This is a genomic window from Pseudomonas sp. MF5691 (assembly GCF_016405645.1).
GTDB lineage: Bacteria > Pseudomonadota > Gammaproteobacteria > Pseudomonadales > Pseudomonadaceae > Aquipseudomonas > Aquipseudomonas shahriarae.
Map to the genome: position 1 here is coordinate 1 of NZ_JAEKDC010000027.1, position 56,446 is coordinate 56,446.

At 61.6% G+C, this 56,446-nt stretch carries 50 protein-coding genes and 4 pseudogenes (1 of these 54 cut by a window edge); 27 read left to right on the plus strand and 27 right to left on the minus strand.

What is annotated here, in order from left to right:
* Positions 1-348: 348 nt before the first annotated feature.
* Positions 349-570, minus strand: coding sequence for a cbb3-type cytochrome c oxidase subunit 3 (locus JFT44_RS24990; protein ID WP_120732912.1), 222 nt, complete (start codon positions 568-570; stop codon positions 349-351).
* Positions 570-1,997 carry a cytochrome-c oxidase, cbb3-type subunit I gene (gene ccoN / locus JFT44_RS24995; RefSeq protein ID WP_198831340.1) on the minus strand — a complete coding sequence of 476 codons (1,428 nt, stop codon included), beginning with the start codon at positions 1,995-1,997 and terminating at the stop codon, positions 570-572. The genes JFT44_RS24990 and ccoN overlap by 1 nt, the downstream gene beginning before the upstream one ends.
* Positions 1,998-2,236: 239 nt before the next feature.
* On the opposite strand from ccoN, the pseudogene JFT44_RS25000 reads away from it, so the two are divergent.
* From JFT44_RS25000 to JFT44_RS25010, 3 genes and pseudogenes are all read left to right on the plus strand, one after another.
* Positions 2,237-3,907, plus strand: a pseudogene (locus tag JFT44_RS25000) (nitrite/sulfite reductase).
* On the plus strand, positions 3,904-4,398 hold the full coding sequence (locus JFT44_RS25005; RefSeq protein ID WP_057959766.1) for a DUF934 domain-containing protein: 495 nt from the start codon (positions 3,904-3,906) through the stop codon (positions 4,396-4,398). The pseudogene JFT44_RS25000 and the gene JFT44_RS25005 overlap by 4 nt, the downstream one beginning before the upstream one ends.
* 141 nt (positions 4,399-4,539) lie before the next feature.
* The gene (locus JFT44_RS25010; RefSeq protein WP_115128137.1) at positions 4,540-5,211 is read left to right on the plus strand and encodes a DUF3313 domain-containing protein; all 672 of its coding nucleotides are present in this window, start codon (positions 4,540-4,542) and stop codon (positions 5,209-5,211) included.
* Between the two features lie 123 nt (positions 5,212-5,334).
* Here JFT44_RS25010 and JFT44_RS25015 read toward each other — a convergent pair whose 3' ends face one another.
* Positions 5,335-5,697 carry a response regulator gene (locus JFT44_RS25015; protein WP_057959764.1) on the minus strand — a complete coding sequence of 121 codons (363 nt, stop codon included), beginning with the start codon at positions 5,695-5,697 and terminating at the stop codon, positions 5,335-5,337.
* 223 nt (positions 5,698-5,920) lie between these two features.
* Between JFT44_RS25015 and JFT44_RS25020 the strand changes: the two genes are divergently transcribed.
* The 5 genes from JFT44_RS25020 to JFT44_RS25040 all read left to right on the plus strand — a co-directional run bounded on the left by JFT44_RS25020 (position 5,921) and on the right by JFT44_RS25040 (position 12,497).
* Positions 5,921-9,421, plus strand: a complete 3,501-nt coding sequence (locus tag JFT44_RS25020) for a response regulator (protein WP_057959763.1) — start codon at positions 5,921-5,923, stop codon at positions 9,419-9,421.
* A gap of 15 nt (positions 9,422-9,436) precedes the next feature.
* A complete protein-coding gene (locus JFT44_RS25025; RefSeq protein WP_057440081.1) occupies positions 9,437-10,252 on the plus strand; it encodes a protein-glutamate O-methyltransferase CheR in 816 nt (271 codons plus the stop codon).
* Complete coding sequence (locus JFT44_RS25030; protein WP_198831341.1) at positions 10,249-10,854, plus strand: chemotaxis protein CheB; 606 nt, start codon at positions 10,249-10,251, stop codon at positions 10,852-10,854. Before JFT44_RS25025 ends, JFT44_RS25030 begins: the two co-directional genes overlap by 4 nt.
* A complete protein-coding gene (locus JFT44_RS25035; protein WP_057959761.1) occupies positions 10,848-12,041 on the plus strand; it encodes a hybrid sensor histidine kinase/response regulator in 1,194 nt (397 codons plus the stop codon). Before JFT44_RS25030 ends, JFT44_RS25035 begins: the two co-directional genes overlap by 7 nt.
* A gap of 78 nt (positions 12,042-12,119) precedes the next feature.
* Complete coding sequence (locus JFT44_RS25040; protein WP_057440084.1) at positions 12,120-12,497, plus strand: response regulator; 378 nt, start codon at positions 12,120-12,122, stop codon at positions 12,495-12,497.
* A gap of 130 nt (positions 12,498-12,627) precedes the next feature.
* Here JFT44_RS25040 and JFT44_RS25045 read toward each other — a convergent pair.
* From JFT44_RS25045 to JFT44_RS25060, 4 genes and pseudogenes are all read right to left on the minus strand, one after another.
* Positions 12,628-14,299: pseudogene (locus tag JFT44_RS25045) on the minus strand (response regulator).
* The gene (locus tag JFT44_RS25050; protein ID WP_057959759.1) at positions 14,296-15,798 is read right to left on the minus strand and encodes an ATPase domain-containing protein; all 1,503 of its coding nucleotides are present in this window, start codon (positions 15,796-15,798) and stop codon (positions 14,296-14,298) included. Before JFT44_RS25050 ends, JFT44_RS25045 begins: the two are co-directional and overlap by 4 nt.
* A 142-nt stretch (positions 15,799-15,940) precedes the next feature.
* Entirely contained in the window at positions 15,941-16,999 is a 1,059-nt protein-coding gene (locus tag JFT44_RS25055; RefSeq protein ID WP_128593698.1) for a HEAT repeat domain-containing protein, read from the minus strand.
* 75 nt (positions 17,000-17,074) lie between these two features.
* Positions 17,075-17,968: a bestrophin family protein gene (locus tag JFT44_RS25060; RefSeq protein WP_169990078.1), complete on the minus strand. Its 894-nt coding sequence runs from the start codon at positions 17,966-17,968 to the stop codon at positions 17,075-17,077.
* A gap of 254 nt (positions 17,969-18,222) precedes the next feature.
* Here JFT44_RS25060 and JFT44_RS25065 point away from each other — a divergent pair, with 254 nt between their 5' ends.
* The 6 genes from JFT44_RS25065 to JFT44_RS25090 all read left to right on the plus strand — a co-directional run bounded on the left by JFT44_RS25065 (position 18,223) and on the right by JFT44_RS25090 (position 24,248).
* Positions 18,223-19,875, plus strand: a complete 1,653-nt coding sequence (locus JFT44_RS25065; RefSeq protein WP_057440087.1) for an AMP-binding protein — start codon at positions 18,223-18,225, stop codon at positions 19,873-19,875.
* 21 nt (positions 19,876-19,896) lie between these two features.
* On the plus strand, positions 19,897-20,664 hold the full coding sequence (locus tag JFT44_RS25070; RefSeq protein ID WP_169961010.1) for an SDR family NAD(P)-dependent oxidoreductase: 768 nt from the start codon (positions 19,897-19,899) through the stop codon (positions 20,662-20,664).
* Between the two features lie 12 nt (positions 20,665-20,676).
* Entirely contained in the window at positions 20,677-21,870 is a 1,194-nt protein-coding gene (locus JFT44_RS25075) for an acetyl-CoA C-acyltransferase (RefSeq protein WP_198831342.1), read from the plus strand.
* A 9-nt stretch (positions 21,871-21,879) separates the two neighbouring features.
* Positions 21,880-23,007: an acyl-CoA dehydrogenase gene (locus tag JFT44_RS25080; RefSeq protein ID WP_115128144.1), complete on the plus strand. Its 1,128-nt coding sequence runs from the start codon at positions 21,880-21,882 to the stop codon at positions 23,005-23,007.
* A 14-nt stretch (positions 23,008-23,021) separates the two neighbouring features.
* On the plus strand, positions 23,022-23,795 hold the full coding sequence (locus tag JFT44_RS25085) for an enoyl-CoA hydratase (protein ID WP_057440091.1): 774 nt from the start codon (positions 23,022-23,024) through the stop codon (positions 23,793-23,795).
* Positions 23,796-24,053: 258 nt separating this feature from the next.
* Positions 24,054-24,248, plus strand: a complete 195-nt coding sequence (locus tag JFT44_RS25090; RefSeq protein WP_057440092.1) for a hypothetical protein — start codon at positions 24,054-24,056, stop codon at positions 24,246-24,248.
* A 1-nt stretch (position 24,249) separates the two neighbouring features.
* On the opposite strand, the gene JFT44_RS25095 is transcribed toward JFT44_RS25090, so the two are convergent.
* Complete coding sequence (locus JFT44_RS25095) at positions 24,250-24,630, minus strand: hypothetical protein (RefSeq protein WP_057440093.1); 381 nt, start codon at positions 24,628-24,630, stop codon at positions 24,250-24,252.
* Between the two features lie 253 nt (positions 24,631-24,883).
* On the opposite strand from JFT44_RS25095, the gene JFT44_RS25100 reads away from it, so the two are divergent.
* Complete coding sequence (locus JFT44_RS25100; protein ID WP_198831343.1) at positions 24,884-27,172, plus strand: acylase; 2,289 nt, start codon at positions 24,884-24,886, stop codon at positions 27,170-27,172.
* A 5-nt stretch (positions 27,173-27,177) separates the two neighbouring features.
* On the opposite strand, the gene JFT44_RS25105 is transcribed toward JFT44_RS25100, so the two are convergent.
* The 3 genes from JFT44_RS25105 to JFT44_RS25115 form a co-directional block, all read right to left on the minus strand.
* Positions 27,178-27,702 carry an AAA family ATPase gene (locus JFT44_RS25105; RefSeq protein WP_115128148.1) on the minus strand — a complete coding sequence of 175 codons (525 nt, stop codon included), beginning with the start codon at positions 27,700-27,702 and terminating at the stop codon, positions 27,178-27,180.
* Positions 27,699-28,262: a nicotinamide riboside transporter PnuC gene (gene pnuC / locus JFT44_RS25110; RefSeq protein WP_057440095.1), complete on the minus strand. Its 564-nt coding sequence runs from the start codon at positions 28,260-28,262 to the stop codon at positions 27,699-27,701. Before pnuC ends, JFT44_RS25105 begins: the two co-directional genes overlap by 4 nt.
* A 147-nt stretch (positions 28,263-28,409) precedes the next feature.
* Positions 28,410-30,044 (minus strand): methyl-accepting chemotaxis protein, encoded by a 1,635-nt coding sequence (locus JFT44_RS25115; protein ID WP_198831344.1) that lies wholly within the window; start codon positions 30,042-30,044, stop codon positions 28,410-28,412.
* A 249-nt stretch (positions 30,045-30,293) separates the two neighbouring features.
* Here JFT44_RS25115 and JFT44_RS25120 point away from each other — a divergent pair, with 249 nt between their 5' ends.
* Positions 30,294-31,124, plus strand: coding sequence for an undecaprenyl-diphosphate phosphatase (locus JFT44_RS25120; RefSeq protein ID WP_057959747.1), 831 nt, complete (start codon positions 30,294-30,296; stop codon positions 31,122-31,124).
* Positions 31,124-31,522, plus strand: a complete 399-nt coding sequence (locus JFT44_RS25125) for a DUF1294 domain-containing protein (protein WP_198831353.1) — start codon at positions 31,124-31,126, stop codon at positions 31,520-31,522. The genes JFT44_RS25120 and JFT44_RS25125 overlap by 1 nt, the downstream gene beginning before the upstream one ends.
* 73 nt (positions 31,523-31,595) lie before the next feature.
* On the opposite strand, the gene JFT44_RS25130 is transcribed toward JFT44_RS25125, so the two are convergent.
* Both JFT44_RS25130 and JFT44_RS25135 read right to left on the minus strand, forming a co-directional pair.
* On the minus strand, positions 31,596-31,946 hold the full coding sequence (locus tag JFT44_RS25130) for an MmcQ/YjbR family DNA-binding protein (protein ID WP_120732934.1): 351 nt from the start codon (positions 31,944-31,946) through the stop codon (positions 31,596-31,598).
* A gap of 11 nt (positions 31,947-31,957) precedes the next feature.
* Positions 31,958-32,866, minus strand: coding sequence for a LysR substrate-binding domain-containing protein (locus JFT44_RS25135; RefSeq protein WP_057440099.1), 909 nt, complete (start codon positions 32,864-32,866; stop codon positions 31,958-31,960).
* A 125-nt stretch (positions 32,867-32,991) separates the two neighbouring features.
* Here JFT44_RS25135 and JFT44_RS25140 point away from each other — a divergent pair, with 125 nt between their 5' ends.
* Positions 32,992-33,603: an FMN-dependent NADH-azoreductase gene (locus tag JFT44_RS25140; protein ID WP_057440100.1), complete on the plus strand. Its 612-nt coding sequence runs from the start codon at positions 32,992-32,994 to the stop codon at positions 33,601-33,603.
* Positions 33,604-33,787: 184 nt separating this feature from the next.
* Entirely contained in the window at positions 33,788-34,825 is a 1,038-nt protein-coding gene (locus JFT44_RS25145) for a dienelactone hydrolase (protein ID WP_198831345.1), read from the plus strand.
* On the opposite strand, the gene JFT44_RS25150 is transcribed toward JFT44_RS25145, so the two are convergent.
* Entirely contained in the window at positions 34,819-35,991 is a 1,173-nt protein-coding gene (locus JFT44_RS25150; RefSeq protein ID WP_198831346.1) for an MFS transporter, read from the minus strand. The genes JFT44_RS25145 and JFT44_RS25150 overlap by 7 nt on opposite strands.
* Positions 35,992-36,169: 178 nt before the next feature.
* Positions 36,170-37,756: an ABC-F family ATPase gene (locus JFT44_RS25155; RefSeq protein WP_071610063.1), complete on the minus strand. Its 1,587-nt coding sequence runs from the start codon at positions 37,754-37,756 to the stop codon at positions 36,170-36,172.
* 470 nt (positions 37,757-38,226) lie between these two features.
* Between JFT44_RS25155 and JFT44_RS25160 the strand changes: the two genes are divergently transcribed.
* The gene (locus JFT44_RS25160; RefSeq protein ID WP_057440103.1) at positions 38,227-39,039 is read left to right on the plus strand and encodes a bifunctional 2-polyprenyl-6-hydroxyphenol methylase/3-demethylubiquinol 3-O-methyltransferase UbiG; all 813 of its coding nucleotides are present in this window, start codon (positions 38,227-38,229) and stop codon (positions 39,037-39,039) included.
* 126 nt (positions 39,040-39,165) lie between these two features.
* Here JFT44_RS25160 and JFT44_RS25165 read toward each other — a convergent pair whose 3' ends face one another.
* Complete coding sequence (locus tag JFT44_RS25165; RefSeq protein WP_198831347.1) at positions 39,166-39,576, minus strand: TIGR03067 domain-containing protein; 411 nt, start codon at positions 39,574-39,576, stop codon at positions 39,166-39,168.
* Positions 39,577-39,982: 406 nt separating this feature from the next.
* Between JFT44_RS25165 and JFT44_RS25170 the strand changes: the two genes are divergently transcribed.
* Positions 39,983-41,326 carry an LPS O-antigen chain length determinant protein WzzB gene (locus JFT44_RS25170; RefSeq protein ID WP_057440105.1) on the plus strand — a complete coding sequence of 448 codons (1,344 nt, stop codon included), beginning with the start codon at positions 39,983-39,985 and terminating at the stop codon, positions 41,324-41,326.
* Positions 41,327-41,610: 284 nt separating this feature from the next.
* Positions 41,611-42,510, plus strand: coding sequence for a lipid A hydroxylase LpxO (lpxO, locus tag JFT44_RS25175; RefSeq protein WP_057440106.1), 900 nt, complete (start codon positions 41,611-41,613; stop codon positions 42,508-42,510).
* 31 nt (positions 42,511-42,541) lie between these two features.
* Here lpxO and ligD read toward each other — a convergent pair.
* Positions 42,542-42,880 (minus strand): annotated as a pseudogene (gene ligD, locus JFT44_RS25180) (ATP-dependent DNA ligase); the annotation flags it as partial.
* A 1-nt stretch (position 42,881) separates the two neighbouring features.
* A pseudogene (locus tag JFT44_RS25185) lies at positions 42,882-43,013 on the minus strand (Ku protein); the annotation flags it as partial.
* On the opposite strand from JFT44_RS25185, the gene JFT44_RS28805 reads away from it, so the two are divergent.
* Genes JFT44_RS28805 through JFT44_RS25195 form a run of 3 tightly spaced genes read left to right on the plus strand, consistent with a single transcriptional unit; the run spans position 42,949 to position 44,758 of the window.
* Positions 42,949-43,254, plus strand: coding sequence for a hypothetical protein (locus JFT44_RS28805; protein WP_233098428.1), 306 nt, complete (start codon positions 42,949-42,951; stop codon positions 43,252-43,254). The pseudogene JFT44_RS25185 and the gene JFT44_RS28805 overlap by 65 nt on opposite strands.
* A 10-nt stretch (positions 43,255-43,264) precedes the next feature.
* Positions 43,265-43,582, plus strand: a complete 318-nt coding sequence (locus tag JFT44_RS25190) for a hypothetical protein (protein ID WP_169961018.1) — start codon at positions 43,265-43,267, stop codon at positions 43,580-43,582.
* A gap of 18 nt (positions 43,583-43,600) precedes the next feature.
* Complete coding sequence (locus JFT44_RS25195) at positions 43,601-44,758, plus strand: PQQ-dependent sugar dehydrogenase (RefSeq protein WP_198831348.1); 1,158 nt, start codon at positions 43,601-43,603, stop codon at positions 44,756-44,758.
* A 52-nt stretch (positions 44,759-44,810) separates the two neighbouring features.
* Here the strand turns inward: JFT44_RS25195 and JFT44_RS25200 are convergent, their stop codons facing one another.
* Together JFT44_RS25200 and JFT44_RS25205 are read right to left on the minus strand one after the other, a co-directional pair.
* Positions 44,811-45,290, minus strand: coding sequence for a nuclear transport factor 2 family protein (locus JFT44_RS25200; protein ID WP_057440109.1), 480 nt, complete (start codon positions 45,288-45,290; stop codon positions 44,811-44,813).
* 44 nt (positions 45,291-45,334) lie between these two features.
* Positions 45,335-45,898 carry a TetR/AcrR family transcriptional regulator gene (locus JFT44_RS25205; RefSeq protein WP_198831349.1) on the minus strand — a complete coding sequence of 188 codons (564 nt, stop codon included), beginning with the start codon at positions 45,896-45,898 and terminating at the stop codon, positions 45,335-45,337.
* Positions 45,899-46,023: 125 nt separating this feature from the next.
* On the opposite strand from JFT44_RS25205, the gene pssA reads away from it, so the two are divergent.
* On the plus strand, positions 46,024-47,367 hold the full coding sequence (gene pssA, locus JFT44_RS25210) for a CDP-diacylglycerol--serine O-phosphatidyltransferase (protein WP_169961020.1): 1,344 nt from the start codon (positions 46,024-46,026) through the stop codon (positions 47,365-47,367).
* Here pssA and JFT44_RS25215 read toward each other — a convergent pair.
* The 5 genes from JFT44_RS25215 to efeU form a co-directional block, all read right to left on the minus strand.
* Positions 47,364-48,560: an MFS transporter gene (locus JFT44_RS25215; protein ID WP_057444795.1), complete on the minus strand. Its 1,197-nt coding sequence runs from the start codon at positions 48,558-48,560 to the stop codon at positions 47,364-47,366. The two genes, pssA and JFT44_RS25215, sit on opposite strands and share 4 nt — an antisense overlap.
* Positions 48,561-48,896: 336 nt before the next feature.
* Positions 48,897-49,709: an iron uptake system protein EfeO gene (gene efeO, locus JFT44_RS25220; RefSeq protein ID WP_169961022.1), complete on the minus strand. Its 813-nt coding sequence runs from the start codon at positions 49,707-49,709 to the stop codon at positions 48,897-48,899.
* Positions 49,710-49,732: 23 nt separating this feature from the next.
* A complete protein-coding gene (efeB, locus tag JFT44_RS25225; RefSeq protein WP_057959776.1) occupies positions 49,733-51,022 on the minus strand; it encodes an iron uptake transporter deferrochelatase/peroxidase subunit in 1,290 nt (429 codons plus the stop codon).
* 14 nt (positions 51,023-51,036) lie between these two features.
* On the minus strand, positions 51,037-52,233 hold the full coding sequence (gene efeO / locus JFT44_RS25230; RefSeq protein ID WP_198831350.1) for an iron uptake system protein EfeO: 1,197 nt from the start codon (positions 52,231-52,233) through the stop codon (positions 51,037-51,039).
* Between the two features lie 9 nt (positions 52,234-52,242).
* The gene (gene efeU / locus JFT44_RS25235; RefSeq protein WP_198831351.1) at positions 52,243-53,076 is read right to left on the minus strand and encodes an iron uptake transporter permease EfeU; all 834 of its coding nucleotides are present in this window, start codon (positions 53,074-53,076) and stop codon (positions 52,243-52,245) included.
* 189 nt (positions 53,077-53,265) lie between these two features.
* Here efeU and JFT44_RS25240 point away from each other — a divergent pair, with 189 nt between their 5' ends.
* Positions 53,266-54,282, plus strand: a complete 1,017-nt coding sequence (locus JFT44_RS25240; protein WP_057440114.1) for an AraC family transcriptional regulator — start codon at positions 53,266-53,268, stop codon at positions 54,280-54,282.
* Between the two features lie 151 nt (positions 54,283-54,433).
* Here the strand turns inward: JFT44_RS25240 and JFT44_RS25245 are convergent, their stop codons facing one another.
* Positions 54,434-55,849: an efflux transporter outer membrane subunit gene (locus JFT44_RS25245; protein ID WP_057959735.1), complete on the minus strand. Its 1,416-nt coding sequence runs from the start codon at positions 55,847-55,849 to the stop codon at positions 54,434-54,436.
* Positions 55,846-56,446, minus strand: partial view of an efflux RND transporter permease subunit gene (locus tag JFT44_RS25250; protein WP_198831352.1) — the 3' end only. The gene runs 2,579 nt beyond the window's last position; 601 of the gene's 3,180 nt are visible here — the last part of the coding sequence; its start codon lies beyond the right edge, outside the window; it ends in the stop codon at positions 55,846-55,848. The genes JFT44_RS25245 and JFT44_RS25250 overlap by 4 nt, the downstream gene beginning before the upstream one ends.

Here is a 56,446-nt window from a genome sequence, read left to right on the forward strand (position 1 = left end):
TGGCCGCAGGCAGGTATTGCGCAGTGGGCACCCCGGCATGGATGCCGGGGTAGCCGCGACACGGCCAGGGATGGCCGATCGCGGCGGGCCCACGGAGCAATGCCTGACTGCGGGCATGCCGAGCCTAAGCGAGGCACCGAGTGGTGGGGCAAGAGCGCTTTGCTTACTTTGGCGCTCTTCCAAAGTGAGCCGCCGTAAGGGCGGAACCCTAAGTGGCCGTAACCGCAGCAACGGATATGTACTCATTCCCAATAACCAAAAAGAGCGAGTTGTGTAGACACCTATGGCCATCGCGGGCAAGCCCGCTCCCACACAAGCCCGCTCCCACAAAAAGCCCAACACCGAGCTTTAGAGCTCTACATTACCCCAGCCCGGCCTGGCCTCTTCAGGCGCCACCGCCTTGACCTGCTTGCCCGTCGCCAGCTCCACCCGCCGCGCCACTTCCGGGTCGTCGGCAAACGGTATCAGGCTCGCCTCATCCAGCTCGGTTCCCGATTGCCCGCGCAGGCAGTACTCCACGGCGCCATACAGGCAGATCACCGCCGCCAGGTTGAAAATGACCTCCCACATCAGGCGATCTGCGCATCACTGTGCGCCACCTTCAAGTCAGCCACCCGTACGGTGCGCCAGGTGTTGTAGGCCATCAGCAACATGCCGCCCAGGAAGAACACCCCACCGGCAAACCGCACCACAAACCCCGGGTGGCTGGCCTGCAAGGCCTCGACGAACGAGTAGGTGAGGGTGCCGTCGTCGTTGACCGCCCGCCACATCAGGCCCTGGGTGATGCCATTGATCCACATCGAGGCGATGTACAGCACGGTGCCGATGCTTGCCAGCCAGAAGTGCAGGTTGATCAGCGGCACGCTGTACATCTGCTCGCGGCCGAAGATTTTCGGGATCATGTGGTACAGCGAGCCAAAGGTGATCATCGCCACCCAGCCCAAGGCACCCGCGTGGACGTGGCCGATGGTCCAGTCGGTGTAGTGGGACAGGGCGTTGACCGTCTTGATCGCCATCATCGGCCCCTCAAAGGTCGACATGCCGTAGAACGCCAACGACAACACCAGAAACCGCAGGATCGGGTCGGTGCGCAACTTATGCCAGGCACCCGACAGGGTCATCATGCCGTTGATCATCCCGCCCCAGCTGGGCGCCAGCAGGATCAGTGACATGGCCATGCCTAACGACTGCGCCCAGTCTGGCAGCGCGGTGTAGTGCAGGTGGTGAGGCCCGGCCCAAATGTACAGGGTGATCAGCGCCCAGAAGTGCACGATGGACAGGCGATAGGAATACACCGGCCGCCCGACTTGCTTGGGCACGAAGTAATACATCATCCCCAGGAACCCGGTGGTCAGGAAGAACCCTACTGCGTTATGCCCGTACCACCACTGCACCATGGCGTCGGTGGCGCCGGAATACACCGGGTAGGACTTGAACCAGTCCACCGGGATGGAAAGGTGGTTGACCACGTGCAGCATGGCGATCACCACGATAAACGCGCCGAAAAACCAGTTGCCGACGTAGATGTGCTGGGTCTTGCGTTGCACCACGGTGGTGAAGAACACGATGGCGTAGGCCACCCACACCACAGTCATCCACACTGCGCCGGAGAATTCGATCTCGGCGTATTCCTTGGTGGTGGTGTAGCCCAGGGGCAGGGTGATCAGCATGATCACGATCACCGATTGCCAACCCCAGAACGTAAAGGCGGCGAGCCAGTCGCTGTACAGGCGCACCTGGCAGGTACGTTGGACCGCGTAGTAGCTGGCGGCAAATTGCGCGCTGCCGGCAAAGCCGAAAATCACCAGGCTGGTGTGCAGCGGCCTTAACCGGCCAAACGTGGTCCAGGGCAGGTCCAGGTTCATGTCCGGCCATACCAGTTGCGAGGCGATCCAAACGCCCATGGCCATGCCGATAACGCCCCAAACCACGGTGGCGATGACGAATTGACGGACAACCTTATAGTTATAGGCCTGCCCGGTTGATGCTGTGCTCATGGTCAGTCTTCCACGGTTTCAAGTCCCGGGCACTGTAGGAAATCCATGAAAAACAAAACAGGCTCAGAAAAACTACATTAATACGGATCAGAATCTATCCCTTAAAACATGGGGTATTCCGTGGCTGATATGGTTTTTTAGTTTTTAGCTGAATCTGTGACGTCTTGAGCTGTAGGTGCATAGTCGCCCCCATAGAAACCGCTGCCGTCGAGCGCGGTCAGCCATGATGAGGTAGCGAGATGTATCGGTACGATGAGTACGACCGGGCCCTGGTCTTCGAGCGTGTGGCGCAGTTTCGTGATCAGGTCGAACGGTTTGTCGCTGGCGACTTGAGCGAAGAGGAATTCCTGCCGCTGCGCCTGCAAAACGGCCTGTACCTGCAAAAGCATGCGTATATGCTGCGGGTGGCGATTCCCTACGGCACCCTCGGTGCGCAGCAGCTGCGCACCCTGGCGAGCATTGCCCGGGATTACGACCGCGGCTACGGCCACTTCACCACGCGCCAGAACATGCAGTTCAACTGGATCGAGTTGCAGCAGGTGCCCGACATCCTCCAGCGCCTGGCCGAAGTCGACATGCATGCGATCCAGACCTCGGGCAACTGCGTGCGCAACATCACCACCGAAGCCTTTGCCGGGGTGGCCGCCGACGAACTGCTGGACCCGCGCCCGCTCGCAGAGATCCTGCGGCAATGGTCGACCATCAACCCCGAATTCCTGTTTTTGCCGCGCAAGTTCAAGATCGCCATCTGCTCGGCGCGCCAGGACCGGGCGGCGATCATGATGCATGACATCGGCCTTTATCTATATCAGGACGCCGACGGCCAGATGCTGTTGCGCGTGCTGGTGGGCGGTGGCCTCGGGCGCACGCCGATCCTCGGCTTGCAGATTCGCGATGGCTTGCCCTGACAGCATCTGCTGTCGTATGTCGAAGCGGTCCTGCGCGTGTACAACCGCCATGGCCGGCGGGATAACAAATACAAGGCGCGGATCAAGATCCTGGTCAAGGCCCTGGGTATCGAGGCGTTTTCCCGGGAAGTGGAGGAGGAGTGGCAGCACCTGCGCGATGGCCCGGCGCAATTGACCGAGGATGAGTACCAGCGCGTGGCCTCGGCCTTTGTACCACCGGACTATCAGGCCCTGCCCGATACCGACCTGGACTTTGGCACGCACATGGCCGACAGCCCGGCGTTCGCGCGCTGGGTGACACGCAATGTGCAGCCCCACAAAGTACCCGGCTATAGCAGTGTGGTGCTGTCCACCAAGCCGGGGATCGCCGCGCCGCCGGGCGACGTGAGTGCCGCGCAGATGGACGCCGTGGCGCAGTGGGCCGAACAGTTCGGCTTCGGTGAAATCCGCATCGCCCATGAACAGAACATCGTGCTGCCGGATGTGCCCAAGGCGCAGTTGCATGCCTTGTGGACCCTGGCCTGCGAGCAGGGCCTGGGCAGCGCCAATGTCGGCTTGCTGACCGATATCATCGCCTGCCCGGGCGGCGACTTCTGTGCCCTGGCCAACGCCAAGTCGATCCCCATCGCCCAGGCGATCCAGCAGCGCTTCGACAACCTCGACTACCTGCATGACCTGGGTGATATCAGCCTGAACATCTCCGGCTGCATCAATGCCTGTGGGCATCACCATATCGGCAATATCGGCATCCTGGGGGTCGATAAAAATGGCAGCGAGTGGTACCAGGTCACCCTGGGCGGTGCCCAGGGCAAGGCCAGCGCGCTGGGCAAGGTGATTGGCCCATCGTTCAGTGCGGCACAAATCCCGGATGTGATCTCCCGCCTGATCGCCACCTACGTCCGCTACCGGGAGAGTGACGAGCCCTTTATCGACACCGTGCAACGCATCGGCCTGGAGCCGTTCAAGGAGCGGGTGTATGGCAGCGTGGTGCAACCGGCATGAACAATCTGTTGAGCCTGGAACAGGGCGTGGCGCGTATCAAGCACGATGACCCCTGGACCCTGGTGCGCGATGCACAAGTAGCGCTGCCCGAGGGGGCGCTGATTCTGCCGCTGGCCCTGTGGCTGAGCCGGCGCATTGCGCCAGACCCGCCACAGGACGCGGTGTGGCTCGGCCCGGATGATGAAGTGGAACACCTGCAGCCGTGGCTGGATGTGCTGCCGCTGATTGCCCTGGACTTCCCCAGCTTTCGCGATGGCCGAGCCTACAGCCAGGCCTACCTGCTGCGCACCCGCCTGGGCTGGCAGGGTGAGTTGCGGGCGGTGGGGGATGTGCTGCGCGACCAGCTCAGCCATATGCGCCAGTGTGGCTTCGATGGGTTCGCCGTGCGCGAGGACAAGTCGGCCGCTGACGCGCTCAAGGGCCTGGCGGGCATGAGTGTGAGCTATGGCCGCTCGGTGATTGAGCCGCGGCCGCTGTTTCGGCGGCGCTGAGGTTAAGCAGGAGCGCCCAACTGCGGGGCAAATCGAAGCTGCGAAATAACCCGCACTTGGGGGCTGGAGGCAGGTTATTTCTGAGGAATTGGCTATACCTGTAACTTCACGTTTCGGCGATAAACGCCAAGGAGTTGCGCCATGAAGCTAGGGCTGATGATCAGTGCGTTGTGTATTGCCTCACTCGGGGTGGCCGGTTGCGCGAGTAAAGTCCCACAGCCGGACGAGTATTCGGGGTTTCTTTCGGACTACAGCCAGTTGAAGGAAGCCAAGTCGCCATCGGGCGTAGAGGTGATGCGCTGGGTCGATCCCAAGCTGAATCTGAAGCGCTACACCTCGGTGTATATCGAACCGACCCAGTTTTTCCCCAAGCCCCAAGCCACGGCGCAAATCCCCGAAGACACCTTGCGCAGCATCAACGAGTACTACAACCAGGCGCTAAAGCGTGAGCTGGTCAAGTCACTGCCACTGGCCAGCGCTCCGGGCCCCGGGGTGATCGTGGTACGGGCGGCGATCACGGCGGTCAGTCGCAAGACTGAAGGCCTCAAGCCCTATGAATTCATTCCGGTGGCCCTGGTGGCAGCAGCGGTGAGTACCGGCACGGGGATTCGCGACCAGGAAACCACCTTGGGCACCGAGGCGCAGTTTCTCGATGGTGACAGTGGGCGGGTGCTTGCCCAGGTTGTGCGCAAAGGCACTGGCAAGCCGCTGGACAACGATAGCCAGGTCATGAAAGCGGCTGACGTGAAGGGGGTGATAGACGGCTGGGCGGCTGATTTGCACCAGTCCTACTCCAAGTTCAAGGCCAAATAGCGAGCGCGAACAGTGGCTTGTGGTGAGCGGGCTGGCCCCAGTCTCGTTTCAGGGCCGCTTCGCGCCCCAGCGGGAGCAAGCCCCCTCGCCACAACAAGGCTGCCTACGGACACCTGGGTGCGATCAGCCGCCCACCAGCATGCCTTTGACTTTGTCGCGCAGTTGCTCAATGGAGAACGGCTTGGCAATCATCTGCACACCGGCAGGCAACTCAATGTTTTCGGCATAGCCACTGGCAAGCAGGATGGGCAGGGCTGGGCGCAATGTGCAGGTTTTATCCGCCAGTTCCTTGCCATTCATGCCCGGCAGGCCCCAGTCGGTCATCATCAGGTCGATCACATGGGCGCTGTCTTCCAAGAACGCCAGCGCCGCTTCGGCGTCTGCCGCCTCAAGCACCTTGAACTCCAGTTCTTCGAGCACATCGACGATCAACATGCGCACGATGGCGTCGTCTTCGACGACAAGGATGGTGGAGGCTGCGGACATAGTGAGGGTTCCCAGATAGTGGAGGTACAGGTCTTGAGCAGTTGAAAGACCATCCTCTAGTGAGTTGCGTCGATCCCGGCAAGTTCCCGAAACAGGGCGGGCATTGTGCCGATAATCAGGCTTGATGTCCTGGCTGTGTCGTTGAAATACGGCAGAAACATAGCCCTTGTGGTCGATTTTGGGGCAAACTTCCGGTTTTTCCGCACTTGGCCAAGGCACGCCCATGACTCCCGCTTCGTCAGTCGATGAAAACAGCTTCCGCAAACTCCTGAGCCGCAACGTGGCTTTGCCGTTGGGTGTGGGCGTGCTCAGCGCGGTGTTTTTCGTGTGCCTGATCACCTATCTGTTGTCGGTGATCCAGTGGGTGGAACACACGGACCGGGTGATCAATAACCTTAATGAGACCGCAAAACTGACGGTGGATCAGGAAACCGGCATGCGCGGGTTCCTGATTACCGGCGACGAGCATTTCCTCGACCCCTACGAGGTGGCCAAGCCGCGGATCATTTCCGATCTGCGCAATTTGCAGTCGTTGGTCGCGGATAACCCCCAGCAAGTGGATCGTCTCAAGCGCCTGGAGTCATTGCAGCTGGAGTGGAACAACTACGCCCAGACGATGATCGACATGCAACGGCAAAACGGCGACTACCGTGGCGCGGTGAAGGCCGGGCGGGGTAAGCGTCTGACCGACGAGATCCGCAAGGAATACGACGCAGCGATTGCCATGGAGCAGCAGTTCCGGCTCGAGCGTAATAAGGACGTGACCCGCACCACGGTATTCAGCGTGGCGGTTTACTTGCTGTTCGTGTTGGGCTTGAGCGGCTTCCTGGCCTATGTCGGAAGGAAGAATCTATTAGCTCTTTCAGACAGTTACAGTGCCAACCTGGCCTCGCAGATGAAGATTGCCAAGCGCCTGGAACAGCAGGCCTGGCTGCGCAACGGCCAGACCGAGCTGGCCGAACAGGTGCTTGGCCAACTGACCCTGAACCTGCTGGGGCGCAATATCCTGCAGTTCTGTGCCCAATACATGGGCTCGGTGGTGGCCGCGCTGTATGTGCGCGAGGAGCACGGTGGCCTCAAGCGCGTGGCGACGTATGGCTTCTCCCGTGAGCAGGAGCAGCAGGAGCAGGCGATCTACCGCGACGAGGGCATCGTCGGCCAGGCTGCCCAGCAGCATCGCTTGATTCGCCTGGATGATGTGCCGGTGGACTACTTCAAGGTCAGTTCCGGCCTGGGCGATGGCGCACCGCGCAGCGTGCTGGTGGTGCCGACCAGCGATGATGATCGGGTCAACGGGGTGATCGAGCTGGGCTTTCTGCGCGCACTGGACGAGCGCGATGTGGAGCTGCTGGAGCTGATCGCCGGCAATATCGGCACGTCCATCGAGGCGGCGCGCTATCGCCAGCGCCTGCAGGAAGTACTGGCCGAGACCCAGCAGCTCAATGAAGAGCTGCAAGTGCAGCAGGAAGAGCTCAAGACCGCCAACGAGGAGCTGGAAGAGCAGTCGCGCATCCTCAAGGAGTCCCAGGCCCACCTGGAAACCCAGCAGGCCGAGCTGGAACAGACCAACGAACAGTTGGCCGATCAGACCCAGATCCTCGCCGACCAGCGCGACGCCATGGACCGCAAGAACGTCGAGCTCAATCGCGTACAGGTCGAGCTGGAGGAGCGCGCCGATGAGTTGCAGCGCTCGAGCAAGTACAAGTCCGAGTTCCTGGCCAATATGTCCCATGAGCTGCGTACGCCGCTCAACAGCTCGCTGATCCTGGCCAAGTTGCTGGCGGAGAACTCCGAGGAAAACCTCAGCGCCGAACAGGTCAAGTTTGCCGAGTCGATCTACTCGGCGGGTAACGACCTGCTCAACCTGATCAACGACATCCTGGATATCGCCAAGGTCGAGGCCGGCAAGCTCGATATGCGCCCCGAAAACACCAGCGTGGCGCGCCTGGCCGAGGGCTTGCGCGGGATGTTCGAGCCGTTGGCCAGCGACCGCAAGCTGGGTTTCCAGGTGGAGGTCCAGGCCGGCGCGCCACTGATGCTGTTCACTGACCGCCAGCGCCTGGAGCAGATCCTCAAGAACCTGCTGTCCAATGCGGTCAAGTTCACCGAGAAGGGCCAGGTCAGCCTGACCATTTCCCGCCAGCCGGGGGAGGGCATTGCCTTTACCGTGCGCGACTCCGGGATCGGCATCGCCCTGGACCAGCAGGAAAGCATCTTCGAGGCGTTCCGCCAGGCTGATGGCACCACCAACCGTCGTTATGGCGGTACGGGCCTGGGGCTGTCGATTTCCCGTGACCTGGCCACCTTGCTTGGCGGCTATATCAATGTCACCAGTGAGCCGGGCCAGGGCAGTATCTTCACCCTGGTGCTGCCGGAGCAGTATGTGGAGCGCGACGAAGACGCGCCGGCTATCGAGCAGTCGCGGGCCGTGACGGTTGCCCCGGCACCCGTGGCGCCAGTGAAAATTTCGCCGCTGCCGGTGGCAGACGAAGCATTGATCCCGCGTTTTGCCGACGACCGCGAGCTGGCACCGTTCGCCACCCGTTGCATCCTGGTAGTGGAGGACGAGCCGAACTTTGCACGGATCCTCTTCGACCTGGCCCATGAACTGGGCTACCACTGCCTGGTGGCCCATGGTGCGGACGAGGGCTACAACCTCGCCGAGCAGTACCTGCCCGACGCGATCCTGCTGGACATGCGCCTGCCGGACCACTCCGGGCTCACCGTGCTGCAACGCCTCAAGGAGCACGCCGAGACCCGCCACATCCCGGTGCATGTGATTTCCGTGGAGGATCGCGTGGAGGCCGCCATGCATATGGGCGCCATCGGCTATGCCGTCAAGCCCACCACCCGCGAAGAGCTCAAGGACGTGTTTGCACGCCTGGAGGCCAAGCTGACGCAGAAGGTCAAACGCATCCTGCTGGTGGAAGACGACGACTTGCAGCGCGAGAGCATCGCCCGCCTGATCGGCGATGAAGACATTGAAATCACCGCCGTCGGCTTCGCCCAGGAAGCATTGGACCTGCTGCGCAGCACGGTCTACGACTGCATGATCATCGACCTCAAGCTGCCGGACATGCTCGGTAACGAGTTGCTCAAGCGCATGGCCACCGAGGATATCTGTTCGTTCCCGCCGGTGATCGTCTACACCGGGCGCAACCTGACCCGGGACGAAGAGGCGGAGCTGCGCAAGTATTCGCGCTCGATCATCATCAAGGGCGCACGTTCACCTGAACGGTTGCTGGATGAAGTGACACTCTTTTTGCACAAAGTCGAATCCCAGCTGTCCCAGGAGCGGCAGAAGATGCTCAAGACCGCCCGCAGTCGCGACAAGGTCTTCGAGGGGCGCAAGGTGCTGCTGGTGGACGACGATGTACGCAACATCTTCGCCCTCACCAGCGCCCTGGAGCACAAGGGCGCGATTGTGGTCATTGGCCGTAACGGCCGTGAGGCCATCGAGAGACTCAATGAGGTCGAGGACATCGACCTGGTGTTGATGGACGTGATGATGCCGGAGATGGACGGCTACGAAGCCACCGCCCTGATCCGCCAGGATCCGCGCTGGCGCAAGCTGCCGATCATCGCGGTGACGGCCAAGGCGATGAAAGACGACCAGGAACGCTGCCTCGCGGCGGGCTCCAACGATTACCTGGCCAAGCCCATTGACCTGGACCGCCTGTTCTCGCTGATCCGGGTGTGGTTGCCCAAGATGGAACGCATTTAAGTGGAAATACACTAAGTGGATCGAAGTACTGATATTGAACTGCGCTTGCTGATCGAGGCGATTTACCTCAAGTACAGCTATGACTTTCGCGACTACTCAGGGGCTTCGGTCAAGCGCCGTGTGGCCCATGCCTTGCGCCAGTTCGACTGCAAGACCATTTCGGCCTTGCAGGAGCGGGTGTTGCACGATCCCACGGCCTTTATGCAGTTGCTGCAGTTCCTGACCATTCCGGTCAGCGAGATGTTTCGTGATCCGTCGCACTTCCTGGCCATTCGCCAGGAAGTGGTGCCACTGCTCAAGACCTATCCGTCGATCAAGATCTGGATCGCCGGTTGCAGCACGGGGGAGGAGGTGTACTCCATGGCCATCCTGCTGCGTGAGGAGGGGCTGCTTGAACGCACGATCATCTATGCCACTGATATCAACCCCAGCTCCCTGGAAAAGGCCAAGCAGGGGATCTTCTCCCTGGAGAGTGTGCGAGCCTATACCCACAACTACCAGCAGGCGGGCGGGCAGCGGTCGTTTGCCGATTACTACACGGCGGCCTACGATTACGCAATCTTCGACAAGACTCTGCGCGAGAACGTAACGTTCGCCGACCACAGCCTGGCGACGGATAGCGTATTCTCAGAAACACAATTAATTTCATGTCGTAACGTGCTGATTTATTTCAATAAAAAGTTGCAGGATAGGGCCTTTGGATTGTTTCATGAGTCGCTGTGTCATCGTGGCTTCCTGGTGCTGGGCAGTAAGGAAACCCTGGACTTCTCCGCCTACAGCAAACAGTTCGAACCCCTGGTCAAGCAAGAACGGATCTACCGCAAATCATGAATGAAGCAGCTGCCAGCCCGGCCTTGGTGTCGGGTGTCCAAGCCATTGTCGTTGGCGCTTCCGCTGGCGGGGTCGAGGCGTTGCTGAGTGTTTTCGGGGCCTTGGCGCCAGGGTTCAACCTACCGATCATCGCCGTGCTGCACTTGCCGGATGAACGTCGCAGCCAGTTGGCAGAAGTCTTTGATCGGCGTCTGGCAATACCGGTAGTAGAAGCCCGGGACAAGGAAACGATCCAGCCCGGCACCCTGTATTTTGCCAGCCCCGGCTACCACCTGTCGGTGGAGCATGACCACAGCCTGTCCTTGAGCCAGAAAGAGCGCGTGCATCACTCCCGCCCGGCCATTGATTATCTGTTCGAGTCGGCCGCCGACGCCTATGGCCCGAACCTGCTGGCGATCCTGCTGACTGGCGCCAACCAGGATGGCGCGCGCGGCCTGGCCCAGGTCAAGCAGCGCGGCGGTACCACCGTCATCCAGGACCCCGCGGAGGCCCGGGTGGCCGTAATGCCCATGGCGGCCCTGGCGCTGCATACCCCTGACCATATTCTCACCTTGAGCCGCATTGGCGATTTGCTGGCTTCCCTGGAACCCTCCCCATGCTAAGTACTATCCAGGCCAAACTGCTGATCGTCGACGATCTGCCGGAAAACCTGCTGGCCCTTGAAGCGCTGATCAAGCGCGAGGACCGTCATGTCTACAAGGCATTGAGTGCCGACGAAGCTTTGTCGCTGCTGTTGGAGCACGAGTTCGCCATGGCCATTCTCGACGTGCAGATGCCCGGCATGAATGGCTTCGAACTGGCCGAAATGATGCGCGGCACCGAAAAGACCAAGAACATTCCCATCGTGTTTGTCAGCGCCGCCGGTCGTGAGCTCAACTACGCCTTCAAAGGCTATGAGAGCGGTGCGGTGGACTTCCTGCACAAGCCGCTGGACATCCATGCGGTCAAGAGCAAGGTCAATGTGTTCGTCGACCTGTATCGCCAGAGCAAGGCCATGAAGCTGCAGGTCGAAGCCCTGGAGCACAGTCGCCGCGAGCAGGAACTGTTGCTCAACCGCCTGCAGGCGACCCAGGCGGAACTGGAGCAGGCGGTGCGCATGCGCGATGACTTCATGTCGATCGTTGCCCACGAGGTGCGCACGCCCCTCAACGGCCTGATCCTGGAAACCCAGCTGCGCAAGATGCACCTGGCTCGGGACAACGCCGCCGCCTTTACCTTGGACAAGATGCACGCCATGGTCGACCGCGATGAGCGGCAGATCCAGAGCCTGATCCGCTTGATCGAAGACATGCTCGACGTCTCGCGGATCCGCACCGGTAAACTGTCGATCCGCCCGGGGCATTTCGACCTGGCGCAGTTGGTGCGCAACCTGCTGGAGAACTTTGCTCCACAAGTGGCAGCGGCCGAGTCGTCGGTGCAACTGGATGCGCCGCAGCCGGTGGAGGGCAAGTGGGATGAGTTTCGTATTGAGCAGGTAGTCTCCAACTTGCTGACCAATGCCCTGCGCTACGGCGCCAAGAGCCCGGTGGCGGTGCGGGTGTACGCCGAACATGGCGAGGCCAGGGTGGAAGTGCAGGATCGCGGGATCGGTATCAGCGAAGACAATCAGAAGCGGATTTTCCAGCAGTTCGAGCGGGTGTCCGCCAACCATGCGGTGGCAGGGCTGGGCCTGGGGCTGTTTATCTCTGAGCAGATCGTTGCGGCCCACGGCGGCACGATTGAAGTCGAGAGCCGGATAGGCGAGGGCGCATTGTTCCGTGTGTGCCTGCCTTTGGCGGGCGCGGCGTGAAATCAATCGTCAGCCAGACGCAACCTCTGCGTGACCCAAGGGTCGTATCAGCAGCAATTGACCGGACAAAGGCTTCCCATGAGTGAAGATGCGCAAGATGTTGTACTGATCGTCGAGGACGACGAGTCGATCATGTTCGTATTGGGCGAGTACCTTTCGGGCCTGGGGTACCGGGTACTGAAGGCCATCAACGGCGAGCAGGCCTTTGAAATCCTCGCTTCCAAGCCCCACCTGGACTTGATGGTGACTGACTATCGCCTGCCTGGCGGAATTTCCGGGGTGCAGATTGCCGAGCCCGCGATCAAGCTGCGGCCGGAGCTGAAGGTGATCTTTATCAGTGGTTATCCGCAGGAGATCCTCGACTGCAATAGCCCGATTACGCGCAATGCACCGATCCTGGCCAAGCCGTTTGACCTGGATACGTTGCAGGAGCATATCCAACGGTTGTTGGCGTGAAGTAAAAAACCAGCACTGGCTTGCCGATAATCAGCATGCAGTCGTCTTCACCAAGGCCCGCGTGCTACGCGCACCTGCTGCCTGATCGCTGTGCGATGCGGGAGCCTGGCTCCCGCTGTGCTCATCCGTGTCACGTCGCAATCATCTCCCGCACCTTCGCCGTCAGCAGGTCGAAGGTAAAGGGCTTGGTGATCAACTGCATGCCCGGATCCAGGAACCCCCCGCGCACCGCCGCATGCTCGGCATACCCGGTAATGAATAACACCTTCAAGTCCGGGCGAATCTGCCTGCCGATCTCTGCCAACTGGCGACCGTTCATCCCTGGCAACCCTACATCACTGACCAATAGATCAATGCGCTGGCTGGATTCGATAATCGGTAGCGCACTGTCGGCATCCGCGGCTTCGACAAAGGCATAGCCCAGCTCACTCAGCACCTGGCTCACCAGCACCCGTACCGCCGGGTCATCCTCGACGATCAGCACGGTTTCACCGGCGTTGGCGAATGGCGGCAGGGTCGCGTCCAGGGGGGGCATCGACGGTAACTTCACCGACACAGCGCGGCAGGAACAGGCTCACCGTGGTGCCTTTGCCGACCTCGCTGTGGAGGATCACATGGCCATGGGACTGGCGGGCGAAGCCGTAGATCATCGACAAACCCAGGCCGGTGCCCTGGCCGATGGGCTTGGTGGTGAAGAAGGGGTCGAAGGCTCGGCTGATCACGTTTTCCGGCATACCGCAGCCGGTGTCAATGACACTCAGCTCCACGTAGTCGCCGGGGGTTAAAGTGCCGTAGGCGGCGGTAAACACGTTGTCGAGGTGGCGATTACGGGTTTCCACCACCAGCCGGCCACCATCAGGCATCGCGTCCCGGGCATTCAGGGCCAGGTTGAGCAGGGCGCTTTCCAGTTGATTGGGGTCGGCTTCGGCGGTCCACAGCTGCCCGCTCAACTGCATGTCGAGCACGATGCTTTCATTGAGGCTGCGTTGCAGCAGTTCGCCCATGGAGGTCACCAGTTGGTTGATCTCCACCGGCTTGGAATCCAGCGACTGGCGGCGGGAAAACGCCAGCAGGCGGTGGGTCAGGCCGGCGGCGCGGTTGGCCGAGGTCACACCCAGGTCGATCAGGCTGTCGAGGTCATCCAGGCGGCCCCGGGCCAGGCGCCGGCGCAGCAGCTCCAGGCTGCCGATAATCCCGGTGAGCATGTTATTGAAGTCGTGGGCGATGCCGCCGGTCAATTGGCCGACGGCTTCCATTTTTTGTGACTGGCGCAAGGCTTCTTCGTTGCTGCGCAATTGCGCAGTGCGTTCTTCGACTTGTTGTTCAAGGGTTTCCAGGGTGCTTTGCAGGCGCAGTTCGCTCTGGCTCAGGTCGATCAGGCGGTCGCGGGCTTCGTACTGTCGTCGCCGCCCGCGCAGAGCGGTGGTCACCAGACTGATCAGGGTCACCGGGTGAAACGGCCGCTCCAGCAAGGTGATGTTGCCCAGCCTGGCGCTCAAGTGCGATGAGGCGTTCTGTTCGGTGCCACCATGGTGGGTCAGCAGTACGATGGGCAGGTCCGACCAGGCTGGCTGCTGCTGCAGATACTCCAGCAGCGGCTCCAGCCCGACCCCATGCAACGCTTCGGCGGCGATGATCAGCAGGCCCGCGCCTTGTTCCAGTTCATCGCAGAGCGATGACAGGTTGGGGGTCGCAATACCGCTGAAACCTGCTTCGTTGAGCATCATCAGCGCCAGCGTGCTGTCCCGTCCCAAGGGCGCGAGAATGATCGCGCGCTCGGAAATGGCCGGCAGGCTGCTCACAAGCGCTCATCCTTGAGCAGCGGGTTGCCGGCACCCATGTAGGTGGGGACGCCGCGCAGCACGCCCTGGAAGGCTTCCAGGGGTTCGCCGATGGTCATGCCCTGGCTGCCGATGCGGTATTCGCGAATGGTCGACTCATGGCTGCCGGTGCGTTTCTTGATGATGGAAATGGCCCGTCGCACTTTGCCCAGGGCCTCGAAGTAGCGCAGCAGGATCACGGTGTCGGCCAGATAGGTGATATCCACCGGCGCTTGCATGTCGCCGACCAACCCGTGCTGGGCCACGGTCATGAAGGTCGCTGCGCCCCGGCGGTTGAGGTACAGCAACAGCTCGTGCATGTGCAGCACCAGGGCGTTTTCCTCGGGCATGGCCGCCTGATAACCGTTGATGCTGTCGATAACCACGGTCTTGATCTGGCGCTCATCCACGCAGCGCCGCACCCGGTGGGAAAATTCGCCGGGCGACAGCTCGGCGGCGTCCACCTGCTCGATCAGCAGATTGCCGGTGGCTTGTAGGGCGGCCAGGTCGATGCCTATGTTGTTCATGCGGTCGAACAACAGGCCCAGCTCTTCATCGAAAATAAACAGGGCGGCTTTTTCGCCACGGGCCACTGCGGCAGCGGCGAAGATCATCGAGATCAGCGACTTGCCGGTACCGGCAGGGCCGAGGATCAGGGTGCTGGAGCCGGTCTCGATACCGCCGCCCAGCAGCGCATCCAGCTCGCGAATGCTGCTGGTCAGGGTCTGCCGGTTGTAGCCACCGCGGTGCTCGGCGGCCACCAGGCGCGGGAACACATGCACACCGTCTTGCATAATGGTGAAATCGTGGAAGCCGCCGCGATACTTCTGGCCCCGGTACTTCACCACCCGGACCCGGCGTCGTTCCGCGCCGTAGTTGGGGGTCAGTTCTTCCAGGCGGATCACCCCGTGGGCCACGCTGTGCACGGTCTTATCCAGGGATTCGGTGGTCAGGTCATCCAGCAGCAGCACGGTGGCGTCGTAGCGCACGAAGTAGTGCTTGATCGCCAGGATCTGCCGGCGATAGCGCAACGAGCTTTGCGCCAGCAGGCGGATTTCCGAGAGGCTGTCGATCACCACGCGGGTCGGCTTGACCCGTTCCACCACCTCGAAGATCTGCCGGGTGGCCTCGCCCAGCTCCAGGTCGGAGGAGTACAGCAGGCTTTGCTGATGCTCGGCATTGAGCAGGCTTTCGGGTGGGGTCAGTTCAAAGATATGGATATGTTCATCCAGCTCCCAACCGTGGGACTGGGCACCCTGGCGCAGCTCGCGCTCGGTTTCCGACAGGGTGATATACAGCGATCGTTCCCCTGCCTTGGCCCCGGCCTGGAGAAAATGCAGGGCCACGGTGGTCTTGCCGGTGCCGGGCTCACCTTCGAGCAGGAACAGATGGCTACGCGATAGCCCCCCGGAAAGAATGTCATCAAGACCTTCGATGCCGGTGGCCGCCTTTGCTGTGAACAGCTCTTTGGATGTAGACAAGAAGTGCCCTCGGGTCACGTATAAGTTGAGCGGCGTGCCGGCTAAGGCGCGCCATATTCACTTGACCGTGGGGCTGTGGGGCGGTTCAACGTTTTCTCGTTTTTGTGCAGGCCAATCCACAGTTTTCAATGCCTGCAGCGCTTCAAAGGCCCTGCTGCAGCGCGGGATCGTCCGGGTTTTGCTGCTCCAGTTGGGCCAGCAGTACCTGCACGTTCTGCAACTGGCCGCTTTCCTTCCAGTAGTTGATCAACAGCACCCGTGCCTTGCGGTTGGCGGGATGGCGCTGGACGATTTCTTCCAGCTGGCGCTGGGCGGCTTCCAGTTCCTCCTGGTCATGCAGGGTGGTGGCCAGGTCGTAGCGGTAATCCTGATTGTCGGGCTCCAGCTCCACCGCCTTGGACAGGCCCAGCAGTGCGTATTCCCGTTCGCCATGGTGCAGCAGCCACATGCCCAGGGCGTGTTGCAGATAGGCTGACTCGGGGTGGGCTTGCAGTTGGGTGGCGAGGATCTGGCGCGAGTCATCGACCTTGCCCTGTTTATCCAGCAACTCGATGCGTGAAACCACCGCCGGCAGGTTGTCCGGGTCCAGGCGCAGCGCCTGCTCCAGGGCATGTTGGGCCTCGGGCAACAGGGCGCTGTGGATGTACAGGCGCGCCAGCTGGATCCAGCCATCAGGGCTTTCGGGCTGGGCCTTGAGGTACTTTACATACTCATCCAGCACGAGCTGCAAGGGGCCGAAATACAGGCCCAGGGTGTCGGGCGACAGGCCCAGCAGGGCGTTGGCGGCGGCAAATCGCACGCTTTGCTGGTCATCCTCGAGCAACGGGCCCAGCAACAGGGTGCGCTGGCCGCTGGGCACCAGGCCGACAATGCTGGCAATGGCTGCCTGGCGCACCAGGGGGGATGGGTGGCTCAAGTCCTTGTCCGCCAGCTTCAAGGCCTGGGGGCTTGGGTAGTTATGCAATTCGTTGTGCAGGGCGGCGCGGCGCACGTCGGACAGGTCTGGTCGCCCCAGTTGCTGATAGAGCACGCGCGCGGCGCCGGGCTCGCCGTTATGCGCTTTTTTCAGGGCTTTGGAGTAACCGTGGGCAACAGCCGGCGGCACGGACACGCTCGGGCTGCGGGAGAAATACCAAAAAACCAGTACCACCAATAACAGGGCGCTCAGGCCGATGATCGCGTAACGGCGTGACTTTGACATGCAGGTGTCCGAAAGCTGGGCAGCTAGTGCAAAGCGCTCAGCTTCGGTCAGACACCGGCGAGTGTCAAACCCGCGTCACGTCAGCACATAGTCCACGGGCTCCAGGGGCGCTGGCAGGGCAGTTTCGCCCAGGGTGGCGAGGATCTCCCGTTCCAGGGTGCGCACGATGGCATTGCACGGCAGGTCGTTCTCGTCGAAGCCGAAGGGGTCCTCCAGGTCATCGCCGATTTCATCCAGGCCAAAGAAGGTGTAGCTGACAATGGCAGTAAAAATCGGCGTCAGCCAACCCAGGGGCTCGGCCATGGCAAAGGGCAGCAGGATGCAGAACAGATAGATGGTGCGGTGCAGCAGCAAGGTGTAGGGGAAGGGCAGCGGTGTGCTCTTGATCCGTTCGCACGCCGCCTGGACTTGACTGAGACCCACCAGGCGGGTTTCCAGCTGGGTGTAGCGCCAGTCGCTGATCCGCCCCTGTTGCGCGGCATCCGAGCAGTGGGCGCCGAGGGTTTGCAGGATCCGGTCCGGCAGGTTCGGGTGGCCGGGCTCGACATTGACCCACGGCTGGATGGCACGGGCCTCGTCTTCCAGGCGCAGGCGTGCCACCAGGCCATGGGCAAAACCACACAGGCCGCGCAACAGGCCCTCGCGCTCGCCGGGCTGAGTGAAAACCTGGGTTTCGCGGATCAGCGAGCGGATTTCAATGACCATCTGCCCCAGTTGCTTGCGACCTTCCCACCAGCGGTCGTAGCAGGCGTTGTTGCGAAAACTCATGAAAATCGACAGCGATAGCCCGAGCAGGGTGAACGGCGTGGCGTTGACCTTGGAGAAGTAGGCCGGGTGCAGGGTTTCCACCAGCACGATCACCGAGGCCAGCAGGGTCACCAGCAGGCTGCGCAGGGCAATACGCTTGGCAATCGAACCCTTGAGGGAGAACAGGATGCCGAATAGGTTGGGTTTGGGGCGAACAATCATCGAGGGGCTTCTTCGTGGCGCAGGCCCTCAGATTAGAAGCCGGCGGGCGGGGCGTCCAATCGCTTGCGTTGACCGGCTGATTGTTGGCCTCTATGACGCAACGGTTTGGTCCATGGCGCCATTGGCCAAACCAGTCAGCCACATTGAAAGCTTTGACCATTGTCCCTGCGCCGCTCTGGCGCCACTATTTCCCCTGATTCAACCCCGCAAAAGCACGCCCCCCAAAACAACAAAAGACACAGGGATTTGCCACGATGCGCGATTATTTGGCTGCTACCACCCAGTTCAACTACCAGCAAACCGTCGAGGCCGCACTGGCCGGCCACTTGCAGGCGCTCAACGCCTGCGTCGAATGCTGCGACCGGCACGCGTTGCCGGGGCGCATTGCGTTGTTTTGGGAGGGCAAGGATGGCCGCAGCGCCACCGTGACCTTCAGCGAATTGCAGGATCAGGCGGCGCGCTTGGCCAACTTCCTCCTGGCCCAGGGCGTCAAGCGTGGCGACAAGGTCGCCGGCCTGTTGCCACGCACTGCCGAATTGCTGGTGACGGTGCTCGCCACCTGGCGCATCGGCGCGGTCTATCAACCGCTGTTCACGGCCTTTGGCCCCAAGGCCATCGAGCATCGCCTGAACAGCTCCGGCGCGGCGCTGGTGGTGACCGACGCGGTCAACCGCAGCAAGCTTGCCGAAGTCGCTGACTGCCCGACCATCGTCACCGTGGCCGGCGCCAAGGGCGAAGGCATTGTGCGCGGCGATTTCAGCTTCTGGGCCGAGTTGCCCAACTATTCGAATGTGTGCGAACCGGTACTGCTGGGCGCCGATGATCCATTCCTGCTGATGTTCACCTCTGGCACCACCGGCCCGTCGAAAGCCCTGGCCGTGCCGCTCAAGGCCCTTGTTGCGTTCCAGAGTTATACCCGCGACGCCGTGGACCTGCGCCCCGAAGACGCGTTCTGGAACGTCGCCGACCCGGGCTGGGCCTATGGCATCTACTTCGGTGTGACCGGGCCGTTGTCCATGGGCCATCCGATCACCTTCTACGATGGCCCGTTCACCCTGGAAAGCACCTGCCGGGTCATCAACAAATACGGGATCACCAACCTGACCGGTTCGCCCACGGCCTACCGCCTGCTGATCGCCGGTGGCGAACAGTTCGCGCGCTCGATCAAGGGCCGGTTGCGCATTGTCAGCAGCGCCGGCGAGCCGCTGAACCCGGAAGTGATCCGCTGGTTCGCCGATAACCTGGGCGTGACCATCCACGACCATTACGGCCAGACCGAACTGGGCATGGTCCTGTGCAACCACCACGGCCTGGAACACCCGGTGCATGTCGGCTCCGCCGGCTTTGCCTCGCCGGGGCACCGCATCGTGGTACTGGACGACAACCACCAGGAACTGCCCGCCGGCCAGCCCGGCATCCTGGCGATCGACCGCGAGCAGTCACCGATGTGCTGGTTCGCCGGCTATGAAGGGGTCAAGACCAAGGCCTTTGTCGGCAAGTACTACTTGAGCGGCGACACCGTGGAATTGAACCCCGATGGCAGCATCAGTTTTGTCGGGCGCAGCGACGATGTGATCACGACGTCTGGCTACCGGGTAGGACCGTTTGATGTGGAAAGCGCCTTGGTCGAGCACCCGGCGGTGATCGAAGCCGCCGTGGTCGGCAAGCCGGACGCCGAGCGCACCGAACTGGTCAAGGCTTTTGTGGTGATCAACAGCCAGTACCGCGCCGACGCCGCGTTGGCCGAGGAACTGCGCCTGCATGTGCGCAAGCGCCTGGCGGCCCACGCCTACCCGCGGGAAATCGAATTTGTCAGCGACTTGCCCAAGACCCCGAGCGGCAAGCTGCAGCGGTTTATTTTGCGTAACCAGGAAATCGCCAAGGTCCAGGCAGCGACCACGGCTTGATCCCTCTTTAAGGAAACAACGATGCAGATTGAAAACAAGGTATTTATGGTCAGCGGCGGCGCTTCGGGCCTCGGCGCGGCTACCGCCGAAATGCTGGTGGCTGCGGGTGCCAAGGTGATGCTGGTGGACCTGAATGCCGACGCCGTGGCGGCCCAGGCTGCAAAACTGGGCGCGCAGGCGCGCAGTGTGGTCGCGGATATCAGCCAGGAAGCGGCCGCTGAAGCTGCGGTACAGGCCACGGTGGCGGCGTTTGGCGCCCTGCATGGCCTGGTCAACTGCGCGGGGGTGGTGCGCGGCGAGAAAATCCTCGGCAAGAATGGGCCCCATGCCCTGGCCAGCTTTGCCCAGGTGATCAACGTCAACCTGGTCGGCAGCTTCAACCTGCTGCGCCTGGCCGCAGCGGCGATTGCCGAAACCACGGCGGATGTCGACGGTGAGCGCGGGGTGATCATCAACACCGCTTCGGTGGCGGCCTTCGACGGGCAGATCGGCCAGGCCGCCTACGCGGCGTCCAAGGGCGCGATTGCCAGCCTGACCCTGCCGGCCGCCCGTGAACTGGCGCGCTTCGGCATCCGCGTGATGACCATCGCCCCGGGCATCTTTGAAACACCGATGATGGCCGGCATGACCCCGGAGGTTCGTGACTCCCTGGCGGCCGGCGTGCCGTTCCCGCCACGCCTGGGCAAACCGGCCGAATACGCCGCGCTGGCCCGGCATATCATTGAAAACAGCATGCTCAATGGCGAGGTGATCCGTCTTGACGGTGCCTTGCGCATGGCGGCCAAGTAAGGAGGACTTGTCATGACTCAGCTTCACGATCCGATTGTTGTTGTCAGCGCCGTACGCACGCCCATGGGCGGCTTCCAGGGCGACCTCAAGGGCCTGACCGCGCCGCAACTGGGCGCCGCCGCGATTCGTGCGGCTGTCGAGCGCGCCGGTATCGCCCACGACGCCGTGGATGAAGTGCTGTTCGGTTGCGTGCTGCCCGCCGGTCTCGGCCAGGCCCCGGCACGCCAGGCCGCGCTGGGTGCCGGCCTGGATAAATCGACACGTTGCACCACCCTCAACAAAATGTGCGGTTCGGGCATGGAGGCGGCGATTCTCGCCCATGACTCGCTGCTGGCCGGCAGCGTGCAGGTGGTGATCGCCGGCGGCATGGAAAGCATGTCCAATGCCCCGTACCTGCTGGATCGGGCCCGTAGCGGCTACCGCATGGGCCATGGCCGGGTGCTTGACCATATGTTCCTCGACGGCCTCGAAGACGCCTATGACAAGGGCCGCCTGATGGGCACCTTTGCCGAGGATTGCGCCGAGGCCAATGGCTTTACTCGCGAAACCCAGGATGCGTTTGCCATTGCCTCGCTGACCCGCGCCCAGCAGGCGATCAGTGCCGGGCGTTTCAGCGCCGAGATCGTCCCGGTGCAGGTCACCGTGGGCAAGGAGCAAAAGACCATCACCGACGACGAGCAGCCGCCCAAGGCGCGCCTGGATAAGATCGCCACCTTGAAGCCGGCGTTCCGCGAAGGCGGCACGGTGACGGCGGCCAACTCCAGCTCGATCTCCGACGGCGCGGCGGCCTTGCTGATGATGCGCCAGTCCGAAGCGCAGAAGCGTGGGCTCAAGCCCCTGGCAGTGATCCACGGTCATGCGGCCTTTGCCGATGAGCCGGGGCTGTTCCCGGTGGCGCCGGTGGGGGCGATTCGCAAGCTGATGAGCAAGACCGGCTGGGACCTGGGCGATGTCGACCTGTTCGAGATCAACGAAGCCTTTGCCGTGGTCAGCCTGGTGACCATGAGCAAGCTGGAAATCCCCCACGACAAGGTCAACGTCCACGGTGGGGCGTGTGCCCTGGGGCATCCGATTGGCGCATCCGGCGCGCGGATCCTCGTGACCCTGCTTTCAGCGCTGCGCCAGCGGGGCCTCAAGCGCGGCGTTGCAGCCATCTGCATCGGCGGCGGTGAAGCCACGGCCATCGCCGTCGAATGCCTGGATTAAGGAATTTTTATGTTGCCCAATGACGAACAACTGCAAATCAGCGACGCGGCCCGGCAATTCGCCCAGGAGCGGCTCAAACCGTTCGCTGCCGAGTGGGACCGCGAGCATCGCTTCCCCAGGGAGGCTATCGCTGAGATGGCCGAGCTGGGTTTTTTCGGCATGCTCGTGCCGGAACAGTGGGGCGGCTGCGACACCGGCTACCTGGCCTATGCCATGGCCCTGGAAGAGGTCGCTGCCGGTGATGGCGCCTGCTCGACCATCATGAGCGTGCACAACTCGGTGGGCTGCGTGCCCATCCTCAAGTTCGGCAATGACCAGCAGAAAGAACAATTCCTCAAACCCCTGGCCAGCGGCGCAATGCTCGGTGCGTTTGCCTTGACCGAGCCCCAGGCCGGGTCCGATGCCAGCAGCCTGAAAACCCGCGCGCGTCTTGAAGGCGATCATTACGTGCTCAATGGCTGCAAGCAGTTCATCACCTCCGGGCAGAACGCCGGGGTGGTGATTGTATTTGCCGTGACCGATCCTGCGGCCGGCAAGCGTGGGATCAGCGCGTTTATCGTGCCCACCGACTCGCCGGGCTACACCGTCGCGCGGGTCGAGGACAAGCTGGGCCAGCATGCGTCCGACACCTGTCAGATTCTGTTTGAGGATGTGAAGGTGCCGGTCGCCAACCGCCTGGGCGAGGAGGGCGAAGGCTACAAAATCGCCCTGGCCAACCTGGAGGGCGGTCGCGTGGGTATTGCCTCGCAATCGGTGGGCATGGCCCGTGCGGCGTTCGAAGCTGCCCGGGATTACGCCCGTGAGCGGGAAAGCTTCGGCAAACCGCTGATCGAGCACCAGGCTGTAGCGTTTCGCCTGGCGGACATGGCCACCCAGATCGCTGTGGCCCGGCAGATGGTGCACTACGCGGCGGCCCTGCGCGACAGCGGCAAGCCTGCGCTGGTGGAGGCGTCCATGGCCAAGCTGTTTGCCTCGGAAATGGCCGAGAAAGTCTGTTCTGCCGCCTTGCAAACCCTGGGTGGATACGGTTACCTGAGCGACTTCCCGTTGGAGCGGATCTACCGTGATGTGCGGGTCTGCCAGATTTATGAAGGCACCAGTGATATTCAGCGCATGGTCATTTCGCGCAATCTTTGAAGAGGAACGGATCAATGAGTTATGAAACCATTTTGCTCGACGTTCAAGGCCGTGTCGGGCTGATTACCCTCAATCGCCCCCAGGCGCTGAATGCCTTGAACGCGCAATTGGTCAGCGAAGTGAACCAGGCCCTGGACAGCCTGGAAGCCAATCCCGACATCGGTTGCATCGTGTTGACCGGCTCGAAGAAAGCCTTTGCCGCTGGCGCCGATATCAAGGAAATGGCCGAGCTGACCTACCCGCAGATCTACCTTGATGATCTGTTTAGCGACAGCGACCGTGTGGCCAACCGCCGCAAGCCGATCATCGCGGCGGTCAATGGTTTTGCCCTAGGTGGCGGCTGTGAACTGGCGTTGATGTGCGACTTTATCCTGGCCGGTGACACGGCCAAGTTCGGCCAGCCGGAAGTCAACCTCGGCGTCCTGCCGGGCATGGGCGGCACCCAGCGCCTGACCCGTGCGGTGGGCAAGGCCAAGGCCATGGAGATGTGCCTGACCGGGCGTTTTATCGACGCCGTGGAGGCCGAGCGTTGCGGCATCGTGGCGCGGATTGTGCCGGCGGACGAACTGCTGGACGAGGCGCTCCAGGTTGCGGCGCTGATCGCCAGTAAATCGGTGCCGATCAGCATGATGGTCAAGGAAAGCGTGAACCGCGCCTTTGAAGTCAGCCTGTCGGAAGGCGTGCGCTTTGAGCGCCGGGTGTTCCACGCCGCCTTCGCGACCCAGGATCAGAAGGAAGGCATGGCCGCGTTCGTGGCCAAGCGTGCGCCGCAGTTCAAGGACCAATAAGCCCCTGACCAACTGCCCCGTGGCGAGCAGGCTTGCCCGCGTTGGGTGGCGTAGCAGCCCTAAAATCCGGCCCCGCGTGTTCAACTGAAGCAATGCGCTGGGTGTATTGGGGCTGCTACGCAGCCCCGCGCGGGCAAGCCCGCTCGCCACAACCGTTGCGCTGGCAAGGCAAATAGGGTCATGCCAAAGCGCTTTATCGCCTGTAACATGAGGCCCTGATACGCCCCAGATACAATTTTCAGGTTTCAGGAACCCGTCATGACCCAGAAGCAACGCTTGATTTACTCGATTCTGATTTCCCTGGTCGTCCTCGGCACGATGTTTGGCCTGTCCTATTTGCAGAACATCGGCGCCATCAGTGAGAAGACGTTCCAGTACATCGCCATTGCCGTGGCGGTGATTGTGGTGGTGATCAACGGCATCATGCGCCGCAAGGTCAAGCCCAACCTGTAAGTCAGGCGCTGGTCGCCAGGACCTTGGCAGCCTCTTCATGGAGGCTGTAGCTTTTGTCGCTGTTGAGGGTGATCACGCCCTCGCTGCACAGGCGCTTGAGCACCTCGCGCACACTGAGAAACGACAGCGGGATGCCCAGTTCCAGCAAGTGGCTGTGCACACCCCGTACACCCAGCGAGCGGCCGTTGTCGGCGGCGGTGAGCAGGGCGTCGATGACTTTCAGCCGGATCAGGCTGGTACGCAACCCAAAACACTTGAGCAGATGCCGGATGCGTTGGTTGCCTTGATGCTCGGGGGCCTTGCCGAAGGCTTGGTTACTTGCGCCGAAAGCGGCGTCGTGTGCCATAAAATGTCCGTCCGTGGGCAGTTGCGGGTTGTGCATGCAAAAACTCCTTATCAGAGCCTGATCAGGAAAACGATGGTGCTCTCTAGTTAATAAGACGTATGAGCCACGCAAATCATGAAGTCCAAGCCGGATAAATTTTCTCGGTCTTACGTCTGTCACCTTCCTGGCGCCGGTAAATAAGGCGCGCGCGGCCTAAATTTCTGCGGATTTCTACGTCTTTATCCATGGGCTGGTGTTGGCGAGTCGGCCCCGCCTTGGGCGTTCAATTTGGTTTGATGATGGGGTCTGCGTGATTATTTCCAACGGGTTGTCCAGGGTTTGCGTGGCGGGTGTGTTGCTGGGGGTGAGCCTGTGTGCGACGGCCCGCCAGGTGAGCGAGGTGCAGGCGGGTACGCTGAGCGCCGATATCCGCCGCACCGGGTTTGGTATCCCGCATATCCGCGCCAACGATGAGCGCGGCCTGGGCTATGGCATCGGCTATGCCTACGCGCAGGACAACCTGTGCCTGCTGGCCAACGAAGTGGTCACGGTCAATGGCCAGCGCGCTCGTTACTTCGGTGCCGAGCAGGCGACCCTGGAAGAGCGCAACAACTTGACCAGCGATGTGTTCTTTACCTGGCTCAATACGCCCGAAGCAGTGACGGCTTTCTGGAAGGCGCAGACCCCGCAGATGCAGCAGCGTCTTGCCGGCTATGCGGCGGGTTACAACCGCTACCTGCAAGAGCGCGGGGCCAAGGACCGACCGATGCAGTGCCAGGGCGCCTGGGTGCGGCCGATCACGACCGATGACCTGATCAAGCTGACCCGGCGGTTGCTGGTGGAAGGTGGCGTGGGGCAATTCGCCGAGGCCTTGGCGGGGGCGACACCACCCCAGCCAGGCGTGGCGGTGCAGAGCGATGTGCGAGCGTTTGAGGTCGCCACCTTGAAGCAGCAACGCTTTGCCCTGGATCGCGGCAGCAACGCGGTGGCGGTGGGCAGCGAGCGCTCGTTCAACGGGCGCGGCATGTTACTGGCCAACCCGCATTTCCCGTGGATCGGCGGCATGCGTTTTTATCAGATGCACCTGACCATTCCTGGTCAGTTGGACGTAATGGGCGCCGCCTTGCCGGGCCTGCCGGTGGTCAATATCGGCTTCAACCAGCATGTGGCCTGGACCCATACGGTGGACACATCCAAGCATTTCACCCTGTATCGCCTGACCCTGGACCCGAAGGACCCGACCCGCTATTTGCTCGACGGCAAGTCGATCCCCCTGCAGAAAACCCAGGTAACGGTACAGGTCAAGGGTGCCGAGGCCCACACCCAAACGGTCTACAGTTCGCAGTTCGGGCCCGTGGTGCAATGGCCGGGCAAGCTCGACTGGAACGGGCAATACGCTTTCAGCCTGCGCGACGCCAACCTGGGCAATGACCGCGTGCTGCAGCAGTGGTACGCGATGAACCAGGCCCGCAGCCTCAAGGACTTGCAAGCCTCGGTACACCGCCTGCAAGGGATTCCCTGGGTCAACACCCTGGCGGCGGACGATCAGGGGCAGAGCCTGTATATGAACCTGTCGGTGGTGCCGAACGTCAGTGCAAAAAAACTCGAACAATGCAGCGACCCGCGTGCCGGTCTGCAGATGATCATGCTTGACGGTGCCCACAGTGCCTGCGCCTGGGATATCGATCCGCGCGCCGCCCAGCCGGGGATCTTCGCCGCTGATCAACTGCCGCAGCTGGCGCGCCGGGACTACGTGCAGCACTCCAACGACTCGGCCTGGATGGCTAACCCCAAGGCCCCGCTGGCCGGCTTTTCGCCGGTGGTCAGCCAGGATCACATTGCCCTGGGCGCACGTTCGCGTTTTGCCTTGCAGCGCTTGCAGGACCTGGACACACAGCCGATCACCGTCGCCGATTTGCAACACATGGTGCTGGATAACCAGGTGTACCTGGCTGGGCAGGTGATGCCGGATCTGCTCAAGTTCTGCGCGCAACAGACGGATGCCGCCCTGAAAACCCTGTGTACCCGCCTCAAGGACTGGGACCAGAAGGCCAACCTCGACAGCGGCCTGGGCCTGGTGCATTTCTTCCAGGTCATGGAGCACCTGCAGCAAGTGCCGCAGGTGTGGCGCGTTGCGTTTGACCCGGACCACCCACAAACCACCCCGCGCGGGTTGCTCATCGAGCAGCCTGAGGTGGCCAACGCGTTGCGTGAGGCAATGCTGGCGTCAATGGCGCAGGTGAGTGAATCGGGGTTGAAAGAAGGCACTCGTTGGGGCGATATCCAGGTCTCGGGCAGCACCCCGATGCACGGTGGCCCACAGGAACTGGGGATCTACAACGCCATGCAAAGCGTGCCGAGGGCCGATGGCAAGCGTGAGGTGGTCAGCGGCAGCAGTTACTTGCAGATCGTCACCTTCGACGACCAGGGGCCGAAAGCGGAAGGCGTGTTGGCGTTCTCACTGTCCAGCGATCCGGCGTCGCCGTACTTCAAGGACCAGACCCAGGCGTTTTCCGCGAAAAAGCTCAGCCCGTTGCCGTTTACCGAACAGCAGATCAAGGCTGACCCACAGTATCAACGGCAGGTGATCCACGAGTAGGGGCTTTATTGGCCGAGCAGGTGCGCCACGGCGGCAAACGCCTGGTCATGGCGTGCCTGCCAATCCCCGCCAATCACCTTGTACGGTTGCTGATGCTGCTCCAGCCAGTCGCGGCTGGCCTGGAAGAAGGCCCGGCGGTCGGCCAGGTCCGGCTGGCAGCGTTGACCGTCGGCGGTCCAGCCAATGCCTTCGGGCGACAGCAACAGGTGCAGGTCGTAATGGCGGGCCAGCAGTGCCTCGTCGAGCCACGCGGGGGCATCGCCAAACAGCGTCAGGCTCCACAGCTTGTTGGTCAGCAGGTGAGTATCAAGGATCAGCAGTTGCGGCTGCCGGGCACGGCCGGCATCTTCCCAGGCCAGTTGGCCACGGGCGATGTCCGGGATGTCGGCGAGGGTCGTATCACGCTGGTAGTGGTCGATGAAATAGCGCACATACTCGCCCACCAGCACCGCACCGAAATGCGCCTGCAACTGCTCGGCCAGCCAGCTTTTACCGCTGGACTCGGGGCCTGCCATCACCAGCACCTTCATGTGCGCAACGCCGGATCGGCGCGCCATTCGCGCCAGCCTTGTACGGCAATCACTGTGAACAGGGCATAGAGCGCGGCCGTCAGGTACAGCCCCTTGTAGACAAACAGGCCGACAAAAATCACATCGACCACAATCCACAGTGCCCAGCATTGCACGCGTTTTTGCGCCATCCACATCTGCGCCACCAGGCTGAAGCCGGTCAGGGCGGCGTCCAGCCAGGGTTGTGCAGCATCGGTCCAGTGTGCCATGGCGGCGCCCAGCAACAGGCTGCCGACTGCGCCAACCGTCAGGCTCAGGAGGATCGCCTGGCTGCCAAGACTGCTGACCTGGCGCCCTTGCTTGACCTCGCCGGCGCGAGTCCATTGCCACCAACCGTAGACCTGCAGGCCGGCATACACCACTTGCAGCAGCATGTCGGAATACAGCTTCACCTCGAAGAACACCCAGGTGTACAGCAGCACCATGACCAGGCCGATCGGCCAGCACCACGGGTTCTGCTTGACCGTCAACCAGACGGCAATCACCCCCAGCGCGGCGGCAAACAGTTCAAGCCCGGACATGGGATTCCTTGGAAGAGTCGAAGAGGAGGGCGATTGTACCCAACCGGCCGGGCAAAATCCTGTCCAGGCCGGGGGCTAATTATGGGAAGAGGGATTGCTGTGGCAAACCCGCTCGCTGTGGCGAGCGGGTTGCTGTCGGGAGGAGGGCTAGACCTTGAACTGGCGCAGCAGGCCGTTGAGTTCTTCGCTCAAGTCCTTCAGATGCACGCTGGCCTCGCTCGATTGCTGGGCCGCCAGCGCAGTGCTATGGGACAGGCCGGCGGCCTGGGTCACGTTCTGGTTGATGTCTTCCACCACGTGGGCCTGTTGCAGGGTCGCGCTGGCAATCGAGGCGTTCAGGCCGTTGAGGTTGCGCAGGGCCTGGCCGATGGCATTCAGGCTGGCGCCCGCCTGGCCGGCTTGTTCGATGGTCAGTTGCGAGGCCTGGTGGCTGTCGCTGATGACCTTGACCGCTGCTTCGGAATGCCCTTGCAGGCGCTCGATCATGTTCTGGATTTCGGCAGTGGATTTTTGCGTGCGCTGGGCCAGCAGGCGCACTTCGTCGGCGACCACGGCAAAACCACGGCCTTGTTCACCGGCGCGGGCCGCTTCGATGGCGGCGTTGAGAGCCAGCAGGTTGGTCTGCTCGGCAATCGAGCGAATCACCTCCAGCACCCCGCCAATCTGCGTGCTTTCGGTGGACAGGGTGCGGATCACTTCCACCGCCTGGCTGATGGTGCCGGACAGCGCGTCGATCTGTTGCAGGCTGCCGTCGATATTGACCTGGCCCTGTTCGGCCTGGGTCTGCGCGTCACGCATTTCGCTGGCGGCGTGCTCGGCATTCTTGGCCACGTCCTGGACGCCGTAGGTCACTTCATTGATGGCGGTGGCCACCAGCTCCATTTGCTGGGATTGTTGCTGGCTGCGGTCATGGGCCTGGCTGGCGTTGTTGCCCAGCTCGGCGGACGACTGGGCCAGGGCATTGGCGCACACCTGCAACTGGCTGACCACCTGGCGCAGTTTGGCGGTGAAGGTGTTGAAGTGTTGGGACAGTTGCGTGACTTCGTCCTGGCCATGGGTGTCGAGGCTGCGGGTCAGGTCGCTTTCGCCACTGGCGATGTTGGCCATGGCCTGTACCGCTTCCTGCAACGGGCGCACGATGCTGCGGGCAATCAGCACCACCAGCAGGGCCATGATCAGGGCAATGCCCAGGCCGATCAGCGAGGCTTTCCAGACCTGGCCGCGAAATTGTGCCTGTACGTCGTCCACATAGACGCCGGAGCCTATGATCCAGCCCCAGGGTTCGAACAACTGGATATAGGAGGTCTTGGCCACGGGCTCAGCCGCGCCGGGTTTCGGCCAGCGGTAATCGACCATGCCGACGCCCTTGGCCTTGGCCAGGGTGACGAACTCATTGAAGATCGCAAAGCCGTCCGGATCGCGGATGGCCGATAGGTTCTGGCCGTCGAGCTTGGGGTTGGCCGGGTGCATGATCATCACCGGCGTCAGGTCATTGATCCAGAAGTATTCGTTCTGGTCGTAGCGCAGACCGCGCACCACACTCAGGGCTTGTTTCTGCGCGGCTTCGCGGGTCAGCACCCCGGTGGTTTCAAGGCCGTGATAAAAATTCAGAATCCCGCTGGCAGTTTGCACTACGTGCTGGGTTTTCTGGCTCTTGGCCTGGTAGAGGTCGTCGTGGATCTGCTTGAGCATCAACAAACCCAGGGTCATCAACATCAACACGGCGACTATCAGGATCATCCAGAGGCGCCGACTGATCGACATATTGCGCAAACTGTTCATAGTCTTGTCACTCCGCGTTCTTATAATTTTCGGTGCTGCGTTGATCGGCCAGTGATAACGCGAAGCGAAATTCGGGCTTGTCTGATAGGCTTTCGGCCCGGAATCAAAAAACCTGAGTACTGCCTGATTTTTCACAGAATTTTTGCAGGTCAGCCTTGATCCTGCGCGCAGCCTTGCCGCGTGCTCATCGTTAGTGAACACCTAGAAAATATCAACGAGGCATGCCGTCGCATGACCTTTGGGGGAATAATGGATCTTTGGACCGCCTTTCAGGCATTGATACTTGGCATTGTCGAAGGGCTGACAGAGTTCTTGCCGATCTCCAGTACCGGGCACCAGATTATCGTCGCTGACTTGCTCGACTTCGGTGGCGAGCGCGCCATGGCGTTCAACATCATCATTCAACTGGGCGCCATCCTGGCGGTGGTCTGGGAGTTCCGGCGCAAGATCCTCGACGTGGTGACCGGCCTGCCGACCCAGCGCAACGCCCAGCGCTTTACCGTCAATCTGCTGATCGCCTTCCTGCCGGCGGTGGTGTTGGGGGTGATTTTTGCCGACCTGATCCACGAATACCTGTTCAACCCGATCACGGTGGCCACTGCGCTGGTGATCGGCGGGGTGATCATGTTGTGGGCCGAGCGTCGCGAGCATGTCATCCATGCCGAAACCGTCGATGACATCACCTGGAAAGACGCCTTGAAAGTGGGCTTTGCCCAGTGCCTGGCGATGATTCCAGGGACGTCGCGTTCCGGCTCGACCATTATCGGTGGCCTGTTGTTTGGCCTGTCGCGCAAGACGGCCACCGAGTTTTCGTTCTTCCTGGCGATGCCGACCATGGTCGGGGCGGCGGTGTACTCGGGCTATAAATACCGTGACCTGTTCCAGCCTGCGGATCTGCCGGTGTTTGCCGTCGGTTTTGTGGTCTCGTTCATCTTCGCGATGATTGCAGTGCGTGGCTTGCTCAAGTTCATCGCCAGCCACAGCTATGCAGTGTTTGCCTGGTACCGCATTGCGTTCGGTTTGCTGATCCTGGCCACCTGGCAGTTCGGCTGGATTGACTGGGCGGCGGCCAAGGCGTGATGACAATCCAGCATCTGCGCTTGAAGGCTGTGGTGTTTGCACTGTTGTGTGCCGTGCCGTTGTTTGGCGCGGCACTGCTGGCGTATCGCGGGGTGTCGCTGATCCCGTTGGCGGCCTATGGCCTGGTCAGCGTGGTGACGTTTTGCCTGTATTGGAGTGACAAGCGCAAGGCCCAGAGCGATAGCTGGCGCACCCCGGAGAAGATCCTGCATGCCATGGAGCTGGCTGGTGGTTGGCCGGGGGCCTTGGTTGCGCAGCAGGTGTTCCGGCACAAGACGCGCAAGGTGTCTTATCAGGTGGTGTTCTGGCTGATTGTGTTGCTGCACCAGGTGTTCTGGATTGATCGGTTGTTTCTGGGTGGCACGCTGCTGGCAGTCTTCTATCCGCGCGGGGCTTGAGAGCGAAGCTGCGCCCACAGGGGGCTGTGCATGTCTCGATGATCAAGGTGTGTCCAAGACGACCTGGGCTGGCTTACTCGTCCAGCCTCAGGCCGATCTGCGTGCGTTTGGGCAGTTTGCTCACCACCAACTGGTGGGAGCGCTGCAGCAAGCCGCGCAGTTCTTCGCCGCCCAGTGGGTAGGGCACCTGCATGATGATCCACTGCGCCCGCGCCAGGTACGGCGCCGGGTGGATGCCGGGGCGGTCGACGTGACCGAGGAACAGTTCTTTGTCGACCTTGAACGCCAGGGAGTCGCCGCGCAGGTTCTGCAGGGCGAACATCTTGTTGCCGGCAATCGAGAACACCCGCACACCGCCCCACTTGTAATCCTCCCGTGCACCGGGCAAGCCCAGGCAGAACTGGGCGACGTCGTCTTCGGTCATGCTCCGGGTACTCATAGCAGTCGATCTCCGCAACTGTTGAAGGCATGGGCCAGAAAGTCGATCCAGGCGCGCACCGCTGGGGATACGCCGCGTCGATGCGGGTACACCGCTTGCAGCCAGCCACCGGGCAGCGACCACTCGGGCAACAGTTGCACCAGTTGGCCACTTTCCAGCTCCTGCTCGCAATACATCATGGGCAGCACGGTGAAGCCCAGGCCGGCGAGGGCGCTGGCCTTGCGCACCAGGAAGTCGTCGATGCCCAGGCGGGCCTCCATCGCCAGGTCGGTGGCATTGCCGGCAGGGTCGAGCATGCGCAGGTGGACCATACGGTCGGCTTCCAGGGCGCCCAATACCGGCAGGTGTTTGAGGTCGGCCGGGCTGTTGATCTGGCGGTCGCGCACAAACTCGGGGCTGGCGACCATGGCCGTCTGCGCCTGACGCAGGCGACGGGTCACCAGCAGTGGGTCTTCGTCCCCCAACTCGCGCACACGCAAAGCTACGTCTACACCCTCGGCCACCAGGTCGACGCGGCGATTGATCAGCATCATCTCCAGTTGCACCAGCGGGTGGGCCGCGAGGAATTGCGCCACCACCGTCGGCAGGATTTCGTGGGCCAGGCCCACCGGGCAACTGACCCGCAGCCGGCCCCGGGGTTCGCTGGACATGTTGACCACGGCTTCGTCGGCCATTTCCGCTTCCAGCAGCATCGCCTGGCAGTGCCCCAGGTAGCGTTCGCCGACGGCCGTCAGGGTCAGTTGCCGGGTGGTGCGCTGTAAGAGGCGGGCGCCGAGGCGTTCTTCCAGTTCGGCAATGCGCCGCGACAGCCGCGACTTGGGGATGCCCAGCAGCCGGCCAGCCGCCGCGAAGCCACCGGCTTCCACCACCTTGGCGAAATAGTAGAGGTCATTGAGGTCTTGCATGTTGGGCCTATTGTCCTGTCAGTGGGACGAACTATCGCATTTTAACCGGCTAATCGGCTATTGGATTGATCTGTAGGATTCTCCCCATCAGATCGCCGGTGGCGATCCTCACTTGGAGATCCCACATGAAACTCTTGCATATTGATTCCAGCATCCTCGGTGACAACTCGGTATCCCGCCAGTTGAGCGGCGAAGTGGTCAAGGCCTGGCAGGCGGCTGAGCCGGGTGTCGAAGTGACCTACCGTGACCTGGCCAGCGAAGGTATCACCCATTTTTCCGGGATTACCCTGGGCGCGTTGGGCACCAGCGCCGAGTTGCGTGATGCCGTACAGAAGCACGAAGCCGACCTGAGCGCCTCGACCCTGGCCGAGTTCCTGGCTGCCGACGCGGTGGTTATCGCCGCGCCGATGTACAACTTCACCATTCCCACCCAGCTCAAGGCCTGGATCGACCGCATTGCCGTCGCTGGCCAGACGTTCCGCTACACCGAAGCCGGCCCGCAAGGCCTGTGCGGCAACAAGAAAGTCATCGTGGTCTCCACCGCCGGTGGCCTGCACGTTGGCCAACCGACCGGAGTCGGGCACGAGGACTACTTGAAAGTGCTGCTGGGCTTCTTCGGTATCACCGATATCGAGTTCGTACGTGCCCACGGCCTGGCCTATGGTGACGAAGCACGCAGCAAGGCATTGAACGATGCCAATGCGCTGATCAGCGAGCAGTTGTTCGTCGCGGCGTAAGCACGAGCGCCTTTCAATCTGATTCGGGCTGTCTAAACTCTGTATTCTGCTAGCTTCAATGCCGGCGGAATACGGAGTTTTTTGTTTTGAACCGGCGAATATGGCGCAGCTTATGCAACACCGGGTCATACCGCCCGAGGCTGCATCGGCCTGCAGGCGTCACCCAGCACAGGTGGACATCCCCATGATGCGTCTTTGTGCAGTCTTGCTGGTTTCCCTGCTCGGCGGCCTCGTTTCAGTGCACGCCGCTGTCGCCCCGCACCCCCATTGGAGCGTGGGCTATCACCGCATGAGCTTTCTTGACCCGCTGGATTCGCAGCCGATGAAAGCCATCGCGTTTTATCCGTCCAAGGGTGATGAACATCTCAGTCAGGTGGGGGCGTATCGCGTCGCCGCCGCCGAGGACGCCAAGGTCGCCATCGGCCGCTTCCCGTTGCTGATGCTGTCCCATGGCAACACCGGCACGCCCCTGGCTTTGCACGACCTGGCGACGTCGCTGGCGCGCAAGGGGTTTGTGGTGGTCGCCGTGCTGCACCCGGGCGACAACTATAAGGACCACAGCCGCCTGGGTACCTTGAGTAACCTGTATGGCCGGCCGATCCAGATTTCTGCGGCGATTACCGCGACCCTGGGCGACCCGATGCTGTCGCCGTTCGTCAACGTGGGCCAGGTAGGGGTGATTGGCTATTCGGCGGGCGGCGAGACGGCGCTGATCCTGGCCGGGGCCAAGCCGGATTTCGAGCGTTTGCGCCGCTATTGCCAGGAGCGTCCTGAAGACCGCGACGCCTGTACCTCTAAGGGTGAGCTGGTGGTCGACCGCGATGACCTGCAACCCCAGGCCGACCCACGGATCCACGCGTTGATGCTGATGGCGCCGCTTAGCCTGATGTTCGGTCGTCAGACCCTGGGCGACGTGCATGTGCCGGTGCTGCTGTACAGCGGCGATGGCGACAAGCTGGTAGCCGTGGATAAAAACGCCGCCGCCCTGGCGCGCAAGCTGCCACAGCCGCCGGATTTCAAACTGTTGGCCGGGGCTGGGCACTTTATCTTCATGGCCCCTTGCGATGACGAGCAACTGGCGCTGATGCCGGCGCTTTGTACCGATGCCGATGGGGTGGACCGCGAGGGTATTCACCGCGACCTGATCTCCGAGGCCGGGCGTTTTTTCGGGCGCACCCTCGGCCAGCACTCGCGGGCCGGGATACAGACTGCGGATCAGTAGGCCCGGCGCATCAGCAGCCAGGTCAGGCCCAGGCCCGTGACGGACAGTAGCGCCGCGCAAAAGAAAATCCACGAGTAGCCCAAGTTCAACGCCACCGCACCCATCAGCGGTCCGGCAATCGCCAGCGCCAGGTCAAAAAACACCGCATAGGCACTCAGCCCGGCGCCCCGGCTGCTGTTGGGCACCTGTTTGATGGCTTCGACGCCCAGTGCCGGGTACACCAACGACAAGCCAAACCCGGTGAGGCCGGCGCCGATCAGGGCAATGGCGGGCGAGGGCGCGAGCCACAGCAGGGTCAGGCCGAGGGTTTCCAGGGTCATGCAGGCAATCGCCGCGCGAAACCCGCCAAAACGGCTGATGCTCGAGATAAACAGCAGGCGCGAGAGGATAAAGCAGATGCCAAACACCGTCAGGCACCAGGCGGCGCCGGTCCAGCCGCGATTGAGGTAGAACAGGGCAATGAAGGTGGTCAGGGTGCCGTAGCCAATGGACGCCAGGCACAGGCTGGCACCAAACGGCGCGATCCGCCCGAACACCGCCCAGAACGGCAGGCGCTCGCCGCGCACCACCGGCACCGAGGGTTTTTTGCGGATCAGCACCAGGCCCAGGGCTGCCAGCACGGCCAGCGCGGGACCGAGGCTGTTGTAACCGTATTGCGCAACCATCACCACGCCCAGCGGCGCGCCAATGGCGATGGCGCCATAGGAGGCGATGCCGTTCCAGGAGATCGAGCGCGCGGTGTGTTCGGCGCCGACCTGGCCCATGCACCAACTGATGGTGCCGACACCGATCAGGCCCTGGGCCACGCCCAGCAACACGCGACCGACCAGCAGAATTCCCAGGCTCAGGCTGGGCAGGCTGTGCAGCAGCGTGGCAAAAAACGTCAAGACACCGCTGAGCAGAATACCGCTCAAGCCCAGCACGATCGCGCGCTTGGTGCCGACGTTGTCCGACATGCGCCCGGCCATGGGGCGGCTGAGGAGGGTGGCCAGGTATTGCGAACCGATGGTCACGCCGGCCACCACGGCGCTGAATCCCAGTTGTTCATGGACGTAGCCGGGGATCACCGCAATCGGCAGGCCGATGCAGATAAACGCGATAAAGGTATAGAAGACGATGGAGACGATCTGCAGGGTGATCGACAGGGAGCTGAGGGCGGCTGGCATGGAGGCTCATTCGCGGCAGGGCGGTGAACGCATCATGGCAAGGGCTTGGAAGAAAAGGAAGCAGGCTAACAATCATCGGCCCTGACGCGCCGTTGGTCGAGCCTGGAAATGCAAAAAGCCCCGTCACTGCTGACGGGGCTTTTACTTGCAGCGTGTGGCTAACCGCTATTGGCGGCCCTTAAAACACCACGCCCTGGCTACGCAGGTAGTCGTCATAGGTGCCGCTGAAGTCGATCACGCCGCTTGGGCTCAGCTCGATGATGCGGGTGGCCAGGGACGATACGAACTCACGGTCGTGGCTGACGAAGATCAGCGTGCCCGGATAGTTTTCCAGCGCCAGGTTCAGCGCCTCGATGGATTCCATGTCCAAGTGGTTGGTCGGTTCGTCCATGACCAGCACGTTGGGCTTTTGCAGGATCAGCTTGCCGAACAGCATGCGACCTTGCTCACCACCGGAGATGACCTTGACCGACTTGAGGATCTCATCGTTGGAGAACAGCATGCGGCCCAGGGTGCCGCGGATCACTTGTTCGCCCTGAGCCCACTGGCCCATCCAGTCGAACAGGGTGACGTCGTCTTCGAAGTCGTGGGCGTGGTCCTGGGCGTAGTAGCCCAGTTCGGCCGCATCGGTCCACTTCACGCTACCGGCGTCCGGGGTCAGTTCGTTGACCAGGGTGCGCAGCAGGGTGGTCTTGCCGATACCGTTCGGGCCGATGATCGCCACGCGCTCGCCGGCTTCAACCTGGAAGCTGAAGTCCTTGAACAGGGTCTTGCCGTCAAAGCCTTTGGCCATGCGCTCGACGATGACCGCCTGGCGGTGCAGTTTCTTGGTCTGTTCGAAACGGATGAACGGGCTCACACGGCTCGAAGGCTTGACTTCGGCCAGTTGGATCTTGTCGATCGCCTTGGCGCGGGAAGTGGCCTGCTTGGCTTTCGAGGCGTTGGCCGAGAAGCGGCTGACGAACGATTGCAGTTCGGAGATCTGCGCTTTCTTCTTGGCGTTGTCCGACAGCAACTGCTCGCGGGACTGGGTCGCCACGGTCATGTACTCGTCGTAGTTGCCCGGGAACAGGCGCAGCTCGCCGTAGTCCAGGTCAGCCATGTGGGTGCACACGCTGTTCAGGAAGTGCCGGTCGTGAGAGATGATGATCATCAGGCTGTTACGCTGGGTCAGGATGTTTTCCAGCCAGCGAATGGTGTTGATGTCCAGGTGGTTCGTCGGTTCGTCGAGCAGCAGCACTTCCGGATCCGAGAACAGCGCCTGGGCCAGCAATACGCGCAGCTTCCAGCCTGGAGACACTTCGCTCATCGGGCCGAAGTGTTGCTCGATGCCGATACCCAGGCCCAGCAGCAGTTCACCGGCACGGGATTCGGCGGTGTAGCCGTCCATTTCGGCGAACTCGGTTTCCAGCTCGGCCACGGCCATGCCGTCTTCTTCGCTCATTTCTGGCAGCGAGTAGATGCGATCGCGCTCGGCTTTGACCTTCCACAGCTCTTCGTGACCCATGATCACGGTGTCGATGACATTGAATTCTTCGTAGGCGAACTGATCCTGGCGCAGCTTACCCAGGCGCACGTTCGGCTCCAGCATGACCTGGCCGCCGGACGGGTCGAGATCGCCACCGAGGATTTTCATGAAGGTCGACTTGCCGCAACCGTTGGCACCGATCAAACCATAACGGTTACCGGCGCCGAACTTGACCGAGACGTTCTCAAACAGCGGCTTGGCGCCGAACTGCATGGTGATGTTAGCTGTGGAGATCAATTACTTTACCTATCAATAGCTTGGGGTGCGCTTATTTGGGCCGGGACCCATTCGGAGCCCGGGCCAACGGGCATGCGTCAACAGCGACATCAAGGCGTGAAGCCCAGTCGCCGAGCAGAAAATATGGGGTGTATGTTGGAATTTGGCGCGCATTGTCGCATATGTGCGGCGTGAGTTATATGACAGGCAGGCGTGTCGGGCCGCTGGAAGTGCCTGGTTTGTCTTTTTTTTGCGGAAATCCTTACAAAAAGCATCGAGTTGTATCGAAACTGTATCGGCCGTCCGATCTGTGTTTGTTAACAGTTGAACATGCAATGGCCGTGGATTAAGTTTCCAGCGTTCGCCCTGCAGTGATGGCTCTTTACCGGTTCAAGGATGGCGAGGCTGTCGGTGCGGGGCGAACTCCCTTCTGTTTTCTTGACGGCGCTCATCGCCATCGTGGTGCGCACGTTCAATGGTTTGGAGACGCAATGGACACGCTGTCTGCTCAACAGGCAATCGCCAGCAACAAGGCCGCCTGGAACGAATCCGCCGAACACCACAAAGCTACCGAGCACTGGCAAAGCCTGCTCGCGGATGTCGGCGCGCCTGATTTTTCCTGCCTGGATCCCACCCTGACCACCCTGTTAATGCAGGTGGGCGTCAAGGGGCGGGACGCCGTGCAACTGGGTTGCAATAACGGCCGTGAAAGCCTGTCGCTGTATGGGCTGGGCGCCAGCAGTGTGGTGGGGGTCGACCAGTCCGATGCATTTCTGGCACAGGCGGCGGAGCTGGCCAGTCGCTCACCCCATGCGCCCGAGTTTATCGAAGCCGATATTCATCATTTGCCCGAGCGGTTGCAGGGGCGTTTTGATATCGCCCTGATCACCATCGGGGTGTTGGGTTGGATGCCGGATATCGGGCTATTCATGGGGCATGTCGCCAGCACCCTCAAAGACGGCGGGACGCTGGTGATCTACGAGACTCATCCGATCCTGGAAGTATTCGACCCCGAAGCGCCGAACCCGATGCTGCCGGTCACCTCATATTTTCGCCGCGAGCCTTTTGTGCAGCACGAGGCAATTGTCTATGAAGGTCCGAGTAACAGCGCAGCCGCGGCGTCTTACTGGTTCGTGCACACCTTAGGCGAGGTTGTCAGCGCGGCCATCGCGGCAGGCTTGCAGATCAGCCATCTGCAGGAGTACCCGCACTCCAATCGCGAAGAGCTCTACGACCAGTATGAGAACCAGCCGGCGCAACTGCCGATGTGCTACACCCTGACCGCCGTCAAGCGCCCGGCCTGAAGGCAAAAAAAGGCCCGCTGGGGCGGCGGGCCAAGGGATTCATCTGAGGAGTTGGGTCTAACCTAGCGTGCCAAGCGTGAATACTTCGTGAAAATCCTGTCGCAAAAACGAATGCCCCTCATCCGTTCATGACCGGCGTACGAAAGTGCGCATTGTCTGCCCTGGCGTCGTACTGAAACGCGTCGGCCGGGGCATGCCTTCATCCGCCGCGATAAACACGAAGCGCTCATCATCCAGGGTGTAACTGGCGGGCAGGTGCTTTCCGGCGTCGGCACCGATGGCGTCGATCCAGGTGATGCTCTTGGGCGTGGTGTTGGCGTCCAGGGTAAAACTGCCCTGCAGTAATACCTCGCCATCTTGGGTCATGACCCGAAACTGATCCCCCTCGATTGTGGTCAGCGCACCGGGCGCACTGTGTTCATCCGGTGGGTTGGCGATGCCGCTGTCTTCCAGGGCGATTTGTTCCCAGGTGCCTTGCAGGGCTTGTTTATCCTTTTCGGTCGGGCACGGCGTGGAGCGGGAAGGGGACGAGGGCATGTAAAAAATCCTTTTTGATGCGACATGTAAATGGCGGGCCCGCCAACAGCAAGAAATGTTCCGTAGCAAGTTCCGTTAAAAGATTTTGCAGGAAATTTCCCAAAGTTGTGCTGCGGTCGGTTTTTTTCCTTTGCCAGCAGATATTTAAAGCGATTCTGACATATCGTGAGCGCGGTGGTTTCCGATATGTCGTCTACGCTGATCAATGCCTTATATGACATTATTTTTTCTGAAGGAAAACAATCTGAGTGCGGTAGGGATTTTTTCAGTGACGCAATGGTCGGATAACCGTCGCCTCGTGTCGTATTGGCTATATCCAGGGCGTTGTCCCTGTATTTTCAGTTGGTTATTCAGATCTACCGTGTAGTGGGCAGCCAGCGTCCACTTTTAGAAGGGTGTCCCCATTTTGAACAGAGCTCCCCAGGTGCAAGCCCCCGTGGTGTCCGATGAAATTGATTTATTTGATCTGTTCCACTCAATCTGGCGACAAAAGAAACTGGTCATCGGTTGTACCCTGTTTGCCGGCGTGATTGGCGTTGGCTACGCGTTGCTGGCGCCCCGTGAGTATCAGGTCAGCAGCGTGCTGCGCCCGGCGGCTATCAATGAGCTGGATGCCCTCAATCGCTCCGAAGTCTACAAATTGCCACCAGCGGACGCACTGGCCAAAGTCGGCGCGCAACTGGATTCGTATGACGCACGACTGAGCTTCTTCAAGGCCAACCCCGCGTTGTTCCAGGCGTTTCAGGAGCCAGGGCGCAGCCTTGAACAGAGTTTCGAAGCGTTCAACCGTAACTCGATCAAGCTGATCCTGCCCGATCCGAAAAAATCCGACTCCCTGAGCAGCTATATTCGTCTTGAACTGCAATACCCCACGGACATTGACGGGGTGGCGATTCTCAACGGCTTTGTTGATTACGCCATTGCCGCAGAGCGTGAGCAGGTGGGCGCCGACCTCAAGGTGATCGTCAACAACCGCCTTACCGAGCTCAAGGGCAAGATTGACGCGGCGCGCTCCAATTATGAAACCGACAAGGAATCGAAGATCGCCAAGCTGCTGGAGGGCGACAAGCTCAAACGCGCACAGCTGGAAGATGAACTCAGTGCCTTGCGCCTGCAGATGAAAATGCAGCGTTCCAACCGCCTGGCAGAGTTGAATGAAGCGATCTCGATTGCCAAGTCCATGGGCATCAAGAACCCGACCACACCTTCGTCCATGGCCGATGCCGGGCGTAGTGGCTCCAGTCAGGTGATGCGTACCGAGGTCAATAACCAGCAGATTCCCCTGTACTTCCTCGGCACCGATGCCCTGGAAGCCGAGCGTACGGCCCTGCAGCAGCGTACCAATGACGACTTCACCAATAGCCGTGTTGCGGAAATCGGCAAGGAGCTGCAACTGCTGGAGGTCAATCGCCAAGTCGAAGTCATGAAGCGGCGGGGCAATGAAGATATTTTCCTGCAGGACGTCGAGCCCTTGCGTGCTGAAGTGGCACGCCTGCGTGGCCTGAATATTGATATGAGTGCGTTGAAACTGGTGACCATTGACCGGCGCGCGCAAGAGCCGCTGAGCCCGATCAAACCGAAAAAAGTCCTGGTGGTTGCATTGAGCCTGGCCGTCGGCTTGCTGCTGGGGATGTTCGTTGCGCTGGTTCGCCATCTGGTCCTGACGCGGCGCCAGACTGTGGCCTATTCAGGCCTGGACGATGACCGTTTTACCCGGCGTGAACGCAAGGATGACTCGCCATTGGGCTGAGTCACACCGGACCTTTCCCGGGCTGCGTCGCAGCCCGGCACTCCCGCCACCGCCCGTTCGAGGTGGCGCGGCTATACAGTCGGAAGACACCTTTTCACAATTCTTAGTTAACCTTTGGTTACAAACTATGGCTAAAATAACTGCCATTGGCCACTATCCGAATTGTCTCCAAGACGGTCGTGGGTCTGTTAATGAATTGTGATTTCAGGTGCTGCATTTTCCATCCTCAGCCCGGTAGGGCCTGGCGGAGCAGCCTGTACTCTTCTGATATGTGACGAATTCCCGTGAAACTCATTATTGTTGCTCTGTACGTTGCGTCCATTGCGTATGTCCATCTGCGTGGCCGAGTGCGACATAAGCTGGGCCGTCAATTAAGCGACCACTCCACCTTCCTCGCCCCGGTCAATTGCTTCCTTTACCTGTTCTCCAAGCTGCCCGGCCGGCCGTACCTTGCCCCCAGTGACTTCCCCGACCTGAGCCCGCTCCAGGAGCATTGGCAGGAGATCCGCGAGGAAGGCCAGAACCTGATGCGCGCCGGCGAGATCAAGCGCTCCGACCAATACAATGACGTGGGCTTCAACTCGTTTTTCAAATCGGGCTGGAAGCGTTTCTACCTCAAGTGGTACGGCGACAGTCACCCCTCGGCCATGAAGCTGTGCCCGCGCACTACCGAGCTGGTGCAAAGTATCGGTTCGATCAAGGCGGCGATGTTTGCCGAACTGCCGCCAGGTTCCAGGCTGGTCCGCCACCGCGATCCTTATGCTGGCTCCTATCGCTACCACCTGGGGCTGGATACGCCCAACGATCCAGGCTGCTACATCAACGTGGACGGTGAGAATTATTACTGGCGTGACGGCGAGGCGGTGATGTTCGATGAGACCTACATCCACTACGCCGAAAACACCACGGCGCAAAACCGCATCATTCTGTTCTGCGATATTGAGCGGCCGATGAAATATCGTTGGGCGGCTGCGTTCAATCGCTGGTTCAGCCGCAACGTCATGGCGGCCGCCGGCTCACCCAATGATGCCGGGGACAAGACCGGTGGCTTGAACCGCGCCTTTACCCGCCTGTACAAGATCCGCTTGCGGGGCAAGGAGCTGAAAAAGCGTAACCGCACCCGCTATTACCTGGAAAAGTGGGCGATCTTTGCCGGTTTGGCAGTGATTTTTATCCTGATCTGAACATCAGCCCCCTTGCCACCGGCGGGGGGCTCTATTCAGGCGGCTGGGCCCCCAGTTTCTGCCACATCTTCTTGCTGAGCCGCTGGCGGTTGGCATAACCCGCCCAGGGATCGGCTTTCAGGCTGTTTAAGCGCGCCTGCAAATTCGTCACATTCCATTGCTGGGCGCTGCGCAGGCTGTCGAGTTCATCTCGGCTGATGGGCACGGAAACCGGCAGCCCCGGGCGGGCACGTACCGAATAGGCGGCGACGGTGCTGGCACCGCGGCCATTGCGCAGGTAGTCGATAAAGATCTTGCCGATGCGGTTTTTGGGGCCGCTGGTGGCGGTAAAACGCTCCGGCAGTTGCTGTGTCATGAACAGCGCAATGGCCAACGATGTTGTCCTTGGTGACCTCCTTACCGGTGGTCTTGTTGATGCGCTTATAGCCCACGGGGTCCATGCTGCGTTTGTCCAGCCAGTCGAAATCCACGCCCTGGGCCGAGGTGGCCGAGACCAGCGACACGGGGATGTGTACCAAGCCGAAGCTGATTGCGCCTTTCCATATTGCCCGTGGCATAGCCGAGCTTTCTGATGGGGAATGGTCTTCAGGTGACCTGCAGCCGCTGGCAAAAGTTTCGGCTGTCGGCCGGTTGGCACAGGGGCATTCGAAAAGCCGTGTTACACCTGCCTGGAAAGTATTTAGTTACCAAATCCGAACCCAGGGCGTAGCGTGTTATCGAATGCAGGTATTCCTCGCCCTATAGAGGTTTTGTCATGAACAGCCGTACACGCAGCCTTGCAGTACTGGCCCTGGGCCTTGCCTTGAGTGGCGGGTTGCAGGCGCAAAACCTGCCCGGCAATAACAACCCGTATAACAGCCCGATCAAGCGGGCCAATCCCAATAGCATGCAGGGCACCCAGCCCAATACGCCCGCCGCCCGCGGTACCTACACCGCGCCGGTACCGCGGCCGCCGACCCTGGAAAACGGCGGTATCGGCAATCGCTATCCGCAACGTGATGCAGCGCCCACACGCCCTGCCACCCAACCTTCAGCCCCGACACAAGATGCCAATGGCAATCGCCGGCCCTGAACGCAAGGAACCCCACGTATGTTTCTACGCAAAACCCTTTTAGCGACCTGCTGCGCTGCCGCCCTGGCAAGCGCGCTGCCCGCGTTGGCCGCCGAGACCCGCCAGTTCCCCAGCGAGCAAGGCAGCCTCACCGCGACCCCGATTGTCAAAGGCCTGGACCATCCCTGGGCGGTGGCGTTTTTGCCCGACAAGCAAGGTTTCCTGGTCACCGAGCGGCCGGGCGCGCTGCGCTATGTGAGCAGTGATGGCAAATTATCGGCGCCGTTGAGTGGCGTGCCGCAGGTCTGGGCCAAAGGGCAGGGCGGTTTGCTGGATGTGGTGGTGTCACCGGATTTCAAGGAAGACCGCCTGGTCTACCTGTCCTACGCCGAAGGTGGCGGCAAGGGCGGTACGGCCGGCACGGCGGTAGGCCGTGGCCGTTTGAGCGATGACTTGAGCGGCCTCAAGGACTTCCAGGTGATCCTGCGCCAGGAGCCCAAGCTCTCTACCGGTAATCACTTTGGCTCGCGTCTGGTGTTTGACCGAGACGGCTACCTGTTTGTGACCCTGGGCGAGAACAACGATCGGCCCACGGCTCAGGACCTGGACAAGCTGCAAGGCAAGGTGGTGCGCATCTACCCGGATGGCCGCGTGCCGGATGACAATCCGTTTGTCGGCCAGCCGGGAGCGCGGCCGGAGATTTGGTCCTATGGCCAGCGCAACCCCCAGGGCGCGGCGCTGAACCCGTGGACCGGCACCCTCTGGGAGAACGAACACGGCCCGCGTGGCGGCGATGAAATCAATATCATCGAACGTGGCAAGAACTATGGCTGGCCCCTGGCGACCCACGGCATCAACTATTCCTTGCTGCCGATTCCCGAGGCCCGTGGCAAGACAGCCGAAGGCACGGTCGGCCCCCATCATGTGTGGGAAAAGTCACCGGCCATCAGCGGCATGGCGTTCTACGACGCTGACCGCTTCAAAGCCTGGCAGCACAACCTGTTTATCGGCGCCCTGGCCAGCCAGGAACTGATTCGCCTGCAGTTCGAGGGCGACAAGGTGGTCCACGAAGAGCGTCTGTTGGGCGAACTGAAGGCGCGCATCCGCGATGTACGCCAGGGCCCGGATGGTTTCCTGTACGTACTCACGGATGAGGAGGATGGCGTGTTGTATCAGGTGGGGTTGAAGCAGGATTGACGGGCATTGCAGGAGCCGGCAAGGACTGGACGCCCCCCCGGCTCCTACAAGGTTACAGCCCCAGTTCGGACAGCCCCGGATGATCATCCGGGCGCCGTCCCAGCGGCCAGTGGAACTTGCGTTCGCTTTCCTTGATCGGCATGTCATTGATGCACGCATGCCGATTGGACATCAGACCGTCCTGGTCGAACTCCCAGTTCTCGTTGCCGTAGGAGCGGAACCAGTTGCCGGAATCGTCGTGCCATTCATAGGCATAACGCACCGCGATGCGGTTGCCGGTAAACGCCCACAACTCCTTGATCAAGCGGTAGTCCAGTTCCCTGGCCCATTTGCGCGTCAGGAAGTCCTTGGCCTGCTCGCGGTTATGGGCGAACTCGGCGCGGTTACGCCACTGGGTGTCCAGGGTGTAGGCGAGCGACACGCGTTGCGGGTCACGGGAGTTCCAGCCGTCTTCGGCGAGACGGATCTTTTCAATGGCCGATTGCTCGGTGAAGGGCGGTAAGGGCGGACGCACGTGTGCATTGGCGGTCATTTGACTGCTCCTTTGGATCGTTAGTTGTTAAACCCGTACAACTTTCAAAGTGCCAATAAGTTCTGCGCCATGCATTGCGCATTATCAGCGGCGGTGACATCGCCCATGATCAGGGCGATGGTAATGGCGCCATCGACCAGGATCAGCAGTTGCGCGGCCTGCTGCTCCGGGGCCGGGGTGCCATGTGCCTCGCACAGTTCAAGCAAATACTCGAACAGTTTCTGTTTGTGTGCCTTGGCCAGTAAACGTACCGGGTCTTGCGGGTTACCGGTTTCGCCGCTGGTGTTGATAAAGGCGCAGCCGCGAAAGTCCGCAGAGTCGAACCAGGTCTTCAGAGCGCTGAACACGCCGAGCAAGCGGGCGCCGCTGCCGGCGTATTGCTCGACCTCGCTGCGCAGCCATTGCAACCAACGTTCATCGCGCCGCTGCAGGGCGGCGATCACCAGTTCGTCCTTATTGGCAAAGTAGCGGTAGATACTTTTCCTGGAGACGCCGGCGGTTTTCACCAACAGATCCATACCGGTGGCCGCAATGCCGTGCCGATAGATCAACTTTTCGGTGACGTCCAGAATAATGTCGCGGGTTTCACTGCTGGTCATATTGTTCATACTGCAAACAGTAGAACGATCGTTCTTCTTGGTCAATCAATTATTTTCAGTGGCCAGTGGGCAGACCTGAGGACCCCCCATGGTGTAAGCTCTCGGGCTCTTCGGATTCGATCATTGCGAGCCCTATGCCGTCGTTATTCAAACGTTCCCTGTTGCCCAAGTTGCGCGGTTTCCCCCTGGCCACCGACGCGATTGAGGTGCTGTCCGGCGCCGCCGAGTTTCGCCGCTGCCTGCTGGAGCAAATCGCCCAGGCCCAACACCGCATCTACATCGTCGCGTTGTACCTGCAACAGGACGAAGCGGGCCAGGAGGTGTTTGACGCGCTGCACGCCGCCAAGGCCGCACGGCCCGAACTGGATATTGTGGTGATGGTGGATTGGCTGCGTGCCCAGCGCGGGTTGATCGGTGCGGGCAAGCAGCCGGGCAACAGCGCCTGGTACCAGGCAATGACTCAGTCACATCCGACACATGTGCCGGTGTATGGGGTGGCGGTGCAGACCCGCGAGCTGTTTGGCGTGCTGCATCTGAAGGGCTTCGTGATCGACGACAGCGTGCTGTACAGCGGCGCCAGCCTGAACAATGTGTATCTGCACAAGTTCGATAAATACCGCTTCGACCGCTATCACCTGATCCACAACAAGCCATTGGCCGACTCCATGCAGCACCTGGTGGAACACGGCCTGGTGGCGGCCAAGGCGGTACACCGCCTGGACCTGCCCAACCTGCCCACCACCCGCAGCCTGCGCAATGACATCGGCGACCTGCGCAGCCGGCTCAAGCACGCGACCTATGACACCACGGCCGGCCAGGCTGGGATTGGTGGGTTGTCGGTCAGCCCGTTGTTGGGAGTGGGCAAGAACAACCCGCTGAGCCGGGTGATCTGCGAGCTGATCGCCAGTGCCCAGCAGCAGTTGACCATCTGCACCCCGTATTTCAACCTGCCGCTGCCGGTGACCCGGGAAATCAACCGGGCCCTGGCCCGTGGGGTGAAGATCGACATCATCGTCGGCGACAAGACCGCCAACGACTTCTACATCCCGCCCAGCGAGCCTTTCAAAATCATCGCCGCGCTGCCGTATCTCTACGAAATCAGCCTGCGCCGCTTTGCCAAGCGCCACCAGCGCATGATCGACAGTGGCCAACTCAACCTGCACCTGTGGCGCGACGGGGATAACACCTATCACCTCAAGGGCATGTGGGTCGACGAACGCTATACCTTGCTCACCGGCAATAACCTCAACCCCCGGGCCTTTCGCCTGGACCTGGAAAACGCCTTGCTGATCGACGATCCCCAGGGCCAGTGGCTGGCGCCACGGCGCCGCGAGCTGGAGGACATTTTCCAGCACGCCACGCGGATCCAGGGCTACCAGCAGTTGCAGACACTGGTGGATTACCCCGAAGCCGTCGGCAAGTTCCTGCGCCGGGTCAGTCGCGTCCGAGTCGAGCGCTTGCTTTACCGGATCCTCTAGTGGCGCGGTGCCGGCCAGAGTGCAATGAGCAACAGCAGGGCAGCGGCGACCAGGTAGGGTAGCCGCGGTTCGACGGCATAGATCAGGGTCCCGGCCAGCGGCCCGACCACCACACCCAGCCCTTGCGCCGCCCCCACCGACCCGGCAGTGGCGCCTTGTTCCGAGGCGTCCACCGCGTTGGCCGCCAGGGCGGCGAACGATGGGAAGATCCAGCCCATGCCGGCCGCCGAGACGAAGAAACACAGCCATAGGATCCACGCCGTATCGGCGAACATGCTCCCGGCAAACCCCAGGGCCGAAACAAGCGCGCCGACGCGGATCAGCCGCAGGGGTGGCCATTCCAGCTTGCGCACCAGCAATTGCGAGCAGATCAAGGCCAGGCCGACCATGGTCAGGGCGATCCCGGCGGTTTGTGCAGCGTCGGCGGGGTTCATCTGCAGGCGATCCAGGGCAAAAAAGCCCACCGTGATCTGGGCAATCGACACGCAGAGCATCGCCGCAAAGGCCACCACCAATGGCCGGCGCAAGCGTGGGTCCGAGAGGTTGACGGCCTTGGGCGGTTGCTTGAGGTGCAATTCCTGGCGCGGCAGCTTCATCAGCAACACCAGAAACCCGAGCATCGGCAGCAGCGCCATCACATAAAACGGCAGGCTCAGGCTGTGGCGGGCCAGCAGCGCGGCAATCGCCGGGCCCAACACCAGGCCACAGGCGTTGGCCGCCCCCAGCGAGGCCATGGCCTTGGCGCGATGGGCCGGCTCGATATTGTCCGCGATCAGCGCATAGCCCCCCACTGGGATCGCCGCGTAAAACACCCCGATCAACCCGCGCCCGAGCACCAGCCCGATAAATGCCAGCATGGCCGAGGGCAGCAGTTGCAGGGAGGCGTCGATAAACACGCACAGGGCCCAATAGGCCAGGGTGAAGCCCCCGGTGCCCAGCAACAGCACGCGCCGCCGACCCAGGCGATCACTGGCCTGGCCCCAGGGCCGCGCCAAAAGCATCCAGATCACACCGGACACCGTCACCGCCGCGCCGGCCTGCCAGGTCGCCAGCCCCAGCACCCGCGCGATGGGGCCGATCAGCGAGACAAACGCCATCATCGCCATGGTGCAGGCCATATTAGCCAGCAGCAGGGGGCGCAGGTTGAAGGGAGTGGGCGGAGCGGCATCAAGGCGGGTGGCCGAATGAGGCATGGGAAATCTTCCGTGAGTGGGAATCTATGGAACGTTATAGGTAAGACGGTTAAACGCACAGCGCGATTAACCCGGATGATAGGGATCTACAGCTGTGGGAGTGGGCTTGCTTGCGATGGCGGTGCTTCAGTCACTCTGGGCGGTGATTGAATCACCGCCATCGCAGGCAAGCCAGCTCCCACATTTGATTGTGGTGTGGCGAACATTTTCTGCACCTTTGAGCCCCCACATTTGATTTGTGGTGTGGCGAACATTTTCTGCTCGCTGAGACCCCTGTGGGAGCGGGCTTGCCCGCGATGGCGGTGGGTCAGGCTCAGAGCCGCTAGCGTTGAGGTGTCAGTTCAAACCCAGTTTGCCACGCAGGGTCGACAGGTCTTCGGCCAGGGTGTTGACCGGGCCCACCAGGGCCTTGCGGTCGCTTTCCTTGACCTTGTCGTAGGTTTCAAAGCCGCCATCGGCAGTTTTGTATTTGGCCAGGATGGTGTTCACCGTGGCGAAGTTCTTGTCGACCTTGGCCAAAAACGCCTTGTCCTGCTGTTCGATCTGCCCACGGAACAGGTCGACGATTTTTTTCGCTCCATCGATATTGCCCTGGAAGTCATACAGGTCGGTGTGGCTGTAGCGGTCTTCTTCGCCGGAAATCTTCGTGGCGGCCACTTCTTCGAGCAATGCGGCAGCGCCGCCGACGACTTTTTCCGGCGGGAAGGTCAGACCGGCAACGCGGGTTTGCAGATCCTTGACGTCCGTGTTCAAGCCGTCGGCAAGGGCGCCCAGGCCCTGGGTAGTGTTTTCGGCAAACAGGCTGTATTCAATGCGGTGGAAGCCGGTGAAGTCTTCGGCTTTCACACCTTTTTCGTGGTCGTCGACCCGTGAGTCGATCGATGCATCGAGGTCGCTGAACAGCTCGGCGATGGGCTCGATGGATTCGTAGTAAACGCGGGTGGGCGCGTAGAGTTTTTTCGCGGTGGCCAGGTCACCTTTTTTCACCGCGTCGGTGAAGGCCTGGGTCTGGGTCACCAGTTCCTCGATCTTGTCGGTGACATAGATCTTGTAGTCCGACACCGGGCCCACCAGATCCAGGGGCGCCGGCGCGGCAAAGGCCGCGAGCGGAGAAAGGCTCAATAACAACGCAAGAGACGACATGTTCATAGGGCGGTTTCCGCTGTGGAGGGTTAGGTCTTGGCAGTGCTGTGCAGCAAGGTTCGGCCGATGAAATCCTGCGGCCCGGTGGCGCCCGGCAAGGTGAAGAAATACCCGCCGCCCACTGGCTTGAGGTATTCCTCCAGGGGCTCGCCATTGAGCCGGGTTTGTACGCTGATAAAGCCTTTCTCCAGGTCCGCCTGATAGCAGATAAACAACAGGCCCATGTCCAGCTGGCCGTTCTTGTTGACGCCGTTGGAGTAGTTGAATGGCCGACGCAGGATCAGGTTGGCCTGGGTCGCGGCCGTGCGCGGGTTGGCCAGGCGGATATGGGCATCGAGCTTGGTCAGTTTGCCGGCCGGATCCTTGCTGTAGTCGGGCACCTGGGCTTCGCTGTGACCGTCCATGGGCGCGCCGCTGGTCTTGATCCGGCCGATGATGCTTTCCTGCTCCTGCAAGGGCGTGCGGTCCCAGCGTTCGACGAAATTGCGGATGATCCGTACCGCCTGGTAGCTGCCATGGGCGGCCCACGCGGGCTCATCACTGCCGGGCTGGACCCAGACCAGTTGGTCCATGGTTTTGGTGTCGTTGGAGTCGGGGTTGGCCGAGCCATCGCGAAAGCCCAGGAAGTTGCGTGCGCTCTGCGCCGGTTGCCCGGCACGGGCAGGGGCCTGGGGCGGTACGCTGCCTTCCTGTTTCCAGCGCACCAGCAGCAGGTCCGGCAGGTTTTTCACGATATCGCGCAGGGCGTGGATATTGGTGTCGGGGGTGTTGGAGCTGAACTGCAGGCTCAAATCACCGTGGCACTGCGCCGGTTCCAGGGCGTCGTTGGGGAAGCCGACCATGCGGATCAGGCGCTTGGGTTTGGCGGCGGCCAGGCCGAAACGCTCGTCGAACAGCGATTCACCCACCGATACGGTGATGGTCAGGTTATCCGGGCTGACCACCGGGCCGAGGATCCCGGAGTCGCTGGGCGGCAGTTTCGGGTCGACTTGCGGCACGCTGCCGCCGGTCATCAAAAAACGGATGCGCTGGTTGAGGGTGCGAAACAGGCGCTCCAGGTCTTCGCGGTCGCTGGCCAGGACGTCGAACGCTACCAGCATGCCGCAGGCCGGGCGGGGGGTGACGATGCCGCTCTGGTGCTTGCCGTGGAAGGCCTGGTGGTCCTGGGTTTTTTCGCTGCTGGGCGCGGTGGTGACCTGGGCTGCGCCGGCTGCCATTGCCGGGCAACTGAGGCTGCTGCCGGCAATCGCGGCGCCGGTGGCGGCCATCCCGAGCAACACACGGCGGCGTTGGGCGTTGAACTGTGGTGAATCACTCATGTGTTTGGTCGTCTTCACTTAAGGCCGGAGAGGCCAAGGGCTGGGTCGATTCCATCGAGTGCGGCGGCCAGAGCCTTGGCCTTGTCGGCGATCAGCTGGCGCTGAGCGGCGGTAACGCGGTTGTAGCTGCGGTAATGGCCATCGACCTGCAAGTCGTCGAGTTGCGCGGCGAAGGCGTTGATCGCGCTATCAATTCCCGGCAGCAGGTCGGCGGCGGACTTGGTCAACAGCGGCCGCATCAGGTCCACCACCTTGCGCGTCACCGTCAGGTTGGCGGCAAAACCGTTGAGGTCGAGGTGGCTGTAGCGCTCCTCTTCGCCACTGGCGGCGCGCACGTCGGCCAGGCTGTTGAGGTTGCGCACCAGGACGCTTACCAGTTGCTCGGGCGGCAGCGACTGCGCCAACAACTGTTGCTTGAGGGTGGTGACATCGGCCAGCAGACGCTGGGCAATCGGTGTCAGGTCGCCGAGAGTGTGCTGCTCGAACAGGCCGTATTCCAGGCGATGGAAGCCGCTGAAGGCCGGGTCTTGTTCACGCTTCTCGAAGTAATCGGCGCGGGCATTGATCGCGTTGTCCAGCTCGGCCAGGCGCTGGGCCGCCGGGGCCAGTTGTTGGTAAGCCTCGCGAGCCGGCAGGTACAGGGCCTGGGCCTGGGCCAGGTCGCCGGCGGCAATCGCTTGTTCAAGGGCGCTGACGGCCTTGATCAAAGCGCCACCCTGGCTGCTCAGGTACACGCGAAACTCCGACAGCGGGCCGATAAAGGCCACCATCGAGGGCTTGGCTTTGGCCTGGGCGTCAGACTCGGCCGTCGGGGTTACATGCAGGGTGCCGCGTGGGTTGCTCAACAGGCCGCAGGTGATGGCGTAGTCGCCCGGCAGCAGGTTGGCGTTGATCACCTGGCTCAAGCCCGGCGCAATGTTTTCGCGCTCTTCGACCACCAGCACGCCGTCAAGGATTTCCCACTCCACCGCGCGATCCGAACGGTTGATGATGCGAAAACTCGCACGGCCCGCCGGTACGGTCAGGGCGTTGGGTTCGCAGGCGTGGGCGTGGATGATCACGGCGATTTCGTTGTGATTGACCTGGCGCTTGGCGGCGGCCAATTGCGCGGCGTAGTAGAACAGGCCGCCGGCGGCGATCATCACGATCACCGAACCGGCGACCGCCCAACGCAACGCGCGGGGTGGTGAGGCAGGGGCTGGGTTTGGCAAGGGACGACCTTACTGGCTGGAGACGGAAGAAGGGGTTATCGGCGCGGCGGGCATAAAGAACATCGCCAGCGCCAGCACCAGGTAAATCAGGTAGGCGCCCAGGGTGCTGACGGTCGGTGCGTCCTGGTAGCCGAACATGCCGGCCAGCACCGAGCCCAGCGGGCCATCCATCGGCAGGGTTGCGCTGAAATCGAACAGCACGCCTTGCAGGTGGTTCCACACCCCGGCTTCATGCAGGGCCTGCACCGAGTTGGCGAGGATCCCGGCGGCCACCACCAGGATGAACAGCCCGGTCCAGCGAAAGAACGCACCGAGGTTCAGGCGCATGCTGCCGCTGTAGATCAGGAACCCGACGATGATCGCCAGCACCAGGCCGAGCAGGGCGCCGATGGGCGCGGCGGGGCCTTCGCTCTGTTGGAACACCGCCAGCAAGAAGAACACCGTCTCCAGGCCTTCACGGGCCACGGCGAAAAACACCATGGCGATCAGGGCAAGCACCTGGTTGCGCGAGCCGGCCAACGCATGATCCAGGGACTGGTGCAGGGAGTGCTTGATCGAGCGTGCGACCTTGCGCATCCAGAACACCATGGAGCTGAGAATCCCCACGGCGACCAGGCCGACAATGCCTTCGAACAGCTCTTGCTGTTTTTGCGGGAACTCGGCGCTGACCAACTCCAGGCCACCGCCGACCAGCAGGGCCAAAGCGGCGGCGAGAAATACGCCGATCCATACCGCTGGCATCCATTGGCCACGGCCGGTCTGTTGCAGGTAGCTGGCGATGATGCCAACGATCAATGCGGCTTCAATGCCTTCGCGCAGCATGATGAGAAAGGGGACGAGCATCGGGCACCGCAACGTAATTAGTTAGGGTGCTAAGTTGTAACATAATGATACTCATTGCTAAACAGAGGATCTTGACGTTTTCTGAACGCGGCCTGAACAGCCCTCTATGTCGTTGCTGCGTGGGGTATGTGTTCCTTACAAGCCAACACGCTCCTACAATGGCCGACCTACAAGATTGAGCCCTGGCCCATGTCGGAAAAAGACACAATCTCCATCCACCTGGTTCGTGAAGCCCTGTTGCAGAGTTGCGCCCCCGGTGCGGCGACGTGGGAGGCCCTGAGCAAGGTCGGGATCGACCCCGCGTTGCTGGAGCAGCCCGCCGCCCGGGTTCCGGCGCTGGCGTACGCGCGGCTCTGGCGCTTGCTGGCGCGGCGCCGGGATGATGAGTTCTTTGGCATGGACCCGCGCAAGTTGAAGTCGGGCAGCCTGGGGTTTTTGTGTCGTGCCTCCATGGCCCAGCCCACCCTGGGCGAGGCCCTGGAAACCGGTCTGGGCTTCCTGTCGTTGATGCTTGAGCACCTTCCCGCGCAGTTGGTGCGTCAGCAAAGCCTGGCGGAAATCGTGCTGCTGGAACCTGAGCCGGAACCACGGCGCGCGTTTACCTACTTTTGCTACTGGATGATCGTCCACGGCGTCGCCTGCTGGCTGGCCGGCCGACGCATCCCGATCCTGGCCATCGAATTGCGCAGTGCGCAGCCGGCATTTTGTGATGATTACCAGGTGATGTTTTCCGACAACCTGCGTTTTGATCGCACCCGTACCCGCATGATCTTTTCGGCAGACTGCCTCGACCTGCCGGTCAAGCGCAGCCCCGAGGAACTCAAGCGCTTCCTGGCCCAGGCGCCCGCCAACATCCTGGTCAAATACCGCGACCCGGACAGCCTGGCGATGCGCATCAAACACGACCTGCGCCAGCGCCCGGCCCAACAGTGGCCGGAAACCGACAGTCTGGCCCATGAGTTGTGCATGTCTGCCTCGACGCTGCGTCGGCGCTTGGCCGAAGAAGGGCAGACGTACCAGGGGCTCAAGGACAGCGTGCGCAAGGAGCTGGCAGTGGTGTGGCTGGCCGAGGCCGATATCAGCTTCGCCGAGATCGCCAGCCGCCTGGGTTTTGCCGATGTGAGCTCGTTCTACAAGGCCTTTCGTAAATGGTCGGGCTCCAATCCCGGGCATTACCGCAGCTTGATCCTCACGGAATCCAGCTGAGTCAGATCAGCGCAGCTCCCACCTTTGATCTTTGTGACCGTCTTTAAGCACAGGGTTTGACCGGTTTCACGCAGGCAAAAAAAGCCCCGTGACCGAATGGACCACGGGGCAAAAATTGGTTGGATGCGACCAACCAAAGGAGCTCTTTAAATCATTTTGCGCTGGCGACCACCGTCTCCGGCTGCCAGCCGCCACCCAACGCCTTGTAGATCGCCACGATGCCGCGATACAGGTCCACTTCGGCCAGGGCCTGGGCGTCTTCGGCCGCCAGGCGTTCACGCTGGGCGTCGAGCAGCACGAGGAAGTCGGCGGTGCCTTCGCGGTAGCGAATCTGCGCCAGGTCGGCCGCGGCACGGCTCGATTCGCTCTGGCGGATCAGCGACACCAGGCGCTGCTGCCGCTTGCCGTAGTCGCTGAAGGCGTTCTCTGACTCTTCCAACGCCAGCAGCACTTGCTGCTCGTAGGTGGCCAGGGCGCCATCGGCTTCGGCATCCGCACCGCGCAAGCGGGCGCGTACGCTGCCCAGGTCAAAGGCGGCCCAGGTGATGCTCGGGCCCAGGGCCCAGGCATTGGCGGCGGATGAGCCGATCTGCGAGCCACGGCCAGCGGTAAACCCGAGGAAACCACTGAGGCTGACCCGTGGAAACAGGTCGGCCTTGGCCACGCCGATTCGCGCGGTGGCGGCCGCCAGTTTGCGTTCGGCACTGAGAATGTCCGGGCGCCGTTGCAGCAACTGCCCCGGGTCACCAATCGGCAAGGCCTTGGCAATCGCCGGCAGGTTGGCCGGGCTCAGGTCCACGCTGAGTTTGTCCGGGCGCTGGCCGAGGAGGGTGGCGATGCGATTGCGCTCGCGCACCTGCTCGGCCTGCAATTGCGGCACGCTGGCTTCGACCGCTGCCAGGCGCGCATCGGCACGCACCACGTCCAGTTGGTCGCCGACGCCGGCATCGCGCAGGCTTTCGGTGATGGTGCGCGAATCCTGCTGGTTCTTCAGGTTGGCCAGGGCGATTTTTTCCCGCAGTTGCGCCCCGCGCAGTTGGCCGTAGGCGTCCACCAGTTCGGCAATCATGCTGACCTGCAGTTGATAGAGGTCGGCTTCGGCAGCCTGCTGGTCAGCGTCACTGGCTTCGAGGTTGCGCTGGATGCGGCCAAACAGGTCCAGTTCCCAAGCCATGTCCAGGCCCAGGTCATAGCGTTCGCTATTGACCCGGCGGGTGGTCTGGCCTGGGATCTGGCCCTTGGCCAAATCGCTGCTGGCACGGCTGGTGATGGTCGGCATCGCGTCATTGCTGGCGTCATCGCGAATCGCCCGGGCAGCTCGCAGGCGGGCAAACGCTACCCGCAGGTCTCGGTTGCCGCTCAACGATTGGGTCACCAACTGGTTGAGGATCGGGTCCTCGAACTGCTGCCACCAGATGCCTTCGAACTTGGCGTGGTCGTACTGCTTGGCATCGGTGGCGGCCGTGATATTGGCCGCCTCCAACTGCTGGGCTTTATAGTCCGGGCCGACGGCACAGGCGGCGAGCGCCAGTACCAGCAGGCTCGGCAGGAACACTTTCACACTCATTGCTGTGTCTCCAGCTGCAAGGCCTTGGCCGCTTTGCGTGCTTCGCTGCGCTCCACATAACGGCGGATCAACACGTAGAACACCGGCGTCAGCAACAGGCCGAAGAAGGTCACCCCGATCATCCCGGAGAACACCGCCACGCCCATGGCATGACGCATCTCGGCACCGGCACCGCTGGAGAACACCAGGGGCACCACGCCCATGATGAAGGCGAACGAGGTCATCAGGATCGGCCGCAGACGCAGGCGGCAGGCTTCCAGCACCGCAGCCAGCGGGTCGAGGCCTTCTTCCTGTTTATCCTTGGCGAACTCGACGATCAGAATCGCGTTCTTACAGGCCAGTCCCACCAGTACGATCAAGCCGATCTGGGTAAAGATGTTGTTGTCGCCACCGGACAGAATCACCCCGGTAATGGCCGATAGCAGGGTCATCGGTACGATCAGGATCACCGCCAGTGGCAGGCTCCAGCTTTCGTACTGGGCGGCCAGTACCAGGAACGCCAGCAGTACGCAGAGCGGGAACACGAACAGCGCGGTGTTGCCCGAAAGGATTTGCTGGTACGTCAGGTCGGTCCACTCGTAGGTCATGCCGTTGGGC

What these genes read in the sequence shown, in the direction of transcription:
- JFT44_RS25030 (WP_198831341.1), top strand. Translation starts at nt 10,249, where the DNA reads ATGAATGAAGCAGCTGCCAGCCCGGCCTTGGTGTCGGGTGTCCAAGCC.
- JFT44_RS25080 (WP_115128144.1), top strand. Translation starts at nt 21,880, where the DNA reads ATGTTGCCCAATGACGAACAACTGCAAATCAGCGACGCGGCCCGGCAA.
- JFT44_RS25145 (WP_198831345.1), top strand. Translation starts at nt 33,788, where the DNA reads ATGATGCGTCTTTGTGCAGTCTTGCTGGTTTCCCTGCTCGGCGGCCTC.
- JFT44_RS25105 (WP_115128148.1), bottom strand. Translation starts at nt 27,702, where the DNA reads ATGAAGGTGCTGGTGATGGCAGGCCCCGAGTCCAGCGGTAAAAGCTGG.
- efeO (WP_169961022.1), bottom strand. Translation starts at nt 49,709, where the DNA reads ATGAACATGTCGTCTCTTGCGTTGTTATTGAGCCTTTCTCCGCTCGCG.
- JFT44_RS24990 (WP_120732912.1), bottom strand. Translation starts at nt 570, where the DNA reads ATGTGGGAGGTCATTTTCAACCTGGCGGCGGTGATCTGCCTGTATGGC.
- JFT44_RS25035 (WP_057959761.1), top strand. Translation starts at nt 10,848, where the DNA reads ATGCTAAGTACTATCCAGGCCAAACTGCTGATCGTCGACGATCTGCCG.
- JFT44_RS25005 (WP_057959766.1), top strand. Translation starts at nt 3,904, where the DNA reads ATGAACAATCTGTTGAGCCTGGAACAGGGCGTGGCGCGTATCAAGCAC.
- JFT44_RS25040 (WP_057440084.1), top strand. Translation starts at nt 12,120, where the DNA reads ATGAGTGAAGATGCGCAAGATGTTGTACTGATCGTCGAGGACGACGAG.
- efeB (WP_057959776.1), bottom strand. Translation starts at nt 51,022, where the DNA reads ATGAGTGATTCACCACAGTTCAACGCCCAACGCCGCCGTGTGTTGCTC.
- JFT44_RS25085 (WP_057440091.1), top strand. Translation starts at nt 23,022, where the DNA reads ATGAGTTATGAAACCATTTTGCTCGACGTTCAAGGCCGTGTCGGGCTG.
- JFT44_RS28805 (WP_233098428.1), top strand. Translation starts at nt 42,949, where the DNA reads ATGCTGCGTTTGTCCAGCCAGTCGAAATCCACGCCCTGGGCCGAGGTG.
- pssA (WP_169961020.1), top strand. Translation starts at nt 46,024, where the DNA reads ATGCCGTCGTTATTCAAACGTTCCCTGTTGCCCAAGTTGCGCGGTTTC.
- ccoN (WP_198831340.1), bottom strand. Translation starts at nt 1,997, where the DNA reads ATGAGCACAGCATCAACCGGGCAGGCCTATAACTATAAGGTTGTCCGT.
- JFT44_RS25190 (WP_169961018.1), top strand. Translation starts at nt 43,265, where the DNA reads ATGAACAGCCGTACACGCAGCCTTGCAGTACTGGCCCTGGGCCTTGCC.
- JFT44_RS25160 (WP_057440103.1), top strand. Translation starts at nt 38,227, where the DNA reads ATGGACACGCTGTCTGCTCAACAGGCAATCGCCAGCAACAAGGCCGCC.
- JFT44_RS25090 (WP_057440092.1), top strand. Translation starts at nt 24,054, where the DNA reads ATGACCCAGAAGCAACGCTTGATTTACTCGATTCTGATTTCCCTGGTC.
- pnuC (WP_057440095.1), bottom strand. Translation starts at nt 28,262, where the DNA reads ATGTCCGGGCTTGAACTGTTTGCCGCCGCGCTGGGGGTGATTGCCGTC.
- JFT44_RS25010 (WP_115128137.1), top strand. Translation starts at nt 4,540, where the DNA reads ATGAAGCTAGGGCTGATGATCAGTGCGTTGTGTATTGCCTCACTCGGG.
- JFT44_RS25125 (WP_198831353.1), top strand. Translation starts at nt 31,124, where the DNA reads ATGACAATCCAGCATCTGCGCTTGAAGGCTGTGGTGTTTGCACTGTTG.
- JFT44_RS25240 (WP_057440114.1), top strand. Translation starts at nt 53,266, where the DNA reads ATGTCGGAAAAAGACACAATCTCCATCCACCTGGTTCGTGAAGCCCTG.
- efeU (WP_198831351.1), bottom strand. Translation starts at nt 53,076, where the DNA reads ATGCTCGTCCCCTTTCTCATCATGCTGCGCGAAGGCATTGAAGCCGCA.
- JFT44_RS25135 (WP_057440099.1), bottom strand. Translation starts at nt 32,866, where the DNA reads ATGCAAGACCTCAATGACCTCTACTATTTCGCCAAGGTGGTGGAAGCC.
- JFT44_RS25150 (WP_198831346.1), bottom strand. Translation starts at nt 35,991, where the DNA reads ATGCCAGCCGCCCTCAGCTCCCTGTCGATCACCCTGCAGATCGTCTCC.
- JFT44_RS25065 (WP_057440087.1), top strand. Translation starts at nt 18,223, where the DNA reads ATGCGCGATTATTTGGCTGCTACCACCCAGTTCAACTACCAGCAAACC.
- JFT44_RS25075 (WP_198831342.1), top strand. Translation starts at nt 20,677, where the DNA reads ATGACTCAGCTTCACGATCCGATTGTTGTTGTCAGCGCCGTACGCACG.
- JFT44_RS25130 (WP_120732934.1), bottom strand. Translation starts at nt 31,946, where the DNA reads ATGACCGAAGACGACGTCGCCCAGTTCTGCCTGGGCTTGCCCGGTGCA.
- JFT44_RS25070 (WP_169961010.1), top strand. Translation starts at nt 19,897, where the DNA reads ATGCAGATTGAAAACAAGGTATTTATGGTCAGCGGCGGCGCTTCGGGC.
- JFT44_RS25140 (WP_057440100.1), top strand. Translation starts at nt 32,992, where the DNA reads ATGAAACTCTTGCATATTGATTCCAGCATCCTCGGTGACAACTCGGTA.
- JFT44_RS25245 (WP_057959735.1), bottom strand. Translation starts at nt 55,849, where the DNA reads ATGAGTGTGAAAGTGTTCCTGCCGAGCCTGCTGGTACTGGCGCTCGCC.
- JFT44_RS25200 (WP_057440109.1), bottom strand. Translation starts at nt 45,290, where the DNA reads ATGACCGCCAATGCACACGTGCGTCCGCCCTTACCGCCCTTCACCGAG.
- JFT44_RS25095 (WP_057440093.1), bottom strand. Translation starts at nt 24,630, where the DNA reads ATGCACAACCCGCAACTGCCCACGGACGGACATTTTATGGCACACGAC.
- JFT44_RS25115 (WP_198831344.1), bottom strand. Translation starts at nt 30,044, where the DNA reads ATGAACAGTTTGCGCAATATGTCGATCAGTCGGCGCCTCTGGATGATC.
- JFT44_RS25015 (WP_057959764.1), bottom strand. Translation starts at nt 5,697, where the DNA reads ATGTCCGCAGCCTCCACCATCCTTGTCGTCGAAGACGACGCCATCGTG.
- JFT44_RS25120 (WP_057959747.1), top strand. Translation starts at nt 30,294, where the DNA reads ATGGATCTTTGGACCGCCTTTCAGGCATTGATACTTGGCATTGTCGAA.
- JFT44_RS25205 (WP_198831349.1), bottom strand. Translation starts at nt 45,898, where the DNA reads ATGAACAATATGACCAGCAGTGAAACCCGCGACATTATTCTGGACGTC.
- JFT44_RS25165 (WP_198831347.1), bottom strand. Translation starts at nt 39,576, where the DNA reads ATGCCCTCGTCCCCTTCCCGCTCCACGCCGTGCCCGACCGAAAAGGAT.
- JFT44_RS25020 (WP_057959763.1), top strand. Translation starts at nt 5,921, where the DNA reads ATGACTCCCGCTTCGTCAGTCGATGAAAACAGCTTCCGCAAACTCCTG.
- JFT44_RS25215 (WP_057444795.1), bottom strand. Translation starts at nt 48,560, where the DNA reads ATGCCTCATTCGGCCACCCGCCTTGATGCCGCTCCGCCCACTCCCTTC.
- JFT44_RS25060 (WP_169990078.1), bottom strand. Translation starts at nt 17,968, where the DNA reads ATGATTGTTCGCCCCAAACCCAACCTATTCGGCATCCTGTTCTCCCTC.
- JFT44_RS25195 (WP_198831348.1), top strand. Translation starts at nt 43,601, where the DNA reads ATGTTTCTACGCAAAACCCTTTTAGCGACCTGCTGCGCTGCCGCCCTG.
- JFT44_RS25055 (WP_128593698.1), bottom strand. Translation starts at nt 16,999, where the DNA reads ATGTCAAAGTCACGCCGTTACGCGATCATCGGCCTGAGCGCCCTGTTA.